Source organism: Nocardiopsis nanhaiensis (assembly GCF_054778635.1).
This window is the reverse complement of sequence record NZ_BAAGZJ010000027.1, coordinates 1-57,671: the sequence shown is the minus strand read 5'-3', so window position 1 is coordinate 57,671 and position 57,671 is coordinate 1. Positions and strand designations below refer to the sequence as shown.

Sequence of the window (57,671 nt, the reverse complement as noted above, 5' to 3'; positions counted from 1 at the left end):
CACGTCGCGGCACGGGCCGACCGCTTCGGCCGGGACGGCTTCCCGCTGGGTCCCGACAAGCGCCAACCGACACGCCCGACGCTTTTCCCGCTGCCCATCGTCCTCGCCCTGCTGTGCGCTCTTCTGCTCATCGCGCTGGCCGGCTACGCGCTCGTCCGCGATCCCGGCCAGGAGCCGGTCCCGTTGGCTCCGGACAGCGCCGAGGTGAACTGAGCGGTACTGCCAACGGGAACGACGACGGCCGACGTGAAAGACGAGGACCCGGCGGGGAAACCCCTGCCGGGTCCTGCGAAGCACCGAGATGCTTGTGGCGCTTGGCTACTTGCCCTCGTTGGTGATGTGCGACGCGTCGCCGTGGGAGCCGTGCTCCTCGCCGCGCTTCACCGAGGCGATGATCTCCTGCTCGGCCTCGTGGCGGCCGACCCAGCTGGCGCCCTCGACGGACTTGCCGGGCTCGAGGTCCTTGTACACGGTGAAGAAGTGCTCGATCTCGAGGCGCTCGAACTCGTTGACGTGGTGAATGTCACGAAGGTGCTCCTGGCGCGGGTCCGTCGCCGGAACGCACAGCAGCTTGTCGTCGCCGCCCGCCTCATCGCGCATGCGGAACATGCCGATGGCGCGCGCCCGGATCAGGCAACCCGGGAAAGTCGGGGCCTTGAGCAGGACAAGGGCGTCCAAGGGGTCGCCGTCCTCGCCGAGTGTTCCCTCGACGAAACCGTAGTCGGCGGGGTAGGTCGTGGAGGTGAACAGCATGCGGTCGAGACGGATACGACCGGTCTCGTGGTCCACCTCGTACTTGTTGCGCTCCCCCTTGGGGATCTCGATCGTAACGTCGAATTCCATGCTGATCTCGGCTCCCAATGCGACTAATGTCGCCGTATAACTACAACGTCAGGCCGCGACACCGAAGGAAGGGCAGGTGCCCCGGGTGCGACGGGTACGAGGCGAGGCGTTCCTCGCGCTGGCCCTGCTCAACATATTCGTGCTGATCACCGGGTTCGCAGCCCTGGACGTGATCGAGGCACGACCACTTCCGGCGGTGCCCAACCCCGTCACGCACGCCGACGGCGTGGCGGCGGTTGCACCCGCGGACCCGACTCCGGCGGCCCCGGAACGGATCGCGGACGTTCTTGATGATCCCATGTCGTCTTCTGGGCTTGAGGAGGGCCTCTCCGGTTACGTGGTTGACGGCGCCACGGGGGAGACTCTCTTCGAGCGGGACGCGGACGCCCTGGTGACCCCGGCGTCGACGACGAAGATCGCCACGGCCATCGCGGTATTGGACGCCGTCGGCCCCGACCACGTGCTGCGGACCGAGGCCTACCTCGACCCCGAGGAGAACCGGGTGGTGCTGCGTGGAGGGGGAGACGCGACTCTGACCGCGACCGCCGACTCAGCAGCATACCCGCAGGTAGCAACCTTGGAGGAGCTCGCCGAGGACACCGCTGCCGCCCTGGCGGACCAAGGACTGGGCACGGTTGCGGTCGGCTACGACGACTCGCTGTTCACCGGGTCCGACACCGGGCCCGGGTGGAAGCCCACCTACGTCACCGAGGGCAGCACCGCGACCATCCACGCGCTGCTCACCGACAGCGGCCGGGTGGACCCTGACGTGTCCACCCGGGCCCCGGACCCGCCCCTGGCCGCGGCGGAGGCCTTCGCCGACCGGTTGGAACAGGCCGGGCTCAACGTCGAGGGCTCGCCGGACGAAACCGAGGCCTCCGGGGACCCCGTCGCCTCCGTGGACTCCATGCCGATGACCGGGCTGGTCGAGTTCATGATGCTGGCCAGTGACAACAACATGGCCGAGTCGCTGGGCCGGGTCGCCGCCATGGCGATGGGCGAGGAACCCGACTTCGCGGGGGCGGCCGAAGCCACCCACCGGGTGATGGACGATCTGGGGGTCGACGGGGTGGAGCTGGCCGACAACAGCGGCCTGAGCCCCGACAACCGCATCACGGCCCACGCCCTGGTCGACATGGTGAAGGCGGCCTCCGACGAGCCCCGGCTCAACGCGACCATCACCGGCATGCCCACAGCGAACTCCACCGGTACCCTGGCCGGACGCTACTCGGAATTCTCCACCTCCCCTGAGGGGGCCGGGATGGTGCGCGGCAAGACCGGGACCCTCGACGGAGTGAGCACCCTGGCCGGCACCGTCCACGACCTGGAGGGCAACGTGTTCGTGTTCGCGCTCATGGCCAACAGCCCGGGCGCCTCCGGCCCGCAGCTGGACACCCTCGCCACTGCTCTCAGCCAATGCGGCTGTTCTTAATACTTTGGGCCTCCGCCCGCCCGTCGCCCGCCACCAACCCTCAACCGACGCGCTGGCGCGCGCAGCCCCGTTCGCCCGTCGCCCGCCACCAACCCTCAACCGACGCGCTGGCGCGCGCAGCCCCGTTCGCCCGTCGCCCGCCACCAACCCTCAACCGACGCGCTGGCGCGCGCAGCCCCGTTCGCCCGTCGCCCGCCACCAACCCTCAACGGACGCCTTCTGCGCAGTCTGGAACCCGGCTCGTTCCTCGCTAGCGGCTTGACTCCTCTTGCACTGTGCTTGCTACAACCCAGACTCTCGGGCGCTCGAACGGGAACCCCCTGCGGTTGCTGCCTTGCGTGAGACGCATTTGGCCGCCCTCAGGGGTATCCCTGGCTGGGCCCTGAATCGGCGCCCTGATCTCCGTGCTCACGGTTGTCGCATGGGTAGGCTGACGGTGTGACTGTGATCGACTGGGACGTAGCCGTCAACACCGGTGTCCGCCTCGTGCGCCCTGGGCCGCAGGTGGACCTGTCCGACGCACGGCAGGCCGTGGCTCAGTTGCGCGAGCTTTCCACCGTGGCGGCCGGGCACGTGCGCGACTTCACCGGAATGAACCCCCTCGAACCCTCAGGGCCAGCGGTCATCGTTGACCGCCCGGGATGGATTCGAGCCAACGTCGACGGGTTTCGGGTTGTTCTCGAACCCGTACTGGAACAGATGGGCGCCGACCGGCTGAACAACAGCCCGGCCGGGAACCTGACCACCGCGGTCGGTTCCCGGATCACCGGGGTGCAGCTGGGTGCGGTCCTGTCCTACCTGGCCGGGCGGGTCCTCGGCCAGTACGAACTCTTCCTGCCACCGGACCCGGACGGCAACTCGCCGACCGGGCGCCTGACCCTGGTGGCGCCCAACATCGTCAACACCGAACGCGAACTGGACGTCGACCCGCGCGACTTCCGCCTGTGGGTCTGCTTGCACGAGGAGACCCACCGGATGCAGTTCACGGCCACGCCGTGGCTGCGGGACCATGTCCAGGACCTCATGCAGGAGCTCCTGCTGTCCACGGAGATGGAGGCCTCGGACCTCATCGACCGCCTCCGGCAGGCGGGCGAGGCCGTGGCCGATGCGGTGCGGGGAGGTGACGGGAACCTCCTCACCGCGTTCCACAGCCCGGAGCAGAGCGAGCTGATGGACCGGATCACCGCCGTCATGAGCCTTGCGGAGGGGCACGGGGACTACGTCATGGACGCGGTCGGACCGGAGGTCGTGCCCTCGGTCGAGACCATCCGGGCCCGTTTCCAGAAGCGCCGGGAGTCGCCCAACCCCATCGACCGGATCATGCGCCAGCTCCTGGGCATGGACCTGAAAATGAAGCAGTACGAGGAGGGCGCCGCCTTCGTCCGCCAGGTCGTCGCCCAGGTCGGGATGGCTGAGTTCAACAAGGTGTGGACTTCGCGCGAGACCCTGCCCACCCTCGAGGAGATCCGCAACCCCGCGAAGTGGATCGAACGGGTCGTTCGGCCCGCCGCCATCACGGAGTGAGCGGACCGCCCCCCGCCGTGGCCGCCGTTCGATCGGCGGTCCGGCGGGTGCTGTCCGACCTGCCGGACGGGACTACGGCGCTGGTGGCGTGCAGCGGGGGGGCCGACTCCTTGGCGCTGGCGGGGGCGGTGGCCTTCGAGGCGCCGCGCCTGGGCCGCGCCGCCGGCGCGGTCACCGTCGACCACGGACTCCAGACTGGATCGGACACCCGTGCCAAGGCCGTCGCCGACATCGCGCGCGGGCTCGGCCTGGATCCGGTCCTGACCAGGCCCGTGCGGGTCTCCTGCGGGGGCGGTCCTGAAGCCGCGGCCCGGCACGCCCGCTACGGCGCACTGACCGCAGCGGTCTCGGAACACGCCCCCGCGGTGGTGCTCCTCGGCCACACCCTTGACGACCAGGCGGAGACGGTCCTGCTCGGGTTGGCGCGCGGCTCGGGGGCCCGTTCCCTGGCCGGGATGGCCCGGCGCACCGGTGACTACCTCCGCCCCTTGCTGGACTTGGACCGCGTGACGGTCCGGGAGGCCTGCGACCTGATGGGCCTGCGTCCTTGGGAGGACCCGCACAACCACGATCCGCGCTTCGCCCGCTCCCGGGTGCGCCACGAGGCGCTGCCCGCGCTGGAGAGGGCGCTGGGGCCGGGGATCGCCGCCGCCCTGGCCAGGACGGCGGCCATGCTCCGTTCGGACGCGGACACGCTGGACGGCCTCTCCGACGAGCTCTACGCGGAGTCCAGTGAGCTGGGTGCCGACACGGAGGAGGGTGAATGTGTCGGAGGTCTCTCCGTAGAGCGGTTGGAGCGGGCGGACTCCTCCCTGCGTACCCGCGTCCTGCGCCGCGCAGCCCTCGATGCGGGGTGCCCGGCCAGCGCGTTGACCGCGCGGCACGTCCGCGAACTGGACCGGCTCGTCACGGAGTGGCGCGGGCAGGCCCACATCGACTTGCCGGGCGGGATTCGGGGACGCCGCGCCGCTGGTCGGATCCTCTTCGGGCGCTGAGCCGTGCATGCCCCCGCCGGGTGGTCCGGCACCGTAGCCGCTTTCGGCACGCTTATCCTGGTTGCCGCAAACGGGGAATCCAGCAGCGAGGACATGAGCGTGGACGCCAAAGACATGGGACAGGACCTGGAGAAGGTCCTGGTCACCGAGGAAGAGATCAAGACGCGCCTGGCTGAGATGGGCGCGCAGATCGATGCGGACTACGCGGGCAGGGACCTGCTGATCGTCGGAGTGCTCAAGGGCGCGGTCATGGTCATGGCCGACCTCGCGCGGACGCTGCACAGCCCCGTCACGATGGACTGGATGGCCGTCTCCTCCTACGGGGCAGGGACCACGTCCTCTGGCGTGGTGCGCATCCTCAAGGACCTCGAGACCGACATCAAGGACCGCGACGTCCTGATCGTCGAGGACGTCATCGACTCCGGGCTGACCCTGTCCTGGCTGGTGGGCAACCTGAAGTCACGCGGCCCCAAGTCCGTCGAGATCTACACCATGGTCCGCAAACCGCTCGCCTTCGACGTCGACCTCGACGTCAAGTACATCGGTTTCGACCTGCCCAACGAGTTCATCATCGGTTACGGCCTCGACTACGCCGAGAAGTACCGCAACCTGCCGTTCATCGGCACGCTCGCACCGCACGTATACGAGAGTTAGAGAAGTACGCTCTCCCCAGTTGGGGAAGTACGCTCCCTACCGAGGCGCGGGCCCGCGGAGGTCCGCGCTCGGCGGTTTCCGGGAACAACGGAACGGGTCGCCGTCGTTGCCCCCATGACGGCCCCGTCACCGGCCTGAGCGGTGTGCCCGCTCGGCGCGACGAGGTGTACCGTCGAATATCCCGGCGTCATCGCAGGGAGCACGTGTCCGATAGGTCCTGCTTCGGAAAGTCCTCTGGGGCGGGCGGCCTGGTCAGGAGGGACGGACCCGACAGGGTTCCGCTCACATGAATCTGAAGCGTTTTTTCCGCGGCCCGTGGTTTTGGATCCTGGTCGTCGCCCTCATGCTCATCATCGGCTTCCGCGTGTTCGACGTCGGGGCCGGGCCGCAGCCTGAGGAGACCGACACCTCGCACGTCTACATGCTCATCGAGCAGGACCAGGTAGACAATGCCGAGCTCGTCGACCGGGACCAGCGCATCCAGCTGACCACGGTCGACGGGGACATCTACGAGTCCTACTGGGTCGAGGGCCAGGGCCTGGAGCTGGCGTCCATGCTCCAGGAGTCCAGCGAGAACCCCGAGGGGAACCTGGACTCCTACGAGGTCTCCGTCGCCACCACCCCGATCTGGACCACGGCGCTGTTCAGCCTGCTGCCGCTGATCATCATCATCATCATCTTCTGGTTCATCTTCAGCCAGATGCAGGGCGGCGGCTCCCGGGTGATGCAGTTCGGCAAGTCCAAGGCCAAGCTGATCACCAAGGACACCCCGAAGAACACCTTCGCGGACGTGGCCGGGGCCGACGAGGCCATCGAGGAGCTCCACGAGATCAAGGAGTTCCTGCAGAGTCCGGAGAAGTTCCAGACGATGGGGGCCAAGATCCCCAAGGGCGTCCTGCTGATGGGCCCGCCCGGAACCGGTAAGACCCTTCTGGCCCGCGCCGTCGCGGGTGAGGCCTCGGTCCCCTTCTACTCCATCTCCGGTTCGGACTTCGTCGAGATGTTCGTCGGTGTGGGCGCCTCGCGGGTCCGTGACCTGTTCGAGCAGGCCAAGGCCAACGCCCCCGCGATCATCTTCATCGACGAGATCGACGCCGTCGGCCGCCACCGCGGCGCGGGCATGGGCGGCGGACACGACGAGCGCGAGCAGACCCTCAACCAGATGCTGGTCGAGATGGACGGCTTCGACGTCAAGGGCGGCGTCATCCTGATCGCAGCGACCAACCGCCCCGACATCCTCGACCCCGCGCTGCTCCGCCCGGGCCGCTTCGACCGCCAGGTCGTCGTGGACCGGCCGGACATGGACGGCCGCAAGGAGATCCTCCAGGTCCACGCCAAGGGCAAGCCCATGGCCGACGACGTGGACTACACCGTCATCGCCCGCCAGACCGCCGGGATGACCGGTGCGGACCTGTCCAACGTCATCAACGAGGGTGCGCTCCTGTCGGCCCGGGCCGACAGCAAGGTCATCGACCACGCTGTCCTCGAGGAAGCCATCGAGCGTGTGATGGCCGGGCCCGAGCGCAAGACCCGGGTGATGTCGGACCGGGAGAAGAAGGTCATCGCCTACCACGAGGGCGGTCACGCCCTGGTGGGGCACGCGCTGCCCAATTCCGACCCGGTGCACAAGATCACGATCCTGCCCCGCGGCCGCGCCCTCGGCTACACGATGTCGGTACCGACCGAGGACAAGTTCCTCACCTCGCGCTCGCAGATGATGGACCAGCTGGCCATGATGCTCGGCGGTCGCGCCGCTGAGGAGCTCGTGTTCCACGAGCCCACCACCGGTGCGGGCAACGACATCGACAAGGCCACCAACCTGGCCCGCAACATGGTCACCGAATACGGCATGAGCGAGCGACTGGGTGCCCGCAAGTTCGGTTCATCCAACACGGAGCCGTTCCTTGGCCGGGAGATGTCCCACGCCCGCGAGTACTCCGAGGAGATCGCCTCCATCATCGACGAGGAGGTGCGCCGCCTCATCGAGTCCGCGCACGACGAGGCCTACGAAGTCCTCGTCGAGTACCGGGACGTACTCGACGAACTGGTCGTGCAGCTGCTGGAGAAGGAGACGCTCACCAAGAGCCAGGTACTGGAGATCTTCGCTCCGGTCCGGGACCGGCCCTCCCGCGGTTCCTACACCGGTTACGGCAAGCGCCAGCCCTCCAACCGGCCGCCCGTCCGCTCCAAGAAGGAGCTGTCCAGGCTCAACGGCGCCGAAATCCAGGGCTCATCGACCAACGGCCAGCTCTCGGCGGGGCCGACCACCAGCACTGAGGGAGACGAAGCGTGAGCGCGGACCTGCCGGCCAGATCCGTGGACCGCGAGCGCATCGCCCGCGCAGTCCGGGAGATCCTGATCGCCATCGGGGAGGACCCCGACCGCGACGGCCTGGCCAAGACCCCCGACCGGGTCGCCAGGGCCTACGAGGAGCAGTTCGCCGGCCTCGACCAGAAGCCCGGCGACGTCCTCACCACGGTCTTCGAGGCCGACCACGAGGAAATGGTCCTGGTCAAGGACATCGAGTTGTACTCGACCTGCGAGCACCACCTCGTCCCGTTCTACGGGGTCGCGCACGTCGGCTACATCCCTGGCGCGGACGGCCGCATCACCGGGCTGAGCAAGCTCGCCCGCCTGGTGGACGTCTACGCCCGCCGCCCGCAGGTGCAGGAGCGCCTGACCGGGGAGGTCGCCGACGCGATCATGGACCACCTCGACCCTCGCGGGGTGATAGTGGTGGTCGAGGCCGAGCACCTGTGCATGACCATGCGCGGCGTGCGAAAGCCCGGGGCCAAGACGGTCACCTCCGCGGTCCGGGGCATCTTCCGCAGCAGCGACCGCACCCGCCACGAGGTCATGAGCCTCATCCTCGACCGCCGCTGAGCGGGGGCCGGGAAACGAGTCCCAGGACACTCCCAGAGGGGCCGGGGCTGTGTGCCCACGGTCCCTTGGCACGGGCGTAGGGTGATGCGCATGGCGCCGAAACACACACTTCCAGGGCTGCCCCGCCGCGAACGCTGCCTGGTCATGGGGGTCGTCAACGTCACCCCCGACTCCTTCTCCGATGGCGGATCCTGGTTCGACCCCGAGCGCGCGATCGAGCACGGCCTCCGCCTCGCCGAGGAGGGCGCGGACATCGTCGACGTGGGCGGCGAGTCCACCCGCCCCGGGGCCCAGCGGGTCGGGGCCGACGAGGAGCTGCGCAGGGTCGAGCCCGTGGTGCGTGAACTCGCCTCGCGCGGTATCTCCGTCAGCGTCGACACCATGCGCGCCGAAGTGGCGGCGCGTGCGGTCGAAGGCGGAGCGGTACTGGTCAACGACGTCAGCGGCGGGATGGCCGACCCTGAGATGGCACGACTCGTCGCTTCTTCCGGTGTCGCCTACGTGTTGATGCACTGGCGTGGGCATAGTCATGACATGCAGAGCCGTGCCGTGTACACGGATGTCGTCCAGGAGGTCCTCGATGAGCTCCGCGACCGTATGGAGGCCATGATCAGTTCAGGTGTCGACCCCGGCCAGATCGTTCTGGACCCGGGCCTGGGATTCTCCAAGCGTCCCGAGCAGGCGCACAACTGGGCGCTGCTCCAGCAGCTCGACCGGTTCCACGAACTCGGCCGCCCCGTTCTGGTGGCCGGTTCCCGCAAACGCTTCCTGAGCCGCCTGCTCGGCGATGCCAAGGGCGTGGACCGCTCCTTCGTCGACTGCGACGCGGCCACCGCGGCCGTGACCACCCTGTCCGCGGACCGGGGGGCCTGGGCGGTCCGGGTACACGACGTCCGTTTGAACGCCGACGCGGTTCGCGTCGCGGCTGCCTGGTCCGACGGCGGCGACCGCCTCGACGAGGGCCGCGACGTGACTGTGGACCGGGGCAGCCTGTGAAGTCCCGTCAGGAAGTCATGGAGCGCGTCGCCGAGGCCAACGGGCAGTTCTACAGCGCGATCGAGAACGGCGACATCGACTTGATGCGCACCGTCTGGGCCGAGGAGCACGAGGCCCCCGACCTGGTGTGCGTCAATCCCGGCTGGCCGCTGCTGCGCGGCCGCACCGAGATCATGCGCGCCTGGTCGCTGATCATGGCCAACGTCACGTACATCCAGTACGTGCTCACCGAGACGCACATCGGGATCGGCGGGGACATCGCCATGGTGACCTGCGAGGAGAACGTGCTGACCGCCGAGGACGGCAGCCCGGGGTTCGTCGCGGGCGGCCAGGTGGTGACGACCAACCTGTTCGTCGACACCGAACAGGGATGGCGGCTGTGGTCGCACCACGCCTCGCCGGTGCTGATGGAGGACGACGAGGAGACGGAGGTCGAGGGCTGATGCGGGACCGCGTCGCGCTCCGCGGCCTGCGCGCCCGGGGCCACCACGGGGTGTTCGACTTCGAGCGCCGCGAGGGCCAGGACTTCGTCGTGGACGCGGTCCTGTACCTGGACACCGGGCCCGCGGCGGTCAGTGACGACGTCGGCGACACCGTGCACTACGGCCTGCTCGCAGACCGGCTCGTGGAGGTGGTGACGGGCGAGCCCGTCAACCTCATCGAGACCTTGGCCGAACGCCTCGCTCAGGTGTGCCTGGGCGAGGTGCTCGTGGAGGGTGTCGAACTGACGGTGCACAAGCCGTCGGCACCCATCGAGCACGAGTTCTCGGACGTGTCGGTCACCGTCACACGGGGGAAGCGGGGCCAGTGGTGAGGCGCGCGGTGCTCTCCCTGGGCTCCAACCTGGGGGACCGGATGGCCATCCTCCAGGGAGCCGTGGACCTGGTTCTGGCCGGGGAGGGTGCCCCCGAGGCGGTGGCGGTGTCGCCCGTGTACGAGACCGCACCGGTGGGCGGGCCCGAACAGGGGTCCTTCCTCAACGCGGTCCTGGCCGTGGACACGGAGGACACGCCGAGGGAACTCCTGGCACGGGCCCAGTCGGCCGAGCAGGCGTTCGAGCGGGTCCGCGAGGTCCGCTGGGGGCCGCGCACCCTTGACGTGGACGTGATCGCCTTCGGCGAGGTCCTCGACGACGACCCGGTCCTGACCCTGCCGCACCCGCGCGCGCACCTGCGCGCGTTCGTACTGCGTCCCTGGCTGGACACGGACCCCGCCGCGGTACTGCCCGGCCGGGCGCCGGTCGCGGCCCTACTCGCCGGGGTCGAGGCCGAGGACACGGAGGGGGAGCAGCAGCTGGTGCTCCGTGACGATCTGCGGCTGAAGGTGCCCGGGGAGGCGGGTCACTGATGTCCGGTGACGGCGGGGGCACGCTCGCCCCGACAGGGTGGCGTGCCCCGCTGCTGTTGGCTGTCTTGGGGGCTCTGGTCGGGCTGCTGGTCGCCAACTCCGTCACGGGCCTTCCGCAGCTTCCTTGGACGGCGATCCCGACCCTGCTGCTGCTGGCCTTCGCGGAGGCGTTCACGGCGGGTCGGACAGCTCGGCGGATCCGCCGGGTGCCGGGAACCGAGCCGATGGAGCCGCTCAGCGCGGCCCGCCTGCTGGCCCTGGCCAAGGCGAGCGCGCTCTTCGCGTCGACCGCCGGGGGCTTCTTCGCGGGGATGGGGCTGTCCTTCTCGTCCCGCCTGGAGCTGAGCAGCTACCGCGAGGACATGCTGACCGCCCTGGGAACCGCGGGCGCCGCCGGTCTCCTGCTGGCCGCTGCCCTGTACTTGGAGTACGCCTGCCGGGTCCCCGACGACGGCGAGGACGGCGAAGACGGTGAGGACGACACGCAGGGACTCGCTTAGAAGTCGGGTCGGCCGCGCTCGCGCCCGAGCCGTTTCGGGCGGGGCTTGCCGGCTGATGGTTGACTGAAGCCGTGGACACCAGTGAACCCATACCACCGCCCGCGACAGGTTCGTCCCGGTCGTCCAGACCCTTGGACGAGGCCTTCGCCGCGCCCGACGACACCTCCTGGCAGCGCCTTCCGACCGCCCTGGCCTGGTACCGCCGCTTGGTGACGGGCGCCGCTTCCTTGGCCGCCGGGGCGGGAGGGGCGCTCCTGCTCTTCCTGTGGGGCCTGCCCGTCCTCGCCGCCGCCTGGGTGGGCGTCGTGCTGGTGACGGCCGCCGTCCTCTGGTTCTTGGCCGGCCTCTTCCAGCGGTCCTGGGGATACGCGGAGGCGCCCGCGGAGCTCTACCTCACCTACGGGGTGCTGATCCGCCAGCTCGTTGTCGTCCCCTACGGCCGGATGCAGGTCGTTGACGTGACCGCGGACCTGCTCGAACAGGCGCTGGGGATCGCGACGGTCCGGGTGCGGACCGCGGCGAGTACCGCCGACACACGGGTGGTCGGGCTCCCACTGGCCGATGCCATCAAGCTGCGCGACCGGCTCGCGGTGCGCAGCGAGAGCTTCTCGACGGGGTTGTAAGTGCACGGACCGCCAGAACCAGGGCCGCCTGAGCCGGGGCAGCAGGAGCCTTCGCCCCAGTCTGCGTGGCAGCCGCCCGGGGCCCGGCCGAGCGGATTCCCGGGGCCCCAACAGCCCGGCCCTCAGGCCCCGCCCCAGCCCCAACCTCCACTCCCGCCGCAGGGGTGGAGTCCGGCGATGGTGCCGCCCCACCGGGGGCCGGGGGTACCGCCCCCTCCGCCCCCGCCGCTGCCGAAGCCCGAGGACGACGTGACCTCGGGGGTCTTCCGGGCACACTGGCTGATCGTTCCGCTACAGATCCTCGCGGTGACCTTGGTGTTCGTGGCGCTGGTGGGGCCCATCCTGACCCAGTTCGGGTTCGCCTGGGTGCTCGTCCTCGCCGTGGCCGTGGTGTTCGGATCCCTCGCCTACGCTCTGCCGGCCTGGTGGTTCGGCACCTTCGGGCTGCGCGGAGACCATCTGGTGGTGCACAGCGGGCTGTTGCTGCGCAGCTCGCGGGAGATCCCCCTGAGCCGCCTCCAAGCCGTGGACGTGGTCCGACCGCTGCTCATGCAGGTGTTCGGCCTGGCGGAACTGCGCGTGGAGCTGGCGGGCGGCGACGGGAGCGCCATCCGCCTGCGCTGCGTGCGCTGGGAGGTGGCCGAGAAACTGAGGGTCGCGGTGCTGGCGCATGCGGCCGGGCTTCCGGGGCGCGCTCCCGAGGCCCCGGAGTGGCCGTTCTACCGGCTCCCCTTCGCGCTGCTCCTCGGCGCGCTGACCTTCCGGGTGCCGGTGCTGTTGGCCCTGATCGTGCTGCTCCTGTTGGCCACCGCGTTCGTGGCGTTCCTGGAACCGGGGGTCCTGGGCGGGGCCATCCCGCTGATCCTGGGCCTGCTGCGCTACTACTGGGGCCCGCTGGCCCGCTACACGGACTTCTACGCGTCGCTCTCCTCGGACGGGGTGCGGCTGCGCTACGGGATGTTCCAGCGCCGCATGCAGACCGTCCCGCCCGGCCGCGTGCAGGCCGTGCGCGTGGTCGAGCCGCTGCTGTGGCGCGCGCTGGGCGTGGCCCGGGTGGAGGCGAACGTCGCCGGTTACGCGGGGGCCCGCCAGGGCGACTCAGCGGACCTGCTGCCGGTCGTGCCACGCCGCAGGGCGTTCGCGCTGGTGAACGAGATGTTCCCGGACAGTGAGGCGGCACACGTCCCGCTGGTGGTCAACCGGGAGATGCTGCCGAACGCGGCGGGTGTCGACGCCCGGTTGTTCGTGAGCGTGCGCGGGATCTTCTGCCGGGTGACGGAGATCGTTCCGGTCGAACGGATGCAGGTGCTGCGGTTGTCGTCGGGACCGCTCTCCCAGCTGAGGGACCGGGCCACGGTGCACGTGGAGACGCCCCCGGGTCCGGTGGCGGCACGGGCCGCCGACCGTGAGGCGGTCGAGGGGCGCAGGTTCATCGACGCCTTGCTGGAGTACGGAAGAAGGGCCCGAGTGCCCACGGCGGGGACGGAACGGTGGGCGACCCGGGCAACCATGCACGGAGGCGCGGCTGCTGAGCGGGGGAGTGCGGAGGAACCGGAAGAAGGCTGGGGCGACACTCCCGAGCAGTGAATGTGTCGTGTGTCACATTAAGGAGCTCAAGTGGTTCCAGTTACGGGTTTCATGTCCGACATGTCTGCTCACTGATGGTGATACTTCCTGGTCAGGTCCGCAAAACGGTTCCGTGTTTTGGTCACGAGCGGCGACCGAGTATGGCTAAATGGTGGTCGAACACGATGAGTGTTCACTGTCATACACATCGTCAACGTTTTCGACCGGTTGGCGCCCCCCGCCTACCGGTCTGACGGGAGAAATTCATGCTGAAGAAGACCCTCGCCGCCACGGCCATCGCCGCTGCCGCTGGCAGCGTCCTGTTCGCCGGCGCTCCTGCCATGGCCAACAGCAACGTCTTCACCTCCGGCAACGGCGGCATCCTGAGCGGCAATCAGGCCGTGGTGGACGTCGACGCGCCGATCAACGTCTGCGGCAACTCCGTCGCCGTCCTGGGCATCTCCGGTGCCAACTGCACCGACTCCGGTGCCAGCGTGAAGAACTGGTAGCAACCCGGATCTCGGCCCGGCCGGGCCGGGGGTGTCCAGTCGGAGACGTCCCGACTGAACCGAGCCGGACGGGTCAGCGAGCTTTCCGCTCAGGGGCGCCATTCCGTGACGACGGGATGGCGCCCTTTCGTGTGCCCTGGGTCTGCCGTGCTCCGGATCCGTTGCGGCCCGGCTCGGGTGCGCTCCGAGCCTGAGTGTGCTCTGTGCCTGAGTGTGTCCTGATGTCTGGTTAAGAGCTCACCCGGAACCTGCTTTGATGGCGGGCAACAACCCCGGATGGCGGTGACGCTGCGCGCACGGGCGCAGCGGCGAAGTTCCTCCCTTTGTCCCGGTGGGCCCGGGAAAGTCTGCTACCCATGGTGAACATTGGTGGATTTCCTGTGATCAATGCAGCTCAAGGCATGTTCATGGGGCTTGTGTGCCAGTAGCTTCTTTCTCGGCGCTCCCCAAGGTGCCACGGAAGGAACACTGCGAGTCCGGCCGGTCCCCCCGCCCGGACACAGAAGGAGAAAGTAGTGCTGAAGAAGACGCTCGCCGCCGGCGCGGTGGTCCTCACCTCCGCCGGGATCCTCCTCTCCGCCGCGCCGGCGGCGGCGCACGCCGGTGCCTGGACCTCCGGCAACGGCTCCAACGCCAGCGGGAACATCGCCTACATCAACGGTATCGACGCCTCCAACGACGGCTGCGGCAACGCCAATGCCGTGCTGGGACAGGCCCAGTCCTCCTGCTTCAACTCCGGGGTCATCATCCAGAACTAAGGCCCGGTCGGACGCCCCGCCCAGCAGGCGGTGAGGGCGCGGCCGATGGAACACAGGCGGGGGTGGGCGACGGCGCCCACCCCCGTCCGCGTGTCCGGAACCCCACCACGCGCCCAGGGTCCTACCGCGGCCCGGGGCGGCAGGTCACCGCCGGGGGAGGGCTATCGTGTGCTCAAAGGACGGTGCGCGTGTAACGGAGGCACCGGCAGTACGAGGGGACACGGAACATGGAGACGACAGTGGGGCACCCCGCCCGCCTGCGCGTCGGCGTCATCGGGGCCGGCCGGGTCGGCTCCGTCCTCGGTGTCGCCCTGGCACGGGCCGGCCACAAGGTCGTGGCGGCCTCCGCGGTCTCCGACGCATCGGTGGCCCGTGTGGAGGAGCGACTGCCCAGCGCACGGAACCTCGAACCCGCTCAGGTGGCCGAAGCCAGCGACCTCGTCCTGCTCACCGTGCCAGACGACGCCCTTCCGGATCTCGTCGAGGGGCTCGCGGCCACCGGTACCGATCTGCGAGGCAAGCTCCTCGTCCACGCCAGCGGCGCCCTCGGCCACGCGGTGCTCGCCCCCGCCACCGTCGTCGGTGCCCTTCCCCTGGCACTGCACCCCGCCATGACCTTCACGGGCCGGGACGAGGACGTGGACCGCCTCGCCAACTGCGCCTTCGGAGTGACCGCGCCCGACCAGCTCCGTCCCATCGCCGAGGCCCTCGTGGTCGAGATGGGCGCGGAGCCGGTGTGGATCGCCGAAGACAAGCGCACGCTCTACCACGCGGCCCTAGCCGGGGGCGCGAACCACTTGGTCACCCTCGTCGCGGACAGCGCGTCCCTGCTCAGCGAGGCGGGGGTGCCGGAGCCCGGCCGTCTGCTCGCGCCCATGCTCAGCGCCGCCTTGGACAACGCCCTGCGCCTGGGGATCCACGGGCTCAGCGGCCCCGTCCTGCGCGGCGACTCCGGCACCGTGGCCGGACACATCGAGCAGTTGCGCGAGAACGCTCCCGAGAGCGTGGCCAGCTACGTGGAACTCGCGCGGCTCACCGCCGACCGCGCCATCAACGCCGGAATGCTCAAACCCGAGGACGCCGCGCGCCTGCTCGACGTGCTCCGGCGCTGAACCCGACCGGGAACCACCCGCGCGGCGCACCCGGTCCGCGCCCGCCTCCGTGCGCGGACACAGCACACCACAAACGGGAATGATCGATGACCGAACCCACTCCGCAGCGACCCGCCGCCGATGGCCCCCTCATCGTCCGCACCTCCGAGGAACTGCGCCACGCCCTCCACACGGCGGGCACGGTGGGCCTGGTCCCCACGATGGGTGCCCTCCACGGGGGGCACCGCACCCTCATCAGGGCCGCGCGGGAGCGTGCCGAGACCGTGGTGGTCAGCGTCTTCGTCAACCCCCTCCAGTTCGGCCCGGACGAGGACCTCGACCGCTACCCTCGCGACCTGCCCGCGGACACCGAAATGTGCGCCGCGGAGCGCGTGGACGTCGTCTTCGCCCCAGAGACCGACACCATGTACCCCTCCCCGCAGATGGTCACCGTCGAAGCCGGGGCCATGGGCGAACGCTTGGAGGGCGCCTTCCGCCCCGGGCACTTCACCGGCGTTCTCACCGTCGTGGCCAAGCTCTTCAACCTGGTCCGCCCGGACTTCGCCGTGTTCGGGGCCAAGGACGCCCAACAGATCGCCCTCGTCCGACGCATGGTCGCCGACCTCAACCTCCCCGTGGACATCGTCGGCATCCCCACCCTGCGCGACTCCGACGGTCTGGCCTCCTCCAGCCGCAACGCCTACCTGTCAGAAGCGGAGCGGGCCAGCGCGCTCTCCCTGTCCCGGACGCTGCGCGCTGGAGCCGGCGCCGCGCCGTCGGGGCCGAAGGCCGTGCGCGAGGCCGCGCTCGCCGTCCTGGACGAGGCGGCCAAGGCCGACCCGCCCGTCGAACCCGACTACCTGGCCCTGGTCGACCCGGCCACCTTCGAAGAGGCCGCGGACGACCACCGAGGCGACGCCGTCCTGGCCGTGGCGGCCCGGGTGGGCACCACCCGACTCATCGACAACGTGTCGGTGACCCTGTAACTCCGGCCCCGGCACGTCAGTGTTGGCCCACCCTGCCCGTCCGGCCCCTCCCAGCGGCAACGCGCGAAAGAGACCCACAGATGAGTTCTGTCAGACAGACCAGGCTCGAGGCACCGCGACCCGGGTGGACCGTCCACGCGGACGTCGCGGTGATCGGCTCGGGCATCGCGGGCCTCAGCGCCGCGTTGCGCTACGTCCAGCGCACCGCGTCGGGCCGGGTCGTCCTCGTCACCAAAGACCGGCTGTCCACCGGCTCCACCGCCTACGCCCAGGGCGGCATCGCCGCTGCCATGGCCCCCGAGGACGGGCCGGTCGCCCACATGGTCGACACGCTCCTGGCCGGGGCCGGCCTGTGCGACGCCCGCGCGGTGAACGTGCTCGCCACGGAAGGGCCCGACGCACTGCGCTGGCTCATCGGCCTCGGCGCCGAGTTCGACCGCGATGCCTCGGGGGAGCTCTCCCTGACCCGGGAGGGCGGTCACCGCGCCGACCGGGTGGCCCACGCTGGGGGCGACGCCACCGGAGTCGAGATCCAGCGGGCCCTCGTGGCGGCGATCCTCGCTGAGGAACGGATCGAGGTCGTCGAGCACGCCGTGGCCCTGGACGCCCTGCGCGACGATGCTACGGGCGAGGTGCGCGGCGCCACCCTGCACGTCATGGGCGAAGGTGAGCGGGACGGCGTCGGCGCGGTCCTGGCCCCCGCCGTGGTGCTGGCCACAGGCGGGATGGGCCAGGTGTTCGCAGCCACCACCAATCCGCCCGTGTCCACCGGTGACGGACTTGCCTTGGCGGCCCGCGCCGGGGCCCGCCTCCGCGACTTGGAGTTCATCCAGTTCCACCCGACCGTCCTCTGGCTCGGTCCGCAGGCGCGGGGCCGCCAACCCCTCATCTCGGAGGCGCTGCGAGGTGAGGGAGCTTACGTCGTCGACGCCGCGGGACATCGGATCATGGAGGGTGTGCACGAGCTCGGCGATCTCGCGCCCCGCGACGTCGTGGCCCGCACCATCGCCCGAACGATGGCCGAGCAGGGGACCGACCACGTGTACTTGGAGACCCGCCACTTCGGCCGCGACACTTGGGAACACCGATTCCCGACCATCCTCGCGTCCTGCCGAGCCCACGGCATCGACCCGCTCGTCGAGACCATCCCGGTCGCACCGGCGGCCCACTACGCCTCGGGCGGAGTGGAGGTCGACATCGACGGGCGCACCGGCGTGCCGGGGCTGTGGGCCGTGGGCGAGGTCGCGCGCACCGGTGTGCACGGGGCCAACCGCCTGGCCTCGAACTCCCTCTTGGAAGGCCTGGTCTACGCGGACCGGATCGCCGCCCGCATCGCGGCGGAGCCGGAGCGTTGTTCGGGCTCGGCGGAGCCCACGGGGCCGACCATGCACCTGGCCGACCCGGCCACGGCCACCGCGGTGCGCGCCCTGATGTCCCGCTTCGCCGGGGTGCTGCGCACCGGCGAGGAGCTGGCCGATCTCGTCACCCGGCTCGACGAGCTGGCCGCCCCGGACGAGCCGGCGGCCCCCGACGTTGCCGCCTGGGAGGCCGCCAACCTGCTCACCGTGGCCCGGCTCGTGGCCGCCGCGGCGCTGCACCGCACCGAAAGCCGCGGCTCGCACCAGCGCGCCGACGCACCCGAACCCAGACCCGAGCTTCGCGTTCGGCCCGTGGTCGTCCGACTGGAAGGGGACACGATCGTGACCACCGACGAGACCGCCCAGCCCGCTCTCCCACCCGCCCTCGTGGCCGAACTCGACGCCATCGCGTTCCCCCTCGCGGGACCGAACCCCTCACCGGAGGCGCGCGCCGAGTTCACCCTTCCCTGGACCGCACCGCACGAGTCCCACGTGGACACCGTCCGAAGGGCACTCGCGGAGGACCTCACGGCGGGATCCCGCATCGACGTCACGACTGTGGCGACCATCCCCGCGGACCAGGTCCGCACGGCCCACGTGGTCGCCCGGGCCGACGGAACCGTCAGCGGCCTGCCCATCGCCGAACTCGTCTTCTGGATGGTCGCCGACGGTGCGCTGGAGGTCTCCAGGTCGGCGGACGACGGTGACGCGGTCAAGCGCGGCGACGTGCTCATGACCGTGACCGCACGCACCCGCGACTTGCTCACCGCGGAACGCACGGCGCTCAACCTGCTCACCCACATGTCCGGGATCGCCACCGCCACCCGCACTTGGGTGGACACCGTGGTCGGCACCGGTGCCCGTATTCGGGACAGCCGAAAGACCGCCCCGGGGCTGCGTGCCCTCGACAAGTACGCGGTCCGCTGCGGCGGCGGAGTGAACCACCGGTACAGCCTCAGCGACGCCGGGCTCATCAAGGACAACCACGTGGTCGCCGCCGGCGGGGTGGGCGCGGCGGTCCGCGCCATCCGTGAGCGCTTCCCGGATCTGCCACTGGAGGTCGAGGTGGACCGGCTGGACCAGATCGAGGAAGCCCTGGTCGCGGGGGCCGAGGAGATCCTTCTAGACAATTTCACCGTGGCCCGGCTCGCCGAGGCGGTGGCCCTGGTCGCCGGGCGCGCCCGCCTGGAATCCAGCGGTGGCCTATCGCTCGACGCCGCGGCCGGTGTGGCCCGGACCGGGGTCGACTACCTGGCCGTCGGTGCCCTGACCCATTCCAGTCCGGCACTGGATATCGCACTCGACCTGTTGTGAGAGGTCCACTTGGTGGAAGATTCCTTTGGTACACACCATTTCGACCAGTGAGGCCCCCAGAATGCTGCTCGCGCTCGACGTCGGTAACTCCGAGACGGTCTTCGGGCTCTTCGAAGCCGACGACCTTCTCGAACACTGGCGTGTGGGGACCGACACCAGGCGCACCGCGGACGAATGGGCCGTGGTCCTGCGCGGACTCATCGACGGCAGTTCACTGAGCAAGCTGGAAGAGATCGACGGCATCGCGATGTGCTGCTCGGTCCCCTCGGTGCAGCACGAGATGCGGGACATGTTCCGCCGCCACTTCGGCGACCTGCCCGCGGTGATCGTCGAACCGGGGGTGAAGACCGGCGTGCCCATCCGGATGGACAACCCCAAGGAGGTGGGCAGCGACCGCATCATCAACGCGCTGGCCGCCAGCCACCTCTATGGCGGCCCCAGCGTGGTGGTGGACTTCGGGACCGCGACCACGTTCGACGCGGTCAGCGCCAAGGGGGAGTACGTGGGCGGCGCCATCGCACCGGGCATCGACATCTCAGTGGACGCGCTGTCCCAGCGGGGCGCCCAGCTGCACATGGTGGAGATCGTGAAACCCCGCGCCGCCATAGCCAAGAACACAACCGAGGCGCTGCGTTCGGGGATCGTCTACGGTTTCGCCGGACAGGTCGACGGCATCGTGGACCGGATGGTCGCCGAGCTCACCGAGAACCCCGACGACGCCACGGTGGTGGCCACCGGGGGACTGGCCTCGACGGTGGTGGGTGAGTGCGAGACCATCGACGTCCACGAACCCTGGCTCACCCTGACCGGACTCCGCTTGGTCTTCGACCGCAACGCGGGCTGACACGCGGCGGGTCCACGGGGTTGCGGCCACTGTCGGCCAGGCGTTCCCGCAGGTGAATGGCGTATTTCGCTGCGGGCCTGTGAGAGGCTGTCCCGGGCCCTGAGCCTCTCCCGAACCCTCGCCCGATGAAAGGCCCTGGTACACGCATGTCCTACCCCCAGCCACCCGGCGGACCAGGCGGGTATGGCCCCCCAGGGCACGGCCCCGGTCCCGGTCAGCCCCCGGGGCCTCCCGGCCCTCCCCCCGGTCCGCCTCCGGGCCCGCCCGGTCCTCCTCCCGGCCCGCCCGGTTACCAGGGCCCTCCTCCCGGTCACCCCGGACCTCCCGGTCCGCCGCCCGGCGGTCCGCCGCAGAAGTCGAAGACCGGTCTCTACCTGGGACTCGGCGGCGCCGGGTGCCTCGTGCTGGTCATCATCGTGGTGCTGGTTCTCGTGCTGTCGAACCTGGGCAGCAGCGGTGGTTCCGGCTCCTCAGAGCCGTCGCCCCCGGACCTGCCGGACCTCGAGCTGGAGGAGCCGGGTGGCATGGGCGACGACCAAGCCGATGCCGAAGAAAGCGATGAGGAGTACGGGGAAGGGCACGCTTTCGAGGCCCTCGACTTTCCGGACGTGACCCAGCCGGACGGGACCGGACACGACTGCGCCGATTTCAGCGACGCGCTCTCCGACCTGGGCCCCAGCGGCTATGAAAGCGACGTGGACTGCGTCTGGCGCAGCGCGGGGTCATGGTCCACCGCGGACCTGGACGACGGTGAGCACACGCGCCGTCTCATCATGCACATCAACGATGCGGGCCACTCGACCGGTGCGGAGCAGTACAACCGGCACCTGAACGGTCTGATCATGCCCGCGGACGCGACTCTCTACGAGGTGCCGGTTGGTGAGCACGGGCACGTGTACTTCGATGAGATCGGGGCCAACCTGGAAATGAACCTGACCTTCAGTGACGGCACCAACCTGGTCGAGATCGCCCTGGAAGGCAGGTACTGGGACTCGTCGGGCAGTGAAGCCGACTTCTTCCAGGCCGACGAGGAAGAGCTGATCGAAGAGATGGGCGACATCGTCGACGCCGTCAACAGCTGACTCCCAAGGGGGCGGGGAATCCTCGCCCACCCTTTCAGCTCCGACCGTGGAGCGTGAACCGGTTGCGGCGTCCGGTACGTAGGGTCGCTTGTACGCACTCCTGTAGAAGGGGCAACTCGAACACATGTCATCCCCCGAACCGCAGGGCTACCCAGGCCACCACCAGCACGGCCATCCGGGTCCTCCCGGCCCGCAGGGCCACGGCTGGCAAGGGACCGGTCCGCAGAGGCCGGGCCAGTACGCAGGACACCCGGGCCAGCACAGTCCCGGTGGCGGCAAGAAGTCCAACACTCCCCTGTTCCTCGCGCTGGGCGGTTGTGGCTGCTTGGCGGCGATCGTCGTAGTGGTCGTACTGCTCGTCTTCGTCGGGCCCATGCTGGGCCTCCGGCCGCTGCTGGGCGGCTCCGAATCCGCCGAGCCAGCACCGCGCCCCACTTCAGATTCGGAGGAAGAGGAGCCGGTCTACGGGGAGGGGCACACCTTCGACGACCTGGACCTGCCGCCCCTGGCCCAACCCGACGGCACCGAATACGACTGTGCTGAGTACGACGACCCTTTCGCCGACCTGGGACCCCGGGGGTACGAAGCGTCCACCACGAGCGACTGCCGTTGGGAGACCACCGACAAGAGTGTCAGGGACTGGGAGCACGGTGACGAGAGCCGGAGGCTGAGCATCCGTGTCCAGGACGGGGTTGGCGACGTCGCTTCCAGGTACAACATAGGCCTGGACCGCGAAGCTGAGGATCACACCCTCTACGAGGTCGATCTCGGTGAGCACGGCTACGCCTACTGGGAACAGCCGGTCACCGCACTGGGACTGACGGTTGTCTTCACCGACGGCGCCTCCATTGTCACTGTCGCCTTGGACGGCAGTGAGTGGGACCTGTCGGGCGAGCACGCCGACCAGGTGGGCTCTACCGAAGATGAGCTGCTGGAGGAGACGGCCGAGATCCTCGACATCATGCACGGCTGACATCGGGGACGCAGGGGTGACGGGCGTGCAGCTTCTTCCGGTCCGTCCGCCCGACGGACCGGTTCGGCCAAGGACCCCGGCGCCGGTAGGATCGGCCCCGTGAATCACGCACACGACGACTACGACGACCTGCCCGAACAGATGCGGGTCCGGCGACAGAAGCTGGACCGTCTCCGGGAGGAGGGCACCGATCCCTTCCCCGTGACCTACCCGCGGACGACGTCGATCGGCCCCGTGCGTGAGAAACACCAGGGCCTCGAGCCCGACACCCACACCGGGGCCACGGTCGCCATCGCCGGCCGCGTCATGCTCTACCGCTCCGGCGGCAAGCTGTGCTTCGCGACCCTGCGCGACGAGACCGGGGACGTGCAGATCATGCTGTCCCTGGACCAGGTCGGCAAGGAGCGCCTCGACGCCTGGAAGGCCGATGTCGACCTCGGCGACCACGTGGGTGTGACGGGTGAGGTCATCACCTCCCGTCGCGGCGAGCTTTCGATCATGGTGAGCGACTGGACGCTGACGGCCAAGTGCCTGCGCCCGCTCCCGGAGAAGCACAAGGGGCTGACCGACCCCGAGGCACGGGTGCGCCAGCGCTACGTGGACCTCATCGTCAACCCCGAGTCGCAGCAGATGGTGCGTCGCCGCTCGGCCGCCATCCGGGCGATCCGGGAAGGACTGGGTACCCGCGACTTCATCGAGGTCGAGACCCCGATGCTGATGCGCGTGCACGGAGGTGCCACGGCGCGTCCGTTCACCACGCACATCAACGCCTACGACATGGACCTCTACTTGCGCATCGCGCCAGAGCTGGCCCTCAAGCGGCTGGTTGTGGGCGGCCTGGAGAAGGTCTTCGAGATCAACCGGAACTTCCGGAACGAGGGTGCGGACTCCACGCACAACCCCGAGTTCACGATGCTGGAGTTCTACCAGGCCTACGCGGACTACAACGACATGGCGCGGGTGACCCGTGAGCTCCTCCAGGACGCCGCCCGCGCTGTCTTCGGCACCACCACCATCGAGCGCGACGGCCAGACCTTCGACCTGGGCGGGGAGTGGCCGCGGGTCACCCTGTACGGGGTGGTCTCCGAGGCCTTGGACGCCGAGGTCACCACGGCGACGCCGATCGAGGAGGTCCGTCGCCTGGCCGAGGCCAAGGGTGTCGAGTACAGCCACGACTGGGGCCAGGGCAAGCTCGTCGAGCACGTCTTCGAGGAGCTGGTGGAACACAAGATCGTCCAGCCCACGTTCGTGTGCGACTTCCCGGTCGAGACCAGCCCGCTCACCCGTCAGCACCGTGAGGACCCGCTGCTCACCGAGAAGTGGGATCTGATCGGCTTCGGCATGGAGCTCGGCACGGGCTACTCGGAGCTGGTCGACCCGGTCGAGCAGCGCCGTCGCCTGACTGAGCAGTCTCTGATGGCCGCTGAGGGCGATCCCGAGGCGATGCAGCTCGACGAGGACTTCCTGCGCGCGCTGGAGTACGGCATGCCGCCCAGCGGTGGCGTGGGGGTCGGTATCGACCGCATGCTCATGGCCTTCACCGGCAAGAACATTCGGGAAACTGTGCTTTTCCCGATCGTGAAGCCCTCTGGGGACTAGCAGGGACACCTTGGGCCCCGGTTGGGGCAAAAGTGGAAAGGGCGAATCCCGATAGTGGGATGACCGAAAGACCAACACGGGGCCGTCGCACTCGATGTGCGGCGGCCCCGATGTGTAGGCGTCTCACCTGCGGGGATGTGGCTCAGTGCGCGAGTCGCGGCTCACCTGACGGGCATATGGGGCAAGCTCCCAGTCAGGGGTGGGTATTTCCGGAGTCAGTGCGGAGTTTTTCCGTTGGGAGATCGGCTACGGATCCCGCCACTTTGTTGAAGGTTGTTTACGCAGGTCAGGGCATGAGGGAAATTTTCCAGCCAGTGAACATGTGACTCACGGGAATTTGACAATCACACATGGTGATTTATGGGGTCTTGACGGTACCATCCCCGCCGCCTAGCGTGCTGAGGGCGGGCATTGGTCCGCGAGTTTGCCGAAGTGGATCGAGAACAACGGTGAGCAGGGGTTCGGGTCAAGGAAGGCCCGTGAAACTCCGCACACGCGTCCCTCGATGCGGTCTGTCCGTCCCAGGCCGCAGCAGTCAGGGGTGTGTGTCCTGTGCTCCCCTCATACTCCCACCCCTGTGCCAGAGGGGCTCCGGGAGCGTGTCGGGTGTGCCGGGACTCACCCGCGCCGACAGCCAGTCGGGTGCGCTTGATCAGTCGGTGACGAGTTGATGTTCCGCACTCACATAGATGAGGGAGGACGGAGTGGAACAGGCCACACTCGTACGACGTACCGTTGAGGACCAGAACACCCTCTCGACGCGAGAGCACCGGGAGAACGTGGTCCCCCTGCAGGCGCGCTCGCGTGAGCACGCGCTCAACGGCGCCTACCCGCCGGTGGAACTGAGTCACGAGGAGCTGGAGCTGCTCGCCGAGATTGCCACCGGTGTCACCACCGAGGTGGCCGCCCGGCACCTCGAACTCAGTGCCAGGACCCTGCGTCGTCGCATTCGCAACATCTGCGACGTCCTGGGAGTGAACACACCTATCGAAGCGGTCGTGTGGGCCGCTAGGCGTCAGCTCATCTGACCTGACGCTGCCCGGCTCTGCCGGGAGACACCGCGGGCATACCGGCCCAGGGCGCAGCGCGTTCCCGACCACCGGATGAAGAGCGTTCCGGCGGGAGGCCGCGTGGGCGTAGTCTGGTCCGGCTATGCCCGTTCGTCATGTTCGGATCCGTCGTGCCAAAACGCGCGACGTCACCCAGATCCGCCGCCTCGTCGACACCTACTCCGTCGACCGCCGTGTGCTCTCCAAGAGCACGGTCACCCTTTACGAGGACATCCAGGAATTCTGGGTGGCCGAAGCGGAGAACGGTCCCGAGACGCCGGGCGGTGCCGATGGCCCTGAAGGGGCACCGGCGTCCGCCGCGGGCGAGCGCCATGTTGTCGGCTGCGGGGCCCTGCACGTCCTTTGGGAGGATCTCGCGGAGGTGCGCACCGTCGCGGTGGACCCCTCATTGCGTGGTTTCGGGGTTGGTCACCGAATCGTGACCGAACTCCTCGACACGGCTCGCGAGTTGGGAGTGCGCCGTGTGTTCTGTCTGACATTCGAGACCGGTTTCTTCGCCAAACACGGCTTTGCCCCGATCCAGGGCACACCCGTCTCCTTCCGGGTCTACGAGGAACTACTGCGTTCCTATGACGAGGGTGTGGCCGAATTCCTCGACCTTGAGCGGGTCAAGCCCAACACCCTGGGGAACACCCGGATGCTTGCGCACATCGAGGGTGACATCGGAGGCACTCTCGGCTAAAGGATTTGGGTCCCGGATAGGACGGGCTTCCCCTAAGTGTCCGATCGGTCCGTCTGATCCACCAGTCACCGTAGGCGCTTAAGTGCACCGGGTGGTATGGGAGTGGAACGGGGCAGGTAATGTATACCTGCGTCCGTCCAGATCCATGGTTCCAAGTGACGTTGAGACGTTGAGGGCCGTGATTTCGGGATCGGGTGACTACTCGATCGGTGCCGTGTCCCCGGCCCCGTGCGGCACTGGAACACACGACCGGACATTGGTCGCCAACAGGCTTTGCCGGGACGTCTTCGGTACGTGGGGTGTCAAACCGGGGGCAAACGATGTCTATGATGTCTGGTATGCGTTTGCCCGGGTGTACCGGAGCGCCATCCCCCAGGACTGGCCCGACACTGAGTCGGGTATTTGCTGCAATAAGTAACAACCGGGAAGGGTAGGCCGCTTCGATGGGTGACTTTTTGTCATCAGTGCTTCCCCCTGGACTGATCGACGTATTGTCCGCGCTCATCCCGCCTGTGGTTGTCGGGTCCGTCTTCTGCGCCTTCGTGATCGCCCTCCTCCGCAAGGAGATGGCACCGCGTCGGATGGACGGAAGCCTGGTCAGCGGTGAGGACACCGAGGAGACCGAGGACACCGTTGGCGACAAGGGTGTCACCAAGGCCGAGGAGGCCGAGGGGTCGAACGAGACGTTGATTGAGGGCAGGGAACGTACCGAATCCGACGGACGTTAGATACGGTGCCGGTCTGAACCCGGTGCCAGAGCGCCCCAGTGCGGGGATGAACGTGTGTGCGGGCTACTCGCCGCCCCCGCGCAGGTCCGGCGACCCCGAATCCCGGCCTGCCGGATCCGGATCCCGTCTCAGCGGATCCGGGTGATTTCTGGCACGCCGGGAATTGTCTTTCGCGTTCTCGCGAGATAGCTTTATATTCAGGTGTGGAGACACCGCTCTTCTGAAAGGTTTGATTCCATGGCACAGAAGGTCCAGGTTTTCCTGGTCGACGACCTCGACGGCGGCGAGGCCGAGGAGACGGTGACGTTCGGTCTCGATGGATCGACGTACGAAATCGACCTCAGCGCGGGTAATGCCGCCAAGCTCCGTGAGGCCCTTGCTCCGTTCGTCGACGCCTCCCGTAAGGCCCCGACGAAGCAGACGCGCGGCGGTGCTCGGCGTGGAAGCCGTAATGCTCCCAGCCGTGAGCGCAGTGCCGAGATTCGTGCGTGGGCGAAGGCTGCTGGGAAGCCCGTCAATGAGCGTGGCCGTATCCCCGCCGCCATCGTCGCCGAATATGAGGCCATCAAGGGTTAGGTTTGCCACTGCCCCCGGTCGGCCGAAATGTTGTCAGGTCTTGATCGAATTTCGACCCGCTTCCATCTGGTCGTCCCGAACCCGAACATCCCGAGGGCCGGTTGGGACCGGATGTCCCCGGACACTGGGCATCCGCGACAACCGGAAACCCGTGACACGGGGATCAAGGGGATATCGGGGACGCTGAGCCCGGCGGGGCTGGACCACAGCATGGGGCCGGGGGAGTGCGAACCGGTGCGACGCCCCGTGCGCCGTTCCGGACGGCGAAGGGCGTTCCGGCTCGGTGGTGCTCGCAGCCGCCGTCGCCGTGGTTTTCGTGGTGCGCCACGGGAGGAGCTGCCACGCGGGGTGCCCATGGCGCCCTGCGGTGGTTCGAGCAATTTCCGCTTGAAGAACAACACGTCTTCGGCTTGTTCGCTAAGAGCCGATTATCCGGCTTGCGCACGTGCGGCCCGGGCACTCCCATGATGGATGGGAGTGCCCGGGCCGTTCGCCTTCGGCGTACAGGGAAATCTGGCGCGGCAATTGGTAGTTGGATGTTGGGTGAACGCCCTATCGTCGGGGAAAGTCTCTGGCACGGACGGCTGCGGTCGGCCGTGCGGGAGATGTTCGGCCCGGTCGGCAACGGCTGACGGGGTTGGACGGGTGCGACAGTGCTCCCCGGGGCGGTTATCCCTGTGGGGCCGATATGCGGAAGAGTTGGGTCGGAAAGAGCCGTCCCTGCCTGACCGCTCTGTAGAGGAGCGACGAGACATGTTCGAGAGGTTTACCGACCGCGCGAGGCGAGTGGTGGTTCTGGCCCAGGAAGAGGCCAGGATGCTCAACCACAACTACATCGGTACGGAGCACATCCTGCTCGGCCTCATCCACGAGGGTGAGGGTGTCGCCGCCAAGGCCCTGGAGAGTCTTGGTATCAGCCTCGAAGCGGTTCGGCAGCAGGTTGAGGAAATCATCGGCCAGGGCCAGCAGGCGCCGTCGGGGCACATTCCCTTCACCCCGCGCGCCAAGAAGGTCCTTGAGCTGTCGCTGCGCGAGGCGCTGCAGCTCGGTCACAACTACATCGGTACCGAGCACATTCTATTGGGCCTGATCCGCGAGGGCGAGGGCGTTGCCGCCCAGGTCCTCGTGAAGCTGGGCGCGGACCTCAACCGCGTCCGCCAGCAGGTCATCCAGCTACTGCACGGGTACCAGGGCAAGGAGCCGCAGGCCACCGGCGCCTCCTCCGAGTCAACCCCCTCCACCTCGCTGGTGCTGGACCAGTTCGGCCGCAATCTGACGCAGGCCGCGCGCGAATCCAAGCTTGACCCGGTCATCGGCCGGGACAAGGAGATCGAGCGCGTCATGCAGGTGCTCTCGCGGCGCACCAAGAACAACCCGGTGCTGATCGGTGAGCCCGGTGTGGGTAAAACCGCCGTGGTCGAGGGTCTGGCGCAGAAGATCGTGAAGCAGGAGATCCCGGAGACGCTCAAGGACAAGCAGCTGTACACGCTTGACCTCGGTGCGCTGGTCGCCGGCAGCCGGTACCGCGGTGACTTCGAGGAGCGCCTCAAGAAGGTGCTCAAGGAGATCCGCACTCGCGGCGACATCATCCTCTTCATCGACGAGCTGCACACGCTCGTCGGCGCGGGGGCGGCGGAAGGTGCCATAGACGCCGCTTCCATCCTGAAGCCCATGCTGGCCCGGGGTGAGCTGCAGACCATCGGTGCCACCACGCTCGACGAGTACCGCAAGTACCTCGAGAAGGACGCCGCGCTGGAGCGCCGTTTCCAGCCGATCCAGGTGGACGAGCCGACGGTCACGCACGCCGTCGAGATCCTCAAGGGCCTGCGCGACCGCTATGAGGCCCACCACCGGGTCTCGATCACGGACAGCGGGCTCGTCGCCGCCGCCCAGCTGGCCGACCGCTACATCAGCGACCGGTTCCTGCCGGACAAGGCGATCGACCTCATCGACGAGGCCGGTTCCCGGATGCGCATCCGCCGGATGACCGCTCCGCCGGACCTTCGCGACTTCGACGAGAAGATCTCCGGTGTGCGCCGGGACAAGGAATCGGCCATCGACGAGCAGGACTTCGAGAAGGCCGCGTCCCTGCGCGACGACGAGAAGCAGCTGCTCAACAAGAAGGCGCAGCGGGAGAAGGAGTGGAAGGCCGGCGACATGGACGTCGTGGCCGAGGTCGATGAGGAGCTCATCGCCGAGGTCCTGGCTGCCTCCACCGGTATCCCGGTCTTCAAGCTGACCGAGGAGGAGAGCTCCCGCCTGCTGCGCATGGAGGACGAGCTGCACCGCCGGGTCATCGGCCAGGAGGACGCCATCAAGGCGCTCTCGCAAGCCATCCGCCGCACCCGCGCCGGCCTGAAGGACCCCAAGCGTCCCGGTGGTTCGTTCATCTTCGCCGGTCCGTCCGGTGTGGGTAAGACGGAGCTGTCCAAGACCCTCGCCGAGTTCCTCTTCGGGGACGAGGAAGCGCTGATCCAGCTCGACATGTCCGAGTTCATGGAGAAGCACACGGTCTCGCGGCTGTTCGGTTCGCCCCCCGGCTACGTCGGCTACGAGGAGGGCGGCCAGCTCACCGAGAAGGTGCGCCGCAAGCCGTTCTCCGTGGTCCTCTTCGACGAGATCGAGAAGGCTCACAGCGACATCTTCAACTCTCTGCTCCAAGTGCTGGAGGAGGGTCGTCTCACCGACGCCCAGGGTCGCAACGTCGACTTCAAGAACACGGTCATCATCATGACGACCAACCTGGGCACGCGGGACATCTCCAAGGGCCAGGCCATGGGTTTCGCCAAGGAGGACGACGCCAACACCAACTACGAGCGGATGAAGGCCAAGGTCAGCGAGGAGCTCAAGACCAACTTCCGGCCGGAGTTCCTCAACCGTGTGGACGACATCATCGTCTTCCACCAGCTGACCGAGAGCGAGATCTTCCAGATCGTGGATCTGATGGTCACCAGCCTGGACGGTCGCTTGAAGGAACGGGACATGGGCATCGAGCTCCGCCCGAAGGCGAAGCAGATCCTCTCCGAGCGCGGGTTCGACCCGGTCCTGGGTGCGCGGCCGCTGCGTCGCACCATCCAGCGGGAGATCGAGGACCAGCTGTCCGAGAAGATCCTGTTCGGCGACCTCAAGGCCGGCCAGATCGTCGTGATCGACGCCGAGGGCCAGGGCACCGACGCCAAGTTCACCTTCAAGGGTGTTCCGAAGCCCGAGTCGGTGCCGGACACCCCGGAGGTGGAGTCCGCGGGCAAGGGCGAGTAACGACGCTGAACGGCGGCTCTGCCGTCGCGAGTGTGGCGGGGGCATCCCTTCGGGGGTGCCCCCGTTCGTGTTGCCGGGGGAGTACGGAAGGGCCCGGGGACGCTAAAGTGCCGTCCGTGGCCTATCCAAATGATCCCCGTGAAGGCGGACCGCAGCCGCCCCAGGGGCCTCCCCCCAGTACCCCGCCGCCCCCGCATGGCCCTCCCGGGGCGCACGGCGCGCCTCAGGGCCCGCACGGCCAGTATCCGCCCCAGGGCCAGCCGCCCGGCCAGTACCCACCCCAGGGGCCTCCTCCGCCCGGTGAGGGCTACCCGCCCCAAGGGCCGCCTTGGGGGCCGGGGCAGCCGCCGCAGGGGCCGTACGGTGAGCCGTGGCAGCCGGGGCCGGAACCGAAGCGCCGCTCCGCCCTGCCTTGGGTGCTCGGCGGCGGGGCCGCGGCGCTCGTCCTGGTGGCCGGGGTGGTCGGTGTCGTGTTCCTGACCGGTGACGGGGGGAGCGCCGGTTCCGACCTCGAAGGACTAGAGACCTTCGAGGGCGTGACAAAGGACCACGTGGAGCCTGGGACCACCGTCGACTACGACCAGCACCCGCCCGCGGGCGGGGACCATTACGCCGTCTGGCAGGACTGCGGGGTCTACGACGAGCCGGTGGTGTCCGAGGCTGCCGTCCACTCGCAGGAGCACGGTGCCGTGTGGATCACCTACGATCCGGCACTCGATGCGGCCGAGGTCGGGGATCTGGACGGTTACTACGAACCGGGCTCATACGTGATCGTCAGCCCGATGGAAGACCTGCCCGCACCCGTGGTCGCCTCGGCCTGGGGCGCCCAGATCCAGCTGGACGGTGCGGACGACGAACGCCTGGACGCGTTCCTCCACGAGTACGAGCGCAGTGAGGACGTCCCGGAGCCCGGGGGTCCGTGCAGCGGCTCCTTCGGAGGAACGCAGGCGGAGTTCGAGGAAGGCGGTGCCGAGGCCGCTGAGGATCTCCCCGACGTAGAGATCCCCGACATCGAGGTCCCTGACGTCGAGGTCCCCGATTTCGACCCTGAGGATTTCGATTTCGACCCGGAGGACTTCGAGCCGGAGTTCGACCCGGAGACCTAGGGCGTATCCAGTGGTGCTGGCGCAAGGCCGAAGGAGGAGTTCCCCTGCTGTGCGGCTGCCTCGCAAGCTCGGCAGCATCGCACAGCGGGGGCCCGCCCGGGTTTGGCTGTCGACTGAGAGATGCGCAGTGACAGTGCCGCTGGGGCGACGCGCAGCAGGGTATGTGTCCGCTGAACATGCCCTAGGGGCCGCGTTTCCATAGGCGGGCGGGTGGTCCCCGCGCTCATGGGCCGGGTCGCAGAGAGCCGGGCGACCCCGGCGGCCCAGAGCCGCGGTGTCAGCCCGGGAGCGCGTAGCGGCCGTCGTCCAGGGGGTCCACCAGGCCGTCGGAGACCAGGGCGTCCAAGGCCCGCTCCCGTTGGACGTGGTCGTCCCAGACCGCGTCCAGGTCCCCCTTGACCACGGGTTCGGTGGAGGCGCGGAGCACCGCGAGGAGCTTGCCGCGCACCTGCCGGTCGGTTCCCGCATAGGTCTGCCCGCGGCGTGGCGGCCCGTCGTAGGCGGGTTTCCCAGCGAGCTTCCATGCGCACTGCCCGGCGATGGGGCAGTCCGCGCAGCGCGGGGCGCGGGCGGTGCACACCAAGGCGCCCAGCTCCATCACGGCCACGCCCCAGCGGGCCGCAACGGAGGCTGTCGGAGGCAGGAGCGACTCCGCGAGCGCGGCCTCGGCCTTGGTCTGGGTTTTCGGCGGGTACTCGACCCCGGTTTCGGCCCGGGCCAGGACGCGTCGCACGTTGGTGTCCAAAATGGCGTGCCGCTGACCGTAGGCGAAGCTGGCCACCGCCGCCGCGGTGTACGAACCGATCCCCGGTAGCGCGAGCAGAGTCGCGTGGTCGTCCGGGACCTCGCCGTCGTGCTCCTCCGTGATGGCTACCGCGCACGCGTGCAGGCGCAGGGCGCGGCGCGGGTAGCCCAGGCGGTTCCACATCCGGACCGCCTCGCCTGAGGGCTCTTTGGCCAGGTGGGCGGGGGTGGGCCAGCGTTCCATCCAGGCCTCCCACGCGGGGAGTACCCGGACCACGGGGGTCTGCTGGAGCATGATCTCGCTGACCAGGACGGACCAGGGCGTGGCGCTCGGAGCGCGCCAGGGCAGGTCTCGGGCGTTGGTCTCGTACCACGCTAGAACCGGGGTGCTGTAAGGGTTATCGCTCATCTTTAACGGGAAATCGGCGGGTTGAGTAGGTGAGTGGCAGGCAAAACCGCAATACTACGGCCCATGGCGTCAAGTACCGGACACCCAGCCCCCGTCAGCCGCGACACGTATTGGAAGCGACGGGCCTTCGTGTTGGCCGGTGTGATGCTGTTGCTCGCGCTGATCACGTATATGTGCCGCCCGTCTGGTGAGGAGGGTGAGCCGTCGAGCTCGCAGGCCGGTATGGAGGAGCCGGAGGCCTCTCCCAGTGTCCCAGCCGAGGAGCCCTCCGAGCCCGAAACCGAGGAACCGGAGGACGACCCGTCCGAAGAGGACGAGGACGACGACGAGGCCGATGAGGACGAGGAGTCGGACGAGGACTCCGAGGACGGCGATTCCGACGAGGGTTCGGCCGACGTCCCGGCTCCTGAGCGCCCCGAAGACACCTGCCGCCCCGACGACGTCGTCGTCACCTTCGAGCTGGCCGACAGCGACCGCGAGGTGTACGACGGCGGCTCGAACCCAGAGTTCAAGGTGACCGTAGTCAACGTCGCCGAACAGACCTGCACCGTGGACGTCGGCTCCGAGGCCATGGAGCTGCGTCTGCACTCCGGTGACGACCGGGTCTACTCCACCGCGGACTGCGCGGAGGGAGACGCCACGGAGGAGCGGCAGCTCAGTCAGGGACGCCCTCACGAGTACACCCTGACCTGGGAGCGGGACCGCTCCTTCACCGACTGCCGCGACAGCAGTGCCAAGGCCCAGGCCGGCTGGTACACGGCCAACCTGCACGGCGACCACGTCGGCAGTGTCGACCAGATCGTCCTCCAACTCCAGAACTGACCCGGACCCCGGGCGGTGTTCGCGCCGCGCGGGGTTCCTTTCGCGCAAACTCCACGACTCTTCGTCGTCGAGTGATTACCATAAGTCGCGAATCTGATTCCACAGTTGTTGGAGTGAACGCATGAGGAACATCCTCACCTGTGCCGCGGCCACCGCGGTCGCCCTGTCCCTGGCCGCCCCCGCGCACGCCTACGCGGAGAGTGCCCAGTACACGCTCCGGGTCGTCGACGAGACCACAGGGGAGAGCTCGTTGGCCGCGCTGGAGTGCGACCCGGCCGGTGGCACCCACCCCCGAGCGGAGGAGGCCTGCGAGGCGATCGAGGAGGCCGGCGGATCCATCGCCGAGGTCGACTCCTCCGGTGCACCCTGCACGATGATCTACCAGCCGGTCACGGTCACCTCGACCGGTTACGAGGAGTACGAGGAGACCTTCGGCAACGCCTGTGTCCTGGACACCACCAAGGGCGCGGTCTTCGACTTCTAGGGAGACCGCCCGCAGCCCATGGCCCCTGTTCCCGGCCGCCTGCGGCTAGCTTTCCGGCGTCTCCTTCTTGGTGCCCCGGCGACGCCGCCCCTTGACCCAGGCGAGTGCCTCGCTCAGTTCCTCCACCTCGTGTGTCCGGATGCCCGGGATCGGGTCGCCGAACGGCTTGGGAACGACCGCCTCGGTGAAGCCCAGGCGCTGCGCCTCGGCGACCCGGCGCCGAACCCCGTTCACCGCCCGGACGTCACCGGCCAGTCCGACCTCGCCCACGGCGATGAACCCGCTGGGAAGCGCGACGTCGTTATTGGACCCGGCCGCGGCCACGGCCAGGGCGAGGTCCACGGCGGGCTCGCCGAGTTTCACGCCGCCCACTGTCGAGGCGTAGACGTCCATGTTGGCCAGCTTCATGCCCGTGCGCTTCTCCAGCACGGCCAGGATCATGTTCACCCGGGAGGTGTCCAGGCCGGAGGTGGCCCGGCGGGGCGCGGGCAGTGGCGTCGGCGCCACGAGGGCCTGCACCTCGGTGATGAGGGGGCGGCGGCCCTCCAGGGTGACGGTCACGCATGTGCCCGGGACCGGGTCGGTGCGTTCGGTGAGGAAGAGACCGCTGGGGTCGGGCAGCCCGTAGATGCCCTTTTCGGTGAGTTCGAAGACGCCGATCTCATCGGTGGGGCCGTACCGGTTCTTGACCGAGCGCAGCAGGCGCAGCTGCGAGTGGCGCTCGCCCTCGAAGTGGAGGACGACGTCGACCAGGTGCTCCAGCATGCGGGGGCCGGCGATGGAACCGTCCTTGGTGACGTGGCCGACGAGGACGGTGGCGATGCCGCGTTCCTTGGCGATCTGGATGAGCGCGCCGGTCACCTGGCGGATCTGCGTGACACCGCCCGGGATCCCGGTGGCTTCCGGAGACACCATCGTCTGTACCGAGTCCACGATCAGCAGTCGGGGTCCGACCGCCTCCACGTGGCTGACCAGTGTGGCCACGGACGTCTCCGCGGCGAGGAAGAGCTTGTCGGAGAGGGCTCCGAGGCGCTCGGCGCGCAGTCGGACCTGTCCGGCCGACTCCTCACCCGTGATGTAGAGGACGGGGCCCGCGGCCGCGCGAATCGCGGCCACCTCCAGGAGGAGGGTCGACTTGCCCACGCCGGGCTCACCGGCGAGCAGCACCACACCGCCGGGCACCGCGCCACCGCCCAGGACCCGGTCGAGTTCGTCCAGCCCGGTGGGGACCGCCTCGGCCGTCTCGACGCTGATCTCGGTGATGGGGCGGGCCCGGGAAGTCACGGGGGCCGCCGCGACGGCCGCGGCTGCGGGCGCTCCGGCCTCCTCGACGGTGCCCCAGGCCTGGCACTCGCCGCAGCGCCCCACCCATTTGAGGGTGCTCCACCCGCACTCGGCGCACCGGAACGAAGTCTTCGCTTTTGCCATGGCCGCCACGCTAGCGCTTCCAGAGGACAGTTCTGGTGGCACCTCGTGGTGCTGGTGGGGGCACAAGAAAGTTACCTACGAGTTAGGTCACTTGTTTCGTCAATCATGTTAGAAGGTCTTCAGGGAGCTGCTCCCTAGGGTCCGAACACTCCGATGCCCCGCTCCTTGGAGAGAGGAAACCCGCGTGTCCCGTACACACCGGTCCCACGCCAGCCCTCACACCCCCGCCGGCCCCAATTCCCCCCACCGCCACGACCGTTCCAGCGCACTGCGCCGACTCGCACGCCGCACCGCCCCGGTGGCCCTCACCGCCCTGGGGATCTCACTGGCCGCCGCGCCCGCGGCCGCGGCGGAGGCCGAGACCGCCGAGTCCGCGGAGTTCGAGCACTACGTAGCACTCGGCGACTCCTTCGTCGCCGGCCCCATGGTCAGCGAGCGGATGCCGCTCCTGGGCTGCATGCAGTCCGACGTCAACTACCCGAAACGCCTCGCCGAGGAGATCGGGGTCGCCGGGATCACCGACGTGAGCTGTTCGGGCGCGGTGATGAACGACTTCTACGAGGACCAGTTCGACGACACACCGCCTCAGCTGGACGCCCTCCGGCCCGAGACCGACCTGGTCACGGTGGGGATCGCGGGCAACGACTTCGGTTTCTCCGAGGTCCTCATCGAGTGTGCCTCGCAGAGCCTGGGCAACCCGGTGGGGAGCCCTTGTGCGGACCACTACGGCGACGAGCTCGACGAGCGGATCGAGGGCCTGCGGGAGGAGGTCTCCGGTGTCTACGCCGACATCGCCGAGCGCAGCCCGGACGCCAGGGTCCTCAGCGTGGGGTACCTGCAGATCCTGCCGGAGAGTGGCGGCTGCTGGCCCAGCACGCCCATCGCCCGCGGCGACGTCCCCTTCCTCGATGAGGCGCAGACGGCGCTCAACGCCATGATCGCGGAGGAGTCGGAGGCCCACGGTGCCGAGTTCGTCGACACCCTCGAGCGCGGCCACGACGTCTGCGAGGGCTCCGACACCCGGTGGGTCGAAGGGCTGATCCCGGAGGACGGTGCGCCGGTCCACCCGAACAACCTGGGGATGGCCGCTACGACCGATTTCGTCCGTTCCGCCCTCGGCGTCCCCTCGCCGTAGCGCTGGGTGTTCGGCCTCGGCGGCGGATGGTTGCTTAGTGGTTCGCTGACCGTTTTGTTCGTCGAGGTCAACCAGTCTTTACCGTCTTTGGATACCGAAACCGCTACGGAGAGTGACTTCAAGTGATGTCTGTGTGACGAATGGTGGTGAGTCGGCGGCCAGGGGACCCGCGTCACGGAGGCGCGGACTGCCCCGACAGACCATGCAGGGAGAACTTCGTCATGCGACTACCGCGACATCACGAGCAAACACGGGCCTGCTGTCCCACCTCGGACCCGGGGCGGCAGGCCTCGCCCACTCCGTCGCGTCGCCGTACGCCGCGCACACTCGCCGTCGCCTTCTTCGCGACGGCCGCCCTGGCCGCAGGGGGAGCACCAGCCCTCGCACAGCCCGCGCACACCGCTCCGGCCGCGGCCGAGAGCGCACAGAGCGCCGACCGCGTTCACCTAGCCCTCTCCTCCGCCACCATCGAGAAGGCTATCGGCGCCGCGGAGGCGCAGAAGGGTAAGCCCTACGCCTGGGGCGGGACCGGCCCCGACTCCTTCGACTGCTCCGGCCTGGTGCAGCACGCCTACGGTGAGGCCGGGGTGGGTCTGCCCCGGATCGCGCAGGACCAAGTCAATGCCGGTAGCCGGATCACCTACGCGAACGCCGAACGCGGTGACCTCCTCTACTGGACCGACGGGGGCGGTTACGCCTACCACGTCGCGATCTACCTCGGGGGAGACCGCATGATCGACGCGCCCAACTCCGGGGGCTCCATCGCGGAGCGGGACGTGACCCGCCACAACCTCGCCGGTGCCGTACGGCTCTGACCCGGCACCGAACCAACGCGCCACGGCGCCCCACGACACTTCGTTGGCCGGCCGCTTCCTCCGTGACCCGGGGGAGCGGCCGTCTTCGTGTCGCAGGGGGTGTGCGGCAGGGGAGCGGTGCGCGGCCCCGCGCGCCACGCCACGGGCGTGAAGGCGGGCGCCACAAGTTCACGCGAAGCGCATAGGCTGGATCCGTGAGCCCTATCCAGGTCCCAGACGCGCCCGTGGTCCTCTCGTCGGCGTCGGTCTACCCGGAGAAGACCCCGGCCGCCTTCGAGATCGCCGCGAAGCTGGGGTACGACGGTGTGGAGATCCTCGTATCCTCCGACCCGGCCAGCCAGGACACCGAACTCCTCCGGCGCCTCTCGGACTACCACCAGATGCCCGTCACCGCAGTCCACTCTCCCTGTCTCGTGCTGACCCAGCGGGTGTGGGGGCGTGAGCCCTGGGGCAAGCTCCTGCGCTCCAAGGAGATGGCCGAGGCGCTGGGCGCCAAGGCGGTCGTGGTGCACCCCGCCTTCCGCTGGCAGCGCGAGTACGCCCGGGACTTCGAGAGCGGCGTGGCCCGCATGCAGGACGAGACCGACGTGGTCTTCGCCGTGGAGAACATGTATCCGGTACGGGTGCGCGACCGCGAGGTGGTCCCGTACGCCCCGAGCTGGAACCCGCTCGACCGCGACTACCCCGACGTCACCCTCGACCTCTCGCACACCGCCATGTCCGGGTCCGACGCGATGGACATGGCGAAGCGGCTGGGCAACCGGCTGTCCCACGTGCACGTCACGGACGGGCTCGGCGGTCAGAACCTCGACGAACACCTCATCCCTGGCCGTGGCACCCAACCCGTCGCCGAACTCCTCGAGCACCTTGCGGGCACCGGTTACGAGGGCCAGCTCGTTCTCGAGGTGAGTACCCGGAAGGCCCCCGACCGCCAGGCCCGCATGCGGGAGCTGGCCGAAGCCCTGGCCTTCACCCGGCTGCACTTCGCGCAGGGCCCCGCGGTCCCGGAACCCGCCATGGGCCGCCGCGAGCGCATCGCGCTGCTCCGCAGGCGGCCCCAGTCCCCTCCCCGGCGCTTCTCGGTCGACCCCGCCGGATCGGTCGACGAGGGGTCACGCGACAAGGATTGACCGCCCAGGACTGACCGGCAGGGATGTCGACTGAGAGATGCGCGGTGACAGTGCCGCTGGGGCGACGCGCAGCAGGGTAAGTGTCCGCCGAACATGCCCTAGCGTGGAGGGGAGCCGCAGAGAGGACCCCACATGATCGCGATCATCGGCGCAGGAAAGATGGGCGAGGCGCTGCTCGCCGGGCTGTTGGCCCAGGGCCACACTCCGGAGGGCGTCCTCGTCTCGGAACCGCGCGAGGAGCACGCCGAGGAGCTGCGCGGCCGCTACGGGGTCGAGACGGTCCCCGCGGCGGACGCCGCCAAGCGGGCCGACACCCTGCTGCTGGCCCTGAAGCCGCAGGACATGCTCGCCCTGCTCGACGACATCGCTCCGCACCTGTCCCGGGAACACCTGGTCGTCTCGGTGGCGGCCGGGCTGACCACTGTCGTCTTGGAGAGCCACCTGCCCTCGGGGACACCGGTGGTGCGCGCGATGCCCAACACCCCGGCGCTCATGGGCAAGGGAATGACCGCCGTCTCCGGCGGGGCGCACACCGGACCCGCCCATCTGGACCGGGCGGAGCAGCTGCTGGGCACGGTCGGCGAGGTGATCCGGGTCGGCGAGCAGCACATGGACACGGTCACCGCCATCTCCGGCAGCGGGCCAGCCTACTTCTACTTCATCGCCGAGACCATGATCGAGGCGGGCGTGGCGATGGGTATGCCGCGTGTCACAGCTCAGCGGCTCGTGGGGCAGACGATCACCGGCGCCGCCGCCATGCTGGACGGGTCGGGTGAGCATCCCGTCGTCCTGCGCGAGGCGGTCACCTCACCGGGCGGAACGACGGCGTCCGCCCTGCGTGAGCTGGAGCGACACGGTGTGCGCACCGCCTTCACCGACGCGATCGAGGCCGCCCGGGACCGGAGTCGGGAGCTTTCCGGGAGCTAACCCCCCGGAAGTGTGGTGTAGATCACTGAAAAAGTTCGCATCGCTCATGATCACGGGCCCCGGACACGGCGTCACACCGGGTGAATAAGGTCGGGTTAAGGGATTTCTCCCCTGATATCCCACCTGTGTACGTTTTCCCATCCTCTGATTCCGGGGCCTCATGACTTCTCCTCAACCCCCTTCGGACCCGTCCCGTCCTCCTGATGAGCCCGGGCCTGCCGCGACGCCGCCCGGCCCCCCGAGCGGTCCGCAGAGTCCTGTCGGGGGTTCATCCACGGGAGGCAACCCCGTAGCCAACAACCCGTCTGGTGGTCAGTCCCCGGTCGGGCCACCCCTTGGTGGAACCCCGTCTGGTGGTCAGCCCCCGGTCGGGCCACCCCCCGGTGGCCCGCCTCCGGGTGGCCCGCCTCCGGGTGGCCCGCCTCCGGGTGGCCCGCCTCCGGGTGGCCCGCCTCCGGGTGGCCCGCCTCCGGGCGGAATGCCCCCCGCTGGAGCCCAGTCGGGAGGTATGCCTCCGGGTGGTCCGCCCCCGGGCGGAATGCCCCCCGGTGGCCCGCCGCCTGGAGGTATGCCTCCGGGTGGTCCGCCCCCGGGGCAGTTCGGCGGTCCCCCGCCGCCCCTGCCCCCGCTGGGCCTGTTCCAGTCCAAGTCGGGCCTGCGCGCGGCGCTCCTGAACCTGTCCGGTGTCGGCGCGGGCTTCTTCTACCTGCGCAACTGGCTGTTCTTCGGGATCAATCTGGCCGTCACCATCGGCCTGCTGGTCACCGCCGCCTTCATGGGTGCCGCGGACAACCTGGTCGTCTGGGCCCCATCGCTCCTGGCCTGGATCCTGGTCACGGCGGCCGTCGGCCTCTTGGTCGGCCGCCACTACGACCGGAAGCTCCTCGCCCGAGGCGAACAGCCGTCCGCCAAGCCCATGCCGCTCATCCTTGCGGCCTGCCTCGTCCTGGCGCTGATCGTTTCGCTCACCGGGGTCTGGCAGACCGGGGAGTGGCGTTACCGCGTCGCCGAGGCCGCGCACACCAGCGGCGACTGCGACACCGCGATCGACGGCTATGAACAGGTGGAGAACGGCTTCCAGCTCTCCATGTCCCCCGCGCTCATGGAGCGGGCCCGTTCCGGCGCCGAGGCGTGTGAGATCCTGCGCCGCGCCCAGTCCGACGTGGCGAACGAGTCCTACGACCACGCCCTCGAGTCCTACAGCGACTACTTCGAGCACGCCGGCTCCCGCTGGGAGGACACCGACGGCAGCATCGCCGAGATCCACCTCGACTACGCCTCCCAGCTCGCGGACGAGGCCGACCAGGCCTACAGCGGTGACGTGACCGAGGACGTCGAGGCGACCTTCCGCCAGGCGCAGGAGACCTACACCTCCGTCGCCGAGGACTTCTCCGAGACCCCCTCGGCCGAGGAGGTCCCGGACGCCCTGACCGACCTCTACGACCTGGCCACCGGCGACTACGCGAACGAGAGCTGGTGCTCGGCCTTCGACCAGATCGAGATGTTCGACGGGCTCAGCTGGGACGAGGCCCCCGACGTCGTCGACCGCATCGAGGAGGAGCGCCCCGACGCTGCCCTCAACTGCGGTTGGGCCCAGGTCGACTCGGGTGACTACGAGGGGGCTGAGGAGAGCACGGACTTCCTCACCGCCGAGTACCCGGACCACGAGGCCGACGACGTCGAGGACCTGGTCAGGCACACCGGAGCCGGGCATATGGAGGACCAGATGGACCTCCAGACCACCTTCGGTGAATCCTCGATCGAGGACATGAGCCCTTACAGCACCGGCGGCGGAGACAAGGTGACCATCGAGTTCACCAACCATTCGCCGGACGAGATGCACTTCATGTTCGTGGGTCCGGACGCGGTGCACGGTGAGGAGTTCACCGACCCCTGTGAGGACTGCTCGGTCCTCAGCTCGCCGCCGTCCGACAACTCCTGCTTCGACGACGGCCACGTCATGGAGGTCGATCTGGACCCGGGCGAGTACCGGATGATGATCACCTCGACCGAGGGCGGCTTCCTGAACCAGCCCTTGCACGGAACCAAGGAGCTGAAGGCCGGGGAGACCTACCGGTCCTGCTACTTCCAGACGGAGAACGAGTAGCCAGTGGAAGCGGTACCGCCTCGGAGGTGGTACCCGCGGCCCCGGAGGGAAGCCCCTCCGGGGCCGCGGCCGTTCCAGCGGGGCACCCCCCCGGGGTTCTGCCCGCGCGCCGGTTTTGCGTACTGTGTGCTTCGGAGCACACACACCTGGAACGGGGGTCACCACATGGGAGGGCGCACGTCCTGCTCGCTTCGGGTGGCATGGGACGACGGACTCACCGCCTACGACTTCGGGCCGCAGCACCCGATGGCACCGATCCGAGTCGAGCTGACCATGGCGCTCAGCCGTGAGTTCGGCGTGTTCGACGGAACGGGGGTCGACCTCATCGACGTCGAGCCCGCCTCCGACGAGCTCCTCTCCCTGGTGCATGATCCCGAGTACATCAAGGCGGTGAAGCGGGCCGGGCAGACCCTGGAGCCCGACGACACACACATGCTCGGGACCACCGACAACCCCGTGTTCCCGGACATGCACGACGCCTCGGCGCTGATCGCCGGAGCCTCCGTGTCCGCGGCCGAGGCCGTGTGGACCGGACAGAGCGCGCACGCCGCCAACATCGCGGGCGGGCTGCACCACGCCATGCACGGCAACGCGTGGGGTTTCTGCGTCTACAACGACCCGGCGCTGGCCATCGCCTGGCTCCTGGAGCAGGGCGCCAAGCGCGTCGCCTACGTCGACGTGGACGTGCACCACGGCGACGGCGTCCAGAACGCCTTCTACGACGACCCCCGGGTCCTCACCATCAGCCTCCACGAGTCGCCGGTGACCCTCTTCCCGGGCACAGGCCAGGCCTCGGAGGTCGGCGGACCCGGCGCCGAGGGGTACGCGGTCAACGTCGCCCTGCCCGCCGGTACCGGCGACACCGGTTGGCACCGCGCCTTCGACGCGGTCGTGCCGCCGCTGCTGCACGAGTTCCAGCCCGAGATCCTGGTGACTCAGCAGGGCTGCGACACACACGCCCTCGACCCCCTGGCCAACCTGACGCTCAGCGTGGACGGCCAGCGCCGTGCCTACGAGGAACTCCACAAGCTGGCACGCAAGACCGCGGGCGGCCGCTGGCTCCTCTTCGGCGGTGGCGGCTACGGCCTCGTCCACGTCGTTCCGAGGGCCTGGACCCACCTGCTTTCAGAGGCGGCCGGCGCCCCCATCGACCCGGACAGCGAGACTCCGCAGGGCTGGCGCGACTTCGTGCGCGAGCGCACCGGTGAGCTGGCCCCGCTCTACATGACCGACGGGCGCGAGGTCTCCTTCACCCCCTTCGAGCACGGTTACGATCCAGGTGACCCTGTCGACCGGGCCATCCACGCCACCCGTACCGCTGTCTTCCCCAGCCACGGGATCGACCCGACCCTCTGAACCGTCACCCCGAACCGACCGTGAGACCAGAATCTCCGCTTTGCCGACTCCTCATCGGTAGACCGACGTAACTGGCGCGGGTCACACAGTGGTCAATTCTTCGCGATGATCGCGTGGTGCGCGCCAAATGGGTAGGACGACGGTGAATGCCGGGAGAACAGGAGCAGGCGTCGTGGTGGCTGCACGGCGTGTCGTAGGCTCGCTGCCCAGGAGAGGAAGGGGAACGCAGGTGACGCCGCCGACACGCGCTGAACTCATCACCTATCTGGTTCGCACGGGGATCGCGGGGCATGTCGACACCCCACGGCAGAACAACCTGCGGCACTACCGGAGGCTGGTCCAGAAGGACCCGTACCACCAGTTCGGGTTGACCTTCGGGAACGACTGGACATTCTCTGAAGTCCTCGGCCTGATGAACAAGCGCTGCGGCGTCGTGGACGACGAGGAGTACGTCTGGGGAATCGACACGATCGACCCCGACCTCACCATCGACGCACTGGAGGCCTTCGCCGACCGGCTGGCCCTGGCCGCCGAACGCCGGGAGAGTATCCTGTTCGCCACCGGCCACCCGCGAAACCTCCTGGAGACCTACCAGGTCTGGAAGGACGCGCTGACGGCGCGCGGGTGCAGGGTTCTCACCGCGGCGGGCGGCTACTCCTACGAGGTGACCACTGAGCGGCCCCCGAACCGGCGGATCGTCGTCTGGCAGGACGACGTGGCCATCGTAACCGACGGGCACCTCCCTCGGCACAGCCACCACCCCTTCGCGATGCGGGCTATCCTCAGCGGTCTCACCGACCGTGGTGAACCATGGCCGCAGTTGGTCATCGCGGACCACGGGTTCGCGGGGGCGGCAGGGGAGGCCGGGGTGCCCACGATGGGCTTCGCCGACTGCAACGACCCGGCGCTCTTTCTCGCCGAGCACGAAGGAAAACTACTGGTCACGGTGCCTTTGGACGATGGCTATCTGACCGAGGACTACGCTCCGCTGCGCGATTACGTTCTGGCGCGGGCCGACCTACTTTGAGCAGGGCAGACCATTTATACCCACCGTTAAACATCATCTGCCCCGCAGTCAACGCATAGCCCCGAAGACAGCCCAATCGACCTTCCATAGACGGGAACTCGGCTCTACTCTGAAAACGGACGTGTCAGTAGTGACAGCATGACACGCTGGCGTGTCGGTGGGACGGGCGCGGGTTTGCCGGGGTCGCCCAACCACCGGGAAGGCACGCCAGGGCTGAACGGTAGACAAATGCTCACGTCCGGGAATGAGGGCGTCGAAAGATGAACGGGAGCAAGCCGCCTCTCGAAGAGGTCAGGTTCTTGACCGTGGCGGAGGTCGCCACGATCATGCGTGTGTCCAAGATGACCGTTTACCGAATGGTGCACTCGGGAGATCTCCCCGCAATTCGCGTGGGACGTTCCTACCGGGTCCCCGAGCGGGCCGTGCACGACTACCTCCGCGAGGCTTTCGTCGAGGCTGGTTGACCAGGCCGGGCCGGACCCGGGTGCGGGGCGACACGCCCAGCGCCCGGTCCGCCGAAACCGGGGGGCGGTGATTCCCCACCATCGCCCTGCCGGGGCTACCCTTCCCCGCCACTGGACAGTTCCCGTCACGGGACATCCCCGACCCGGGCTTCTTCCCGTTACGGGGCACCCCTGCCATGGGGCACCCCTCACCCGGGCCTAACGCTCCTTGGCGTGGGGTGGCGAAAGGGTCTCCAGGGCATCTACTACACTTTGTCGTTGTTGTAGTCCGCCCTGTTCACACCCCGTTCGCGAGGTCCCCTCGATGCCCAGTACCAGCACAGGTACGCGGCGCCGCCGTGCCGTGCCGCCCTTGTCGGCCGCCGCGCTGGCCGCCGTTATCGCCCTGTCCGGTTGCGCCGGCGGCACCGAGATCGAGTCCGGTGACGAGGAGGACCGCTTCATCGCCGGCGACGGCAGCGCCACCGTCTTCGAGGCCGGAGAGCGCGACGCCGCCCCCGACGTCACCGGGACCACCTTCGACGGTGACGAGCTCTCCCTGAGCGAGTACGAGGGCGAGATCCTCGTCCTCAACGTGTGGGCCAGCTGGTGCGGGCCCTGCCGTGAGGAGCAGCCAGTCCTGGACGAGGTGCACACCGAGTACGGCGAGCTCGGCGTGGACTTCCTCGGCGTGAACATCAAGGACAACGAGACCGCCGCACTGGCCTACATCGACAACGGCGACATCCTCTACCCGAGCCTGAACGACCAGCCCGGCGAGGTCCCGCAGGCCTTCCGGGACACCGTCCCACCGCGCGCGATCCCCAGCACCCTGATCATCGATCCTGACGGCGATATCGCCGCCCGGGTCATCGGCCCTACCACTTACGGGCAGCTCACCGACCTCATCGACCCGCTGGTGGTCGAGTTCGACTTCGGTGACCCCGAGGACCGGCCGCGCGTCTCCGAGGAGGAGGGCTACGGTGACGCCGACGACGGTGACGATGAGGACACCGCGGACGAGGACACCGACACCGAGGGCGACTCGGGTGGGGACGGCGACTGATGGACCCGATCGGCACCACCGTCCTGACCGGCTCGCTCCTCCTCGCCGCGCCCCTGGCCCTGGCCGCCGGGCTGGTCTCCTTCCTCTCCCCGTGCGTGCTTCCGCTGGTCCCCGGCTACCTCTCCTACGTGTCCGGCATGAGCGGGTCCCACGTCCGAGAGGGCGGGGAGGGCGCCTCCGGTGAAGGGGGAACGACCACGGCCACCCGCACCGTCGCCGAGGTCGACGCCGAGCTCGCCCAGCGCCGGTGGACGATGGTCACCGGCAGCATCCTGTTCATCATGGGCTTCAGCCTCGTGTTCATCGCCGTCGGCGGGTTCATCGGCTGGCTCGGCGACCTCTTCATGGACTACACCGACCCCATCACCCGGGTGCTCGGTGCGCTCACGATCGTCCTCGGCCTGGCCTTCATGGGTTTCATGCCGGGGCTCGGCCGCGAGTTCCGTTTCCACCGCCTGCCCCGCGCCGGACTGGCCGGGGCGCCCCTGCTCGGCGTGCTCTTCGGCCTAGGCTGGACCCCGTGCATCGGACCTACGCTGGCCGCTGTGCAGACCCTCGCCTTCGTCGAAGGGGGCGCGGGCCGGGGCATGCTCCTGTCTCTCCTCTACTGCATCGGCCTGGGGCTGCCGTTCATCCTCGCCTCGCTGCTCTACCGGCGCGCGCTCAACGCCTTCGGCTGGCTCAAGCGCCACACCAGAACGGTCACGGTGTTCGGCGGTGTCATGCTCGTCATCGTCGGCCTGGCCATGGTGTCCGGGCTCTGGACGCAGTTGATGATCGTCATGCAGGGCTGGGCCGCCAACTTCCAGACGGTGATCTGATTTGACCACGAGCACGTCCGAGAACTCGGAGAAGACGACCGCGGGGAAGGAATCCGCTCAGGGGCCCAAGGGCCTTGGCATCGTGGGTTGGGGGCGCTGGATCTGGCGCACGCTCACGTCGATGCGCACCGCCCTGATCCTGCTCTTCCTGCTGGCGGTGGGGGCCATCCCGGGTTCCTTCCTGCCGCAGAACGTGGTCAGCGTCGACGAGGTGAGCACCTTCTTCCGGGAGAACCCGGAGCTGGCTCCCTGGCTGGACCGCTTCTACCTCTTCGACGTCTTCTCGTCCCCTTGGTATGCGGCGATCTATCTGCTGCTCTTCGTCTCGCTGGCCGGGTGCGTGATCCCGCGCGCCATCGTCCACGCCAAGGCGATCAGGGCCCGGCCGGTGCGCACCCCGCGCAATCTGGGACGGATGCCCTACGTGGCCCGCTTCAGCACCGACGCTGAGCCCGAGGCGGCCCTCTCCGAGGCCCGGAAGGTCCTCAAGGGGTACCGCACGGAGCGGTACGGGGACTCGGTATCCGGTGAGACCGGCTACCTGCGCGAGTTCGGGAACGTGCTGTTCCACCTCGCCCTGCTGGTCCTGCTGCTGGCCTTGGCCGCCGGTGCCTTCTTCGGCTACCGGGGCAACATGCTGATCGTCGAGGGCGACGGGTTCGCCAACACGCTGCCCTCCTACGACGCCATCTATCCGGGACACTGGGCCAACACCGACGAGTTCGAGCCCTTCACGATGCACCTCGACAACTTCGAGGCGACCTTCATCGACGACGGCGACCTGCGCGGCCAGGCGGAGTCCTACGTCGCGGACATCACCTACAAGGATTCGCCCGAGGCGGAGGAACAGCAGCACGAGCTCGAGGTGAACCACCCGCTGAGCGTCAACGGGGTGCAGGTCTACCTGCTGGGCCACGGTTACGCACCGGAGTTCCAGGTGCACAACGCCGACGGCGACCTGGTCTTCGACCAGGCGGTACCGTTCCTGCACCGGGAGACCATGACCTACACCTCCGACGGCGTCATCAAGGTGCCCGACACCGGAGGGGAGGAGCTCGGCTTCGTCGGGGTCCTCCTGCCCACCGCGGGGGAGGACAACGATGGCGAGCTGGTCTCCACGTTCCCCGGGGCCGAGGACCCGATGGTGACCCTGGAGGGATACCGGGGCGACCTGGGCATGATCGACCCGCAGTCGGTCTACCAGCTCCAGACCGAGGGGATGGAGGAGATCGGGGAGTCACCCGTGCTGGCCGTGGGCGACAGCTGGGAGTTGCCCGACGGGGCCGGAACGGTCACCTTCACCGGGGTCAAGGACTACGTGTCCCTGCAGAGCAACCGGGACGGTGCCCGACTGCCCGCGCTGGGCGCGGCCACCGCCACCGTGGTCGGTCTGCTCCTCACCCTGTTCGTGCGCCCCCGCCGCGTGTGGGTCCGAGCCACGGAGGACGAGGACGGCAGGACCCGGGTCGAGCTGGCCGGACTCGGCAAGACCGAGGTGGCCGGAAACAACCAGGAGTTCCACGAGATCACCAAGCAGCTTGCCGGAAGGCTCCGGAACGAGTCCGACGACAATCCCCACACCCCATCCGACCCTTCGACGACAAGAGGGAGTGACCGGTGACGTACACACTCGCCGGACCGGTGGACGAGACGATGGCGTCGGCCAGTGACACGCTGATCATCGCGATGATCGTGACGTACGCGGCCGCACTGTTCCTCTTCGCCATCGAAGCCGCCTACGGACGACGCACCAGACTCAAGGCCGGTCGGCTCATGCCGGTCGGTGCCGGAGCTTCCGAAAGCGCGGACGGCGGAGACATCGAGGTCAACGTCCGCACCACCGAGGGTGAGGCCCACGCCTCGCAGAGCGTCTTGGGCAAGATCGCCCTGGGCGTGACCGCTCTGGGCTTCCTGTTCAGCCTCGCGCAGATCATCGCCCGCGGCCTGGCGGCGGGGCGCTGGCCCTGGGGCAACATGTTCGAGTTCGTCGTGGCGATGTGCCTCGTGGCCGTCGGCGGGCTCCTCTACGCCGCCTGGCGCTACCAGGCCCGCTTCCTCGGCGCCTTCGTGCTGGTGCCGGTGCTGCTCCTGTTGGGTATCGGTGTGCGCTGGCTGTACGTCGACCCGGGCCCGCTGATCCCGGCCCTGCAGTCCTACTGGGTGCCGATCCATGTCACCGCGGTGATCATCGCCGGCGGGGCGTTCATGGTTTCCGGGGCGGCGGGCATCACCTATCTGGTGGCGCACCGCGCCGAGGCCAAGAAGGCCTTGGGGGACAAGGTCGCCGGGATCTCCGGGCGCCTGCCCAGCCCCGAGCTGCTCGACCGCATCTCCCACCGCTTCATCCTCTTCGGCTTCCCCCTGTGGACCTTCGGCGTCATCGCCGGTTCCATCTGGGCGGACGAGGCCTGGGGCCGGTTCTGGGGCTGGGACCCCAAGGAGGTCTGGTCCTTCATCACGTGGGTGATCTACGCGGCCTACCTCCATGCCCGTGCCACCGGGGGCTGGCGCGGCCCGAAGGCGACCTGGATCAACGTGATCGGCTTCCTCACCGTCATGTTCAACTTCTTCGCCGTGAACTACATGTTCAGCGGCCTGCACTCCTACGCGTAGGCAGGGCCTGGCCCGGGGCGGTCGACCGGACCGGCCCCGCTCCCCGCGTTATCCGACCGCGCCGTCTTCCCTGGGCGGCGCGGTCGAGTCGCGTACGACCAACCTGGTCTCCAAGGAGACCGTGCCCGGTGTGCCGCCGTCGGCCACGGCCTGCAGCAGGAGGTCCACCGCCCCGCGTCCGGCGGCCGCCACGGGCATGTCGACGGTGGTCAGGGCAGGGCTGGAGTAGCGGGCGACGTGGCTGTTGTCCACACCGACGACGCTGAGGTCGCTGGGGACGGACAAGCCCAGTTCGGCGCTGCCCTGGGCCAGGCCGAAGGCCACCAGGTCGTTGTGGGCCAACACGGCGGTCGCTCCGCTCGCCACCACCTCCGCCGCGGCGGCGCGGCCGCCCTCCTCGGTCGGCGGGTTGGGGCCGATCCGCTGGAGGAGGACACCGCGGTCGTCCGCGAGCCCTTCGGCCGCCCGCTCGATCTCTTTACTGGTCCAGGCGGTCCGGGGGCCCGTCACCAGGGCGATCTCCCGGTGGCCCAGGTCGAGCAGGTGGTCCACGGCCCGGCGGGCGCCGCAGCCGACGTCCATCAGGACGCCGGAGACACCCGGGAGCCGCCGGTTGACGACGACCAGCGGAAGGTCGCGCGCGAGTTCGGTGATGGTGCGATTGGTCAGCCGCGGTGCTACGAGGAGGGCGCCGTCCACCTGCTGGGCCATGGAGCGGACCAGCTCCTCCTCGGCCCGGGCCTGCTCGTCGGTGTCGGCGATGAAGACGTGGTAGTCGCGCTCCCTCGCCTGGGCCTGGGCCGCCTTCACCAGGGGTGGGAAGAACGGGTTGGCGATGTCGGCGACGATCAGCCCGAGGTTGCCCGTCCGCCGTGTGGACAGTGCCCGCGCCGCCCGGTTCGGCCGGTAGCCGAGCTGGTCCGCAGCGGCCAGCACCCGGGCGCGGGTGTCCGGATTGACGAGGTGGGCCGCGGAGAAGGTCCGGGAAACGGTGGAGACGTGGACCCCGCTCACCCGCGCGACATCCCTGATGGTGACTGTCAAGGGGTCTCCGTTCCGCTGACGGTTGCGAGTGACACGAGAGTACGGCAACCGTTTGTTGACTATCAGGGTGGGTCGAACCCTGCGTGTTTTATTCTATTATCTGATTATTTGCGTGGTTTTCCGGGCCTTTTCCGAAGAAGTAACCGGAAGGAGGGTTGACGTAGATGCGGTTGCTCCGAGAGATTCTTGCAAACGTTTGCAATTCCGTGCTCAACCCCCCGAAGGAGCAGACGCCATGCGAAGGTTCGTCCCGCCCCGGACCGTCCCGATCCTGGCCCTGGCGGCCGTGATGGTCGCCGCCACCGTGGCCCCCGCCGGAGCAGACCCCGACGTCGATCCGCGCGGTATCGCCCGGGAGACCCTGGCTGAAGGCGACGGCTGGGGCTCAGCGGGGGAGGGCACGACGGGCGGTTCCGAGGCCGAACCGGAGGACGTCCACGTGGTCTCCACCATGGAGGAGTTCCGCGAAGTGGTCGGTGACCAGGACGACGACACCCCGAAGATCGTCTACGTCGAGGGCCACATCGACGGCAACACGGCCCCGGACGGTACTGCTCTGACCTGTGATGACTACGCACAGGACGGCTACAACCTGGACGACTACCTCGCCACCTACGACCCCGATGAGTGGGGCTGGGACGACGTCGAGGGTCCGTTGGAGGACGCCCGGCTCGCCTCCGCCGAGGTCCAGGCCGAACAGATCCAGGTCGAGGTCGGCTCCAACACCACCGTGGTGGGTATCGGTGACGAGCCCACCCTCAGCGGGGTGAACCTGCTGGTCCGGGACGTGGACAACGTCATCCTCCGCAACCTGCGCTTCTCCGACACGCACGACTGCTTCCCCGGCTGGGATCCCGGGGACGGTGACAGCGGCAACTGGAACTCCGAGTACGACCAGGTGGAGGTCTCCGGCTCCACCAACGTGTGGGTGGACCACAACACTTTCGACGACGGGGACAACCCCGGGACCGAGCTGCCCGAGTACTTCGGCCGCAAGTTCGAGGTGCACGACGGACTGCTCGACATCGTGCGCGCCGCCGACCTGGTGACGGTCTCCCGGAACCACTTCGACGGGCGTGACAAGGCGATGCTGCTGGGCAACGACGACAGTGCGACCGGTGACCGCGGGTACCTGCGGGTGACCTGGCGGCACAACCACTTCGACGGACTGGGGGAGCGGGCACCGCGCGTCCGCTACGGCCAGGTGCACGTGCACAACAACTACTACACGGTGGAGGACCCGGACCTCTACGGCTACAGCCTCGGTGTGGGGATCGAGTCGCACCTCTACGCGGAGAACAACATCTTCGACCTGCGCGACGGGATCGAGGCCGGCGAGCTCCTGTACAACTGGGGCGGCACGGACATCGTGGAGCAGGGGAATGTGCTGCTGGACGAGGGCCAGGGGCGCCTCGACGAGGTCGACCTCGTCGCCGAGCACAACGCCCGGTTCCCGGACGGCGAGCTCGGGACCGAACTGACCTGGGTGCCGCAGCTGGTGAACGAGGTGGAGCCGGTGGAAGCGGTCCGCGGTCTGCCGCGGAGCGTGGGGTCCGGGCTCCTCCTGTAGGTCCCGGTGGCGCCCTGGGCCCCGCTCCCCACAGATCCCGGTTCCTGTGGGGAGCGGGCCTGGGAGAGCCCCAGGTGGTGCCCTGGAGAGCGGTGAGACGACGGTGGGGCCGTACCCGAACGGGTACGGCCCCACCGCGCGTGGTCTGTATGAAGTCCCGAGGAAGCCCCAACCGGCCGTACGCACTCAGCGGTACCGCTGAGGCGCACTGCTCAGCTGTTCGGCCCGGCCGGATCACTCATCCGGGTCGATCCGCCGCTTGAGGTGGCGGAGGAACTCGGGGTCGTCGTCCGGGCCCAGCGGGTGCGGGCTGTCCGAGGGCTGTGCGAAGTCCGACGGGTCAAGGTCGTCCGCGGACGCGGCCTGAGCCGGGGAGGGCGCGTCTCCCTGGACGGCCGAGGGTTGGCGCGGACGGCCGAGGAAGAGCCACAGGATCGAGCCCACGGGCATGAACAGCGCGATGACGACCAGCCACAGGACTTTGGGCAGGTTCCGTATTTCCTGGGCAGGACTGGTCAACGCGTCGAAGAACGCGTACACCCATAGAACGATCGATACGAGCGTGATCAGGCCACCAAGCCACACCATGGTTCCAGCCTAACTCTTGCTGTCGACTCCCCACAGCCGAAGGCACCGGCCCAGGGGTGCGGGAGGCCGCGCGGATCGTCGGGTCCGGGGCCGTAGAAGACGTGCTGAACGGTCCGTCAGGTGGTGCTCTCGCTCGGTTCCCCGAGTAGGAGGGCACGCACCTCGGACTCCCGGAAACGGCGGTGCCCGCCGGGGGTCCGAATGCTGCTGATACGCCCGGAGGCGGCCCAGCGGGTGACGGTCTTGGGATCAACCCGGAAGAGTGAGGCCACTTCCCCGGGGGTCAACAGGCGTTCGCTTGCTCGTTCCACCTTCACATTCCCCCAATCGTGCCCGCCTGGAGTGAGGGGGCGGCGGGCGTTTGATCCCCTAGTGTGCACGAGTTGGTCCGTTTCCTCCCTAGTTTTCGGAGAAATTGCGGTGTTCGGGGGAGGAGTGGGAGATATGTGATCGGAACGTGATGTTCGGGCCCTGCTGTCGGGATTGGAAACATCCCATGACTATCTGAATCCGATGCCTTCCGCGTCCGGTCTGGCCTGCGCCGGGGCGCGGGCCGCCCTGGTGCGCACCGGCCGGGGCGCACCCTTAACCTGGGGGTAAGGACTGCCTGAAGCGGGACGCCACCCCTTCGGCCGCGGTCGCACGACTCGGCCGTCCACGTGCGGATCATGCGTGGATGGGTGTGCTGACCAATCTAGTGCAGGTAATCGTCTGTTGTGAGGCTTTTTGATGCGTAGCTGGCTGACCTATACCGCCGCCCGCCTGGCGCTGTTCGGCGCCGCCTTCGGTGTCGTCTACCTCTTCGGTGCGCGGACGTGGCTCGCGCTCATTCTCGCGTGGGTGCTCAGCGGCCTCGCCTCCTACGTTCTGCTCTCGAAGTGGCGCGACCAGATGTCCCAGTCCGTCGTCGACTGGTCCAAGAAGCGTCAGGACGAGTCCGTGGGCGACCGTTTGGTCGGGGGCGCCGCGCGCGAGGACGAGATCCAGGACGAGCTCCTGCGGGCCCAGGGGGCGGAGGCCGAGGCCGCCGAGGGGGAAGGTTCGGAGGAGTCCGCGAAGGACGCCGAAAAGGGGACTGGGAAGGACTCAGCCAAGGCGGACGAGAAGGCGGCCCCTCAGGGGGCGGAGGAGCAGGCCGCGGAGACGGTCGCGGAGGAGTCCAAGAAGTAGTGAACGGGGTGGCTCCGCCTTCGCGGAAACCACCCCCTACTGCCGCTCTTCGCTCTCTGTGAGAGATGGGCCCAAGGCCGCCCTCGACGGCCTGCCCGAGTGTCTGTTCGGGTGCCTATGAGGCCGGGAACATCCCCAGGCGCGCCCGGTATTCGTCGGCGAGGCGCTCGGTGTCGCTCCCGACGTACAAGCCGTCCGAGGTCGCGTGCAGGGCCTCCACGCCGTGCCCGCGGGCACGGCCGGGGTTCCACTCCAGGGCCCGCCCGGTCTCCGGGTCGACCGCCGCGATGCCCTCGCGCTCCACAGAACCCGGTCCGGGGTTGAGGGCGCCCTGCTCGTTGTCCATCCAGCGCTGGTGCCCGCCCACGTAGACCGCGGACGAGGTGACCTCGACCGAGTACAGGGAGTCCCCGCCGGTCAGGTTGGTCCATGTCGGTTCGGAGCCCGGGGTGTCGGTGTTCTCGAAGCGGGCCGTGGACTTGCACAGGCCCGGCTTCACCTGCGGACCGCCCGCGGTCACCACGGCGAAGTAGGAGCCGTCGGGCGCGAACGACATCTGCCGCATGTAGGTGTGCATCGGTGAGTAGTCGCAGGGCGCCTCGTAGGCGGAGGTCGACCACGGGGTGGGCCCGCCGTCCGCGGTGTCGATCATGGCGATCTGGTAGCGGTCCTCGCCGTCGACCTTGGTGAAGGTCCCGTTGATCGCCAGGCGCTGGCTGTCCGGGCTCAGCGCCAGTTCTTGGACGCGCAGAGTGCCGCGGCGCTGCTCGGAGATGGTCGGGGTGAAGTCGGCGTCGACCTCACCGGTGGCGGCGTCGATCCGGGCCAACCCCGTACGTTCCTGCCCGTTCACGCCGGAGAAGTTTCCGCCGAGGTAGACGTCGGCCCCGTCTCCGGCGAGCCGGTAGACGTTCCCGTCGTCCACCGAAGCGTCGAACTCGCCCACGCTCCGGCCGCTGGTCGCGTCGACCCGGGCGACTCCCTGGGTGGCCTCGCCGTTCACCCGTCCGAAGTGGCCGCCGAGGACCACCGTACCGTCGGGTCCCTCCGCCAGCGACGTGACGACCCCGTCGACCGACGGGGCGAAGTCCTGGAGGACCTCGCCGGTGCCGTGCTCGAAGGCGAACAGGTTCCGCCGCACGTGCGTGTTGCTCTCGTCGGGGTCGGCCACGCGGTTGAACTCGCCGGCGACCAGGACGGTGTCGTCGAGGCGAAGGATGTCCTTGATCGCCCCGTCGAGCACGTGCGGGGTCCATTGGGCGGGCTGTTCGCCGACGACGCCGTCGTGGGGTGCCGCGGCTGCGGGTGGGGCGAGGGCCGCCATCGGTATCAGAAGCAGAGAGCTCATCGTCAGGGCGACGGACGATCGGGCCGGTTTCACGTGACTCTCCTTGGGCGCGCGGTGTGAACAGGTGCGGAAAATACATTCTTGCACGGAGTTGCTTTTTGACTACTGCAAGTGACTAAAAGTCCGTCCTCCGTCTCTCTGTCCGTCCTTGGGCCGCGCCGCTGTTCCGGCCCCATTAGGCTGTTTCCATGACCCGCGCGAAGCTCGACAAGAAGCCTCAGGACGTCGCCGCGATGTTCGACGGCATCGCCGACAACTACGACCTCGTCAACGACGTCATCTCGCTCGGCCAGGACCGCGTCTGGCGGCGTGCCGTGGTCAACGCGGTCGACGCGCACAGCGGCGAACTGGTGCTCGACCTCGCGGCGGGTACCGGTACCTCTTCGGAGTCCTTCACTAAGAAGGGCGCGCGCGTGATCGCCTGCGACTTCTCGCTGGGCATGCTCCGCAACGGCGCGGAGCGGCGCGGTGGCGCCTCGCGTGCCGGTGTGACGTTCGTGGCCGGGGACGCGCTGTCCCTGCCCTTCGCCGACGAGACCTTCGACGCGGTCACGATCTCCTTCGGCCTGCGCAACGTCGCCGACGTGGACCAGGCGCTGCGGGAGCTGATGCGGGTGACCAAGGTCGGCGGCCGCCTCGTGATCTGCGAGTTCAGCCACATCCCGGTGGAGTTCGTCGACAAGCTCTACTCGACCTACCTGATGGCGGCCCTGCCGAAGATCGCGGGCGCCTTCTCCGGACGCAGCGAGGCCTACGACTACCTGTCGGAGTCGATCATGGCCTGGCCGGACCAGGCGGAGCTGTCGAAGTACCTGCAGGGTGCGGGCTGGTCCAGGGTGGCGTGGCGCAACCTGACGCTGGGCACGGTGGCCCTCCACCGCGGGTATCGGGAAAAGTAAAACCCGACATACCGCCCACAGTGGGCAATACTTCGCCCAAAAGTAAAAACTCTCAAGCCCCGGGGAACGGACCGTTCCCCGGGGCTTTCTTGTTACTGGTGGGTCACTTGTGTTGTTCGGGCGATCATGAGCTGCATGTTTGTCGCTGAGTAGCCACATTGAGGCAAGTGTTGTGCCTTATGGGCGCTATATCCGATTTCCGGAAGAAGGCCCCCCGGGGGTCGCCTCTTGGCTCCGAAGGGTCTAGACTGCGGAAAAGTGGCTTGTGAAGTCCTTCACAAATACACGAGGCATAGCCCACTAGGGTGTGTTCGGTGAGCACGCCCTAGGCCCAAGTTGGTTATGTCGAAGTCCCAAACCGCCCCATGACATCCCCCGTGAGCGGGTCGACCCCGCACTGACCCGCCACGGAAGCACCGCGCGAGTAGTCGAGGACACATCCGTGAGCGAGACAGCCACCTCCTCTCCCAGAGGCCGGGAACGGATCGAGTACGACGCCGACGTCATCGTCGTCGGCGCTGGCCCTTCTGGCTCAACCACCGCCTACTACCTGGCCCAGGCCGGGCTTGACGTCCTCCTCCTGGAGAAGACCTCCTTCCCCCGGGAGAAGGTCTGCGGCGACGGACTCACCCCCAGAGCGGTGAAACAGCTCACCGCCATGGGGATCACCTTCGAAGACGAGGGGTGGGTCAAGAACCACGGCCTGCGCATCGTCGGAGCCGGAGTCCGCCTGGAACTGCCCTGGCCCGACCTGGCCGCCTACCCCGGATTCGGTCTCGTGCGCACGCGCCTGGACTTCGACCAGATCGTGGTCGAGCGGGCCGTGGCCGCCGGAGCCAAGCTCCTGGAGCGCACGACCGTCACCGGTCCACTCATGGACGAGCGCAGCAACCGCATCGTCGGGGTCCGCGCCAAGAACGCCGACCGCGAACCCGTGACCTTCCGGGCGCCGCTGGTCGTGGCCGCCGACGGCAACTCCTCACGGCTCTCCGTCGCGATGGGCATCCGCAAACGCGACGACCGGCCCATGGGCGTCGCCGTGCGCACCTACTTCGAGAGCCCTCGGCACAAGGACGACTACCTGGAGTCCTGGCTGGAGCTGTGGGACCGCAGCGGCGACAAGGACGTGCTCCTGCCCGGGTACGGGTGGGTCTTCGGCGTGGGCGACGGCACCAGCAACGTCGGCCTAGGCATCCTCAACTCCACCACCTCCTTCCAGGACGTCGACTACCGCAAGCTCCTGCGCCGGTGGACCGACTCCATGCCCGAGGAATGGGGTTTCACCGCGGAGAACCAGAAGGGCAGCATCCGCGGCGCAGCGCTGCCGATGGGCTTCAACCGGGTCCCGCACTACTCGCGCGGGCTCATGCTGGTCGGCGACGCCGGAGGCATGGTCAACCCGTTCAACGGCGAGGGCATCGCCTACGCCATGGAGGCCGGGCAGATCGCCGCCGACGTGATCGTGCAGGCGCACGGCCGCACGACCCAGCAGACGCGTGAGCGCGCCCTGCTGCACTACCCGGATGTCCTGGCGGACACCTACGGCGGCTACTACACGCTCGGCCGCTACTTCGTGAAGGTCATCGGCCAGCCCGAGTTCATGAAGTACGCGACCAAGTACGGCCTGCGCCAGCGCACGCTCATGAAGTTCGCCCTGAAGATGCTCGCCAACCTCACGGAGCCGAGTAACGGCGACGCAATGGACCGGGTCATCAACGGGCTCCGCAAGATCGCGCCCGCCGCTTAAGGGAAGAACGCGCGTGGTCGGACCGCCGACCGATTCCCGGTGCCTTTCCCGGGAGCCGGTCGGAGCGGTCCGGCTGCCATAACAAGAAACTCTCACGTGAAAACGTTCACAAGACTGCCGGTCGCGCGCTCCGACCAGCCAAACAGCGGAGGAGGGTGAGCCGTGGAGCTGTACACACCGATATTCGTGCTCGGTGGGATCGGCGCCGCGTTCGTCGTGGTGTCGATGGTCGTTGGCGCGATCATCGGCCCCAAGCGCTACAACCGGGCCAAGATGCAGGCCTACGAGTGCGGTATCGAACCCACTCCGCAGCCGGCTGGCGGCGGCCGTTTCACCGTCAAGTACTACATGACGGCGATGATGTTCATCGTCTTCGACATCGAGATCATCTTCCTCATCCCGTGGGCCGTGCACTTCGACGCCCTGGGCTGGTTCGGCGTGATCGCGATCATCCTCTTCCTGGTGAACGTCTCCATCGCCTACGCCTACGAGTGGCGCCGCGGAGGCCTCGAATGGGACTAGGACGTGTTCGGCGGACACTTACCCTGCTGCGTGTCGCCCCAGCGGCACTGTCACTGCGCATCTCTCAGTCGACAGCCGAACCCGGGCGGGCCCCCGCTGTGCGATGCTGCCGAGCTTGCGAGGCAGCGCACAGCAGGGGAACTCCTTCTTCGGCCTTGT

General features: G+C 68.6%; 55 protein-coding genes (1 of these 55 running past the window's edge). 48 read left to right on the top strand and 7 right to left on the bottom strand.

Features of this window, described 5'->3' with window-relative positions; translation table 11 throughout:
- Window positions 1-213, top strand: the 3' portion of a protein-coding gene (locus ACYVD1_RS15010) for an RNA polymerase sigma factor (protein WP_460772569.1). Its footprint begins 366 nt before the window's first position; 213 of the gene's 579 nt are visible here — the last part of the coding sequence; its start codon lies off the left edge, out of view; the stop codon is at window positions 211-213.
- A gap of 105 nt (window positions 214-318) precedes the next feature.
- On the opposite strand, the gene ACYVD1_RS15005 is transcribed toward ACYVD1_RS15010, so the two are convergent.
- The gene (locus ACYVD1_RS15005; RefSeq protein ID WP_460757813.1) at window positions 319-843 is read right to left on the bottom strand and encodes an inorganic diphosphatase; all 525 of its coding nucleotides are present in this window, start codon (window positions 841-843) and stop codon (window positions 319-321) included.
- A gap of 76 nt (window positions 844-919) precedes the next feature.
- Here ACYVD1_RS15005 and dacB point away from each other — a divergent pair, with 76 nt between their 5' ends.
- The 28 genes from dacB to ACYVD1_RS14865 all read left to right on the top strand — a co-directional run bounded on the left by dacB (window position 920) and on the right by ACYVD1_RS14865 (window position 31,297).
- Window positions 920-2,275: a D-alanyl-D-alanine carboxypeptidase/D-alanyl-D-alanine endopeptidase gene (dacB, locus tag ACYVD1_RS15000; RefSeq protein ID WP_460772566.1), complete on the top strand. Its 1,356-nt coding sequence runs from the start codon at window positions 920-922 to the stop codon at window positions 2,273-2,275.
- 444 nt (window positions 2,276-2,719) lie between these two features.
- On the top strand, window positions 2,720-3,799 hold the full coding sequence (locus tag ACYVD1_RS14995; protein WP_460757850.1) for a zinc-dependent metalloprotease: 1,080 nt from the start codon (window positions 2,720-2,722) through the stop codon (window positions 3,797-3,799).
- The gene (tilS, locus tag ACYVD1_RS14990; protein WP_460772562.1) at window positions 3,796-4,794 is read left to right on the top strand and encodes a tRNA lysidine(34) synthetase TilS; all 999 of its coding nucleotides are present in this window, start codon (window positions 3,796-3,798) and stop codon (window positions 4,792-4,794) included. Before ACYVD1_RS14995 ends, tilS begins: the two co-directional genes overlap by 4 nt.
- Window positions 4,795-4,893: 99 nt before the next feature.
- Window positions 4,894-5,448 carry a hypoxanthine phosphoribosyltransferase gene (hpt, locus tag ACYVD1_RS14985; RefSeq protein WP_460772558.1) on the top strand — a complete coding sequence of 185 codons (555 nt, stop codon included), beginning with the start codon at window positions 4,894-4,896 and terminating at the stop codon, window positions 5,446-5,448.
- Between the two features lie 286 nt (window positions 5,449-5,734).
- The gene (gene ftsH, locus ACYVD1_RS14980; protein WP_460772555.1) at window positions 5,735-7,741 is read left to right on the top strand and encodes an ATP-dependent zinc metalloprotease FtsH; all 2,007 of its coding nucleotides are present in this window, start codon (window positions 5,735-5,737) and stop codon (window positions 7,739-7,741) included.
- Window positions 7,738-8,331, top strand: a complete 594-nt coding sequence (gene folE / locus ACYVD1_RS14975) for a GTP cyclohydrolase I FolE (protein ID WP_460757818.1) — start codon at window positions 7,738-7,740, stop codon at window positions 8,329-8,331. The genes ftsH and folE overlap by 4 nt, the downstream gene beginning before the upstream one ends.
- 90 nt (window positions 8,332-8,421) lie before the next feature.
- A complete protein-coding gene (gene folP / locus ACYVD1_RS14970; protein ID WP_460772552.1) occupies window positions 8,422-9,327 on the top strand; it encodes a dihydropteroate synthase in 906 nt (301 codons plus the stop codon).
- Window positions 9,324-9,770 (top strand): nuclear transport factor 2 family protein, encoded by a 447-nt coding sequence (locus ACYVD1_RS14965; RefSeq protein WP_460772550.1) that lies wholly within the window; start codon window positions 9,324-9,326, stop codon window positions 9,768-9,770. Before folP ends, ACYVD1_RS14965 begins: the two co-directional genes overlap by 4 nt.
- Complete coding sequence (gene folB / locus ACYVD1_RS14960; RefSeq protein ID WP_460772547.1) at window positions 9,770-10,141, top strand: dihydroneopterin aldolase; 372 nt, start codon at window positions 9,770-9,772, stop codon at window positions 10,139-10,141. The genes ACYVD1_RS14965 and folB overlap by 1 nt, the downstream gene beginning before the upstream one ends.
- The gene (gene folK, locus ACYVD1_RS14955; RefSeq protein WP_460772637.1) at window positions 10,138-10,674 is read left to right on the top strand and encodes a 2-amino-4-hydroxy-6-hydroxymethyldihydropteridine diphosphokinase; all 537 of its coding nucleotides are present in this window, start codon (window positions 10,138-10,140) and stop codon (window positions 10,672-10,674) included. The genes folB and folK overlap by 4 nt, the downstream gene beginning before the upstream one ends.
- Window positions 10,674-11,174, top strand: a complete 501-nt coding sequence (locus ACYVD1_RS14950; protein ID WP_460772544.1) for a DUF3180 domain-containing protein — start codon at window positions 10,674-10,676, stop codon at window positions 11,172-11,174. The genes folK and ACYVD1_RS14950 overlap by 1 nt, the downstream gene beginning before the upstream one ends.
- A gap of 131 nt (window positions 11,175-11,305) precedes the next feature.
- Window positions 11,306-11,797, top strand: a complete 492-nt coding sequence (locus ACYVD1_RS14945) for a PH domain-containing protein (RefSeq protein WP_460772542.1) — start codon at window positions 11,306-11,308, stop codon at window positions 11,795-11,797.
- A 177-nt stretch (window positions 11,798-11,974) separates the two neighbouring features.
- A complete protein-coding gene (locus ACYVD1_RS14940; protein ID WP_460772539.1) occupies window positions 11,975-13,384 on the top strand; it encodes a PH domain-containing protein in 1,410 nt (469 codons plus the stop codon).
- A gap of 245 nt (window positions 13,385-13,629) precedes the next feature.
- Entirely contained in the window at window positions 13,630-13,872 is a 243-nt protein-coding gene (locus tag ACYVD1_RS14935) for a chaplin family protein (RefSeq protein ID WP_460757824.1), read from the top strand.
- A 515-nt stretch (window positions 13,873-14,387) separates the two neighbouring features.
- On the top strand, window positions 14,388-14,630 hold the full coding sequence (locus ACYVD1_RS14930) for a hypothetical protein (RefSeq protein WP_460772535.1): 243 nt from the start codon (window positions 14,388-14,390) through the stop codon (window positions 14,628-14,630).
- Between the two features lie 227 nt (window positions 14,631-14,857).
- On the top strand, window positions 14,858-15,742 hold the full coding sequence (locus tag ACYVD1_RS14925) for a Rossmann-like and DUF2520 domain-containing protein (protein ID WP_460772532.1): 885 nt from the start codon (window positions 14,858-14,860) through the stop codon (window positions 15,740-15,742).
- 86 nt (window positions 15,743-15,828) lie between these two features.
- Entirely contained in the window at window positions 15,829-16,707 is an 879-nt protein-coding gene (gene panC / locus ACYVD1_RS14920) for a pantoate--beta-alanine ligase (protein ID WP_460772530.1), read from the top strand.
- A gap of 80 nt (window positions 16,708-16,787) precedes the next feature.
- The gene (locus tag ACYVD1_RS14915) at window positions 16,788-19,379 is read left to right on the top strand and encodes an L-aspartate oxidase (RefSeq protein WP_460772528.1); all 2,592 of its coding nucleotides are present in this window, start codon (window positions 16,788-16,790) and stop codon (window positions 19,377-19,379) included.
- A gap of 61 nt (window positions 19,380-19,440) precedes the next feature.
- Window positions 19,441-20,223: a type III pantothenate kinase gene (locus ACYVD1_RS14910; protein ID WP_460757829.1), complete on the top strand. Its 783-nt coding sequence runs from the start codon at window positions 19,441-19,443 to the stop codon at window positions 20,221-20,223.
- A gap of 401 nt (window positions 20,224-20,624) precedes the next feature.
- Window positions 20,625-21,305: a hypothetical protein gene (locus tag ACYVD1_RS14905; protein ID WP_460772526.1), complete on the top strand. Its 681-nt coding sequence runs from the start codon at window positions 20,625-20,627 to the stop codon at window positions 21,303-21,305.
- A gap of 124 nt (window positions 21,306-21,429) precedes the next feature.
- Window positions 21,430-22,278, top strand: coding sequence for a hypothetical protein (locus ACYVD1_RS14900; RefSeq protein ID WP_460772523.1), 849 nt, complete (start codon window positions 21,430-21,432; stop codon window positions 22,276-22,278).
- Between the two features lie 99 nt (window positions 22,279-22,377).
- Entirely contained in the window at window positions 22,378-23,877 is a 1,500-nt protein-coding gene (gene lysX / locus ACYVD1_RS14895; protein ID WP_460772521.1) for a bifunctional lysylphosphatidylglycerol synthetase/lysine--tRNA ligase LysX, read from the top strand.
- A gap of 704 nt (window positions 23,878-24,581) precedes the next feature.
- A complete protein-coding gene (locus tag ACYVD1_RS14890; protein ID WP_460772633.1) occupies window positions 24,582-24,905 on the top strand; it encodes a LuxR C-terminal-related transcriptional regulator in 324 nt (107 codons plus the stop codon).
- A 124-nt stretch (window positions 24,906-25,029) separates the two neighbouring features.
- The gene (locus ACYVD1_RS14885) at window positions 25,030-25,629 is read left to right on the top strand and encodes an amino-acid N-acetyltransferase (protein ID WP_460772517.1); all 600 of its coding nucleotides are present in this window, start codon (window positions 25,030-25,032) and stop codon (window positions 25,627-25,629) included.
- A 443-nt stretch (window positions 25,630-26,072) separates the two neighbouring features.
- Window positions 26,073-26,357 carry a hypothetical protein gene (locus ACYVD1_RS14880; RefSeq protein WP_460757833.1) on the top strand — a complete coding sequence of 95 codons (285 nt, stop codon included), beginning with the start codon at window positions 26,073-26,075 and terminating at the stop codon, window positions 26,355-26,357.
- A 237-nt stretch (window positions 26,358-26,594) separates the two neighbouring features.
- Window positions 26,595-26,933: a histone-like nucleoid-structuring protein Lsr2 gene (locus ACYVD1_RS14875; protein WP_460772514.1), complete on the top strand. Its 339-nt coding sequence runs from the start codon at window positions 26,595-26,597 to the stop codon at window positions 26,931-26,933.
- 753 nt (window positions 26,934-27,686) lie between these two features.
- Complete coding sequence (locus ACYVD1_RS14870; RefSeq protein WP_460772510.1) at window positions 27,687-30,191, top strand: ATP-dependent Clp protease ATP-binding subunit; 2,505 nt, start codon at window positions 27,687-27,689, stop codon at window positions 30,189-30,191.
- 416 nt (window positions 30,192-30,607) lie between these two features.
- Window positions 30,608-31,297, top strand: a complete 690-nt coding sequence (locus ACYVD1_RS14865) for a DUF3105 domain-containing protein (RefSeq protein ID WP_460772508.1) — start codon at window positions 30,608-30,610, stop codon at window positions 31,295-31,297.
- 277 nt (window positions 31,298-31,574) lie between these two features.
- Here the strand turns inward: ACYVD1_RS14865 and ACYVD1_RS14860 are convergent, their stop codons facing one another.
- A complete protein-coding gene (locus ACYVD1_RS14860; RefSeq protein ID WP_460772506.1) occupies window positions 31,575-32,450 on the bottom strand; it encodes an HhH-GPD family protein in 876 nt (291 codons plus the stop codon).
- 63 nt (window positions 32,451-32,513) lie between these two features.
- Here ACYVD1_RS14860 and ACYVD1_RS14855 point away from each other — a divergent pair, with 63 nt between their 5' ends.
- Together ACYVD1_RS14855 and ACYVD1_RS14850 are read left to right on the top strand one after the other, a co-directional pair.
- Window positions 32,514-33,272: a hypothetical protein gene (locus ACYVD1_RS14855; RefSeq protein WP_460772504.1), complete on the top strand. Its 759-nt coding sequence runs from the start codon at window positions 32,514-32,516 to the stop codon at window positions 33,270-33,272.
- 121 nt (window positions 33,273-33,393) lie between these two features.
- Entirely contained in the window at window positions 33,394-33,756 is a 363-nt protein-coding gene (locus ACYVD1_RS14850) for an SSI family serine proteinase inhibitor (protein ID WP_460772502.1), read from the top strand.
- A 45-nt stretch (window positions 33,757-33,801) separates the two neighbouring features.
- On the opposite strand, the gene radA is transcribed toward ACYVD1_RS14850, so the two are convergent.
- Complete coding sequence (gene radA, locus ACYVD1_RS14845; RefSeq protein ID WP_460772500.1) at window positions 33,802-35,184, bottom strand: DNA repair protein RadA; 1,383 nt, start codon at window positions 35,182-35,184, stop codon at window positions 33,802-33,804.
- Between the two features lie 184 nt (window positions 35,185-35,368).
- Here radA and ACYVD1_RS14840 point away from each other — a divergent pair, with 184 nt between their 5' ends.
- The 12 genes from ACYVD1_RS14840 (at window position 35,369) to ccsB (ending at window position 48,624) form a co-directional block, all read left to right on the top strand.
- Window positions 35,369-36,319 carry an SGNH/GDSL hydrolase family protein gene (locus ACYVD1_RS14840; protein ID WP_460772496.1) on the top strand — a complete coding sequence of 317 codons (951 nt, stop codon included), beginning with the start codon at window positions 35,369-35,371 and terminating at the stop codon, window positions 36,317-36,319.
- A gap of 221 nt (window positions 36,320-36,540) precedes the next feature.
- Complete coding sequence (locus ACYVD1_RS14835; RefSeq protein ID WP_460772494.1) at window positions 36,541-37,134, top strand: C40 family peptidase; 594 nt, start codon at window positions 36,541-36,543, stop codon at window positions 37,132-37,134.
- 194 nt (window positions 37,135-37,328) lie between these two features.
- A complete protein-coding gene (locus ACYVD1_RS14830; RefSeq protein ID WP_460772492.1) occupies window positions 37,329-38,264 on the top strand; it encodes a sugar phosphate isomerase/epimerase family protein in 936 nt (311 codons plus the stop codon).
- A gap of 132 nt (window positions 38,265-38,396) precedes the next feature.
- Window positions 38,397-39,191, top strand: a complete 795-nt coding sequence (proC, locus tag ACYVD1_RS14825; protein WP_460772490.1) for a pyrroline-5-carboxylate reductase — start codon at window positions 38,397-38,399, stop codon at window positions 39,189-39,191.
- Between the two features lie 568 nt (window positions 39,192-39,759).
- Window positions 39,760-41,298, top strand: a complete 1,539-nt coding sequence (locus ACYVD1_RS14820; RefSeq protein ID WP_460772487.1) for a tetratricopeptide repeat protein — start codon at window positions 39,760-39,762, stop codon at window positions 41,296-41,298.
- Window positions 41,299-41,493: 195 nt separating this feature from the next.
- Window positions 41,494-42,654, top strand: coding sequence for an acetoin utilization protein AcuC (locus tag ACYVD1_RS14815; protein ID WP_460772631.1), 1,161 nt, complete (start codon window positions 41,494-41,496; stop codon window positions 42,652-42,654).
- 229 nt (window positions 42,655-42,883) lie between these two features.
- Window positions 42,884-43,681, top strand: a complete 798-nt coding sequence (locus ACYVD1_RS14810) for a phosphatase (protein ID WP_460772485.1) — start codon at window positions 42,884-42,886, stop codon at window positions 43,679-43,681.
- A gap of 260 nt (window positions 43,682-43,941) precedes the next feature.
- On the top strand, window positions 43,942-44,145 hold the full coding sequence (locus tag ACYVD1_RS14805; RefSeq protein ID WP_460757847.1) for a helix-turn-helix domain-containing protein: 204 nt from the start codon (window positions 43,942-43,944) through the stop codon (window positions 44,143-44,145).
- 304 nt (window positions 44,146-44,449) lie between these two features.
- Window positions 44,450-45,190, top strand: coding sequence for a TlpA family protein disulfide reductase (locus ACYVD1_RS14800; protein ID WP_460772483.1), 741 nt, complete (start codon window positions 44,450-44,452; stop codon window positions 45,188-45,190).
- Complete coding sequence (locus ACYVD1_RS14795) at window positions 45,190-46,011, top strand: cytochrome c biogenesis CcdA family protein (protein ID WP_460772481.1); 822 nt, start codon at window positions 45,190-45,192, stop codon at window positions 46,009-46,011. The genes ACYVD1_RS14800 and ACYVD1_RS14795 overlap by 1 nt, the downstream gene beginning before the upstream one ends.
- 1 nt (window position 46,012) lies before the next feature.
- On the top strand, window positions 46,013-47,632 hold the full coding sequence (gene resB, locus ACYVD1_RS14790; RefSeq protein ID WP_460772479.1) for a cytochrome c biogenesis protein ResB: 1,620 nt from the start codon (window positions 46,013-46,015) through the stop codon (window positions 47,630-47,632).
- Window positions 47,629-48,624: a c-type cytochrome biogenesis protein CcsB gene (gene ccsB, locus ACYVD1_RS14785; RefSeq protein ID WP_460772476.1), complete on the top strand. Its 996-nt coding sequence runs from the start codon at window positions 47,629-47,631 to the stop codon at window positions 48,622-48,624. The genes resB and ccsB overlap by 4 nt, the downstream gene beginning before the upstream one ends.
- A 48-nt stretch (window positions 48,625-48,672) precedes the next feature.
- Here the strand turns inward: ccsB and ACYVD1_RS14780 are convergent, their stop codons facing one another.
- On the bottom strand, window positions 48,673-49,668 hold the full coding sequence (locus ACYVD1_RS14780) for a LacI family DNA-binding transcriptional regulator (RefSeq protein WP_460772473.1): 996 nt from the start codon (window positions 49,666-49,668) through the stop codon (window positions 48,673-48,675).
- A 235-nt stretch (window positions 49,669-49,903) separates the two neighbouring features.
- Between ACYVD1_RS14780 and ACYVD1_RS14775 the strand changes: the two genes are divergently transcribed.
- Window positions 49,904-51,238: a pectate lyase family protein gene (locus ACYVD1_RS14775; protein WP_460772471.1), complete on the top strand. Its 1,335-nt coding sequence runs from the start codon at window positions 49,904-49,906 to the stop codon at window positions 51,236-51,238.
- 234 nt (window positions 51,239-51,472) lie between these two features.
- Here ACYVD1_RS14775 and ACYVD1_RS14770 read toward each other — a convergent pair whose 3' ends face one another.
- Window positions 51,473-51,826, bottom strand: a complete 354-nt coding sequence (locus ACYVD1_RS14770) for a PLD nuclease N-terminal domain-containing protein (protein ID WP_460772468.1) — start codon at window positions 51,824-51,826, stop codon at window positions 51,473-51,475.
- A gap of 116 nt (window positions 51,827-51,942) precedes the next feature.
- The gene (locus tag ACYVD1_RS14765) at window positions 51,943-52,143 is read right to left on the bottom strand and encodes a BldC family transcriptional regulator (RefSeq protein WP_026116196.1); all 201 of its coding nucleotides are present in this window, start codon (window positions 52,141-52,143) and stop codon (window positions 51,943-51,945) included.
- Between the two features lie 412 nt (window positions 52,144-52,555).
- Between ACYVD1_RS14765 and ACYVD1_RS14760 the strand changes: the two genes are divergently transcribed.
- A complete protein-coding gene (locus ACYVD1_RS14760; protein ID WP_460772466.1) occupies window positions 52,556-52,996 on the top strand; it encodes a DUF4229 domain-containing protein in 441 nt (146 codons plus the stop codon).
- 115 nt (window positions 52,997-53,111) lie between these two features.
- Here the strand turns inward: ACYVD1_RS14760 and ACYVD1_RS14755 are convergent, their stop codons facing one another.
- A complete protein-coding gene (locus tag ACYVD1_RS14755; protein WP_460772463.1) occupies window positions 53,112-54,377 on the bottom strand; it encodes a hypothetical protein in 1,266 nt (421 codons plus the stop codon).
- A 155-nt stretch (window positions 54,378-54,532) separates the two neighbouring features.
- On the opposite strand from ACYVD1_RS14755, the gene ACYVD1_RS14750 reads away from it, so the two are divergent.
- The 3 genes from ACYVD1_RS14750 to ACYVD1_RS14740 all read left to right on the top strand — a co-directional run bounded on the left by ACYVD1_RS14750 (window position 54,533) and on the right by ACYVD1_RS14740 (window position 57,512).
- Window positions 54,533-55,243 (top strand): demethylmenaquinone methyltransferase, encoded by a 711-nt coding sequence (locus ACYVD1_RS14750; protein WP_460772460.1) that lies wholly within the window; start codon window positions 54,533-54,535, stop codon window positions 55,241-55,243.
- A gap of 442 nt (window positions 55,244-55,685) precedes the next feature.
- Window positions 55,686-56,990 carry a geranylgeranyl reductase family protein gene (locus ACYVD1_RS14745; RefSeq protein ID WP_460772456.1) on the top strand — a complete coding sequence of 435 codons (1,305 nt, stop codon included), beginning with the start codon at window positions 55,686-55,688 and terminating at the stop codon, window positions 56,988-56,990.
- A gap of 162 nt (window positions 56,991-57,152) precedes the next feature.
- On the top strand, window positions 57,153-57,512 hold the full coding sequence (locus ACYVD1_RS14740) for an NADH-quinone oxidoreductase subunit A (RefSeq protein ID WP_460757866.1): 360 nt from the start codon (window positions 57,153-57,155) through the stop codon (window positions 57,510-57,512).
- The last annotated feature ends 159 nt before the right edge of the window (window positions 57,513-57,671 follow it).

Bases quoted from the DNA above. Each gene is read 5' to 3' on its own strand.
- ACYVD1_RS15005 (WP_460757813.1), bottom strand. From the start codon at position 843: ATGGAATTCGACGTTACGATCGAGATCCCCAAGGGGGAGCGCAACAAG.
- ftsH (WP_460772555.1), top strand. From the start codon at position 5,735: ATGAATCTGAAGCGTTTTTTCCGCGGCCCGTGGTTTTGGATCCTGGTC.
- folP (WP_460772552.1), top strand. From the start codon at position 8,422: ATGGCGCCGAAACACACACTTCCAGGGCTGCCCCGCCGCGAACGCTGC.
- folB (WP_460772547.1), top strand. From the start codon at position 9,770: ATGCGGGACCGCGTCGCGCTCCGCGGCCTGCGCGCCCGGGGCCACCAC.
- ACYVD1_RS14950 (WP_460772544.1), top strand. From the start codon at position 10,674: ATGTCCGGTGACGGCGGGGGCACGCTCGCCCCGACAGGGTGGCGTGCC.
- ACYVD1_RS14940 (WP_460772539.1), top strand. From the start codon at position 11,975: ATGGTGCCGCCCCACCGGGGGCCGGGGGTACCGCCCCCTCCGCCCCCG.
- ACYVD1_RS14935 (WP_460757824.1), top strand. From the start codon at position 13,630: ATGCTGAAGAAGACCCTCGCCGCCACGGCCATCGCCGCTGCCGCTGGC.
- ACYVD1_RS14925 (WP_460772532.1), top strand. From the start codon at position 14,858: ATGGAGACGACAGTGGGGCACCCCGCCCGCCTGCGCGTCGGCGTCATC.
- panC (WP_460772530.1), top strand. From the start codon at position 15,829: ATGACCGAACCCACTCCGCAGCGACCCGCCGCCGATGGCCCCCTCATC.
- ACYVD1_RS14915 (WP_460772528.1), top strand. From the start codon at position 16,788: ATGAGTTCTGTCAGACAGACCAGGCTCGAGGCACCGCGACCCGGGTGG.
- ACYVD1_RS14910 (WP_460757829.1), top strand. From the start codon at position 19,441: ATGCTGCTCGCGCTCGACGTCGGTAACTCCGAGACGGTCTTCGGGCTC.
- ACYVD1_RS14900 (WP_460772523.1), top strand. From the start codon at position 21,430: ATGTCATCCCCCGAACCGCAGGGCTACCCAGGCCACCACCAGCACGGC.
- ACYVD1_RS14885 (WP_460772517.1), top strand. From the start codon at position 25,030: ATGCCCGTTCGTCATGTTCGGATCCGTCGTGCCAAAACGCGCGACGTC.
- ACYVD1_RS14880 (WP_460757833.1), top strand. From the start codon at position 26,073: ATGGGTGACTTTTTGTCATCAGTGCTTCCCCCTGGACTGATCGACGTA.
- ACYVD1_RS14875 (WP_460772514.1), top strand. From the start codon at position 26,595: ATGGCACAGAAGGTCCAGGTTTTCCTGGTCGACGACCTCGACGGCGGC.
- ACYVD1_RS14870 (WP_460772510.1), top strand. From the start codon at position 27,687: ATGTTCGAGAGGTTTACCGACCGCGCGAGGCGAGTGGTGGTTCTGGCC.
- ACYVD1_RS14860 (WP_460772506.1), bottom strand. From the start codon at position 32,450: ATGAGCGATAACCCTTACAGCACCCCGGTTCTAGCGTGGTACGAGACC.
- ACYVD1_RS14855 (WP_460772504.1), top strand. From the start codon at position 32,514: ATGGCGTCAAGTACCGGACACCCAGCCCCCGTCAGCCGCGACACGTAT.
- ACYVD1_RS14850 (WP_460772502.1), top strand. From the start codon at position 33,394: ATGAGGAACATCCTCACCTGTGCCGCGGCCACCGCGGTCGCCCTGTCC.
- radA (WP_460772500.1), bottom strand. From the start codon at position 35,184: ATGGCAAAAGCGAAGACTTCGTTCCGGTGCGCCGAGTGCGGGTGGAGC.
- ACYVD1_RS14835 (WP_460772494.1), top strand. From the start codon at position 36,541: ATGCGACTACCGCGACATCACGAGCAAACACGGGCCTGCTGTCCCACC.
- proC (WP_460772490.1), top strand. From the start codon at position 38,397: ATGATCGCGATCATCGGCGCAGGAAAGATGGGCGAGGCGCTGCTCGCC.
- ACYVD1_RS14820 (WP_460772487.1), top strand. From the start codon at position 39,760: ATGCCTCCGGGTGGTCCGCCCCCGGGGCAGTTCGGCGGTCCCCCGCCG.
- ACYVD1_RS14805 (WP_460757847.1), top strand. From the start codon at position 43,942: ATGAACGGGAGCAAGCCGCCTCTCGAAGAGGTCAGGTTCTTGACCGTG.
- ACYVD1_RS14800 (WP_460772483.1), top strand. From the start codon at position 44,450: ATGCCCAGTACCAGCACAGGTACGCGGCGCCGCCGTGCCGTGCCGCCC.
- ACYVD1_RS14795 (WP_460772481.1), top strand. From the start codon at position 45,190: ATGGACCCGATCGGCACCACCGTCCTGACCGGCTCGCTCCTCCTCGCC.
- ACYVD1_RS14775 (WP_460772471.1), top strand. From the start codon at position 49,904: ATGCGAAGGTTCGTCCCGCCCCGGACCGTCCCGATCCTGGCCCTGGCG.
- ACYVD1_RS14770 (WP_460772468.1), bottom strand. From the start codon at position 51,826: ATGGTGTGGCTTGGTGGCCTGATCACGCTCGTATCGATCGTTCTATGG.
- ACYVD1_RS14760 (WP_460772466.1), top strand. From the start codon at position 52,556: ATGCGTAGCTGGCTGACCTATACCGCCGCCCGCCTGGCGCTGTTCGGC.
- ACYVD1_RS14750 (WP_460772460.1), top strand. From the start codon at position 54,533: ATGACCCGCGCGAAGCTCGACAAGAAGCCTCAGGACGTCGCCGCGATG.